Genomic DNA, 57671 nt, shown 5'->3' with positions numbered 1-57671 from the left:
CCTTCCCCGCGACGGCCCGGACCCGCCCGAGCGCCCCGCCTCACCCCCGTCCCACCCCCGCCGGCGCCGGGCGCGGCGGTGGGCCGTTCGTGCGCGTGCTCCCCCTCGGGCTCAGGCCCGGGCTCAGACCCCCGCGGTCCAGACCCCGGGTCCAGGCCGGTGAGGGCCGGTGAGGGCCGAGGGCCCCGGGGACGGCGCGACCGATGTCACGGCCAGGGGTTGGTGGTGACCCTGTAGTTGAAGTGGTAGCGCCAATCGCCGGACTTGCGCCAGAGCACCGTGCCGGAGTCGCCCTCGGCGGCGGTGATCGTGGACGAGCCGAGCTTGTCGTCCCCGATCAGGTCCTCGTCCCAGAGTTCCAGGGTGACCTGCTCGCCCCCGGCCGCCCGGAGGTTCGCCCAGTTGACGTTCTGGTCGCCCGCGGGTCGCACGTTGCTGCCGTCCGGGCACATGGAGGAGTCCGCGCCGAAGACGATGCAGTCGTTCGCGGCGACGCTGATGCCCGGATACTCGCCCGGCCAGACGAGCCCGTTGCCCTTGCGGAGCAGGTAGAGCTCATCGTGGCCCCCCGACTCGGAGATGTCGGAGGCGTAGAGGCTCTCAAGGCGGATCATGAGTTCGTCGGAGGCGTGCCCGGCACTCGCCGGCGCCGCGTGGGCCAGCGGCAGGGTCAGGACAAGTCCCAGCAGAGCGGCGCTTCGGCGCCATGAGGTCGTCATACGGCCAGGGTGAACGCCGCTTCTTGTCGATCACTTGTGTCTCGCTGCACAGGGCCGCGTCTCACTGCACAAGGCCCCGCCTCGCTGCACAAGGCCGCGCCTCGGCCGCCCGGACGTCAGCCGGCGGACGCCTCCGGGCCGTCCTCGGCGGCGGACGACCCCCAGAAGGGGCCGCGCAGGCCGACCCCCGCGAAGTAGGCCGCGGCCGAGGAGGGGTCGCGGCGGACGTAGCCGCGGTCCAGGCGTCCGGCGTACCAGTGACGGGCGAGCCGCCAGAGGGTGGCCAGGTCCATGACATGGCCGCGTTCGTGACCCGTGCGCCTCAGCCAGGCGTCGACGCAGCCGGTGGAGCAGAACAGGCGCTGGTTGCCGCAGGTGCGGACCACGTCGTCCCAGGCGCGGCGCACGGGGACGAGGAAGTGCGCCACCTGCCCGCCCCGCGGGGGCGCGTCCCGGCCGACCACCCAGGCGTGCGGGGTGTCGCAGGCCGGGCAGCGGGTGGCCACCAGGACGTCGGGCTCCCCGGTCAGCAGGTGGGGGACGGCGAAGGAGTCCCAGGCGCAGCCGCCCCACCACAGGGTGCGCGCGCCCATGACGGAGAATCCGAGCGGGACGGCGGAGAAGGGGTGCGCCATGACGACGCGGCCGCCGTCCCGGGGGTCCAGGACGATGTCGCGGTTCTCGTGCAGGCGCCTCAGCGCCTGCCGTACCAGGTCGGGGGCCAGTGAGGTCCCCGCGGCCAGGTCCGGCACACCGGGTGCGCGTCCGGTGCGGGCGAAGCCGGTGTAGACGGCCAGGCGGACGTCCTCGATCGCGCACAGCCCGGCGGTGCCCGTCAGGGGGTGGTGGTCGGTCATCGGCGGCTCCTCGGTCCTCGGACGTTGACGACTCCTTGATCCCAACGCCTTTCCGGACCTGGTCACTCCCGGACGCCCCCTCCGTCCGGCACCGGCGCGGCGGGGACGCCCCCGGGCGGTCACCTCACGCCCGGGGTCGTCGTCGCGGGGTTACCTGCGCTCGCTGACCACCAGCGCGCTGCCGCCGCCGCGCCGGGTCGGCTCGGCCACCGCCTGGAGCCTGCCGCGCGACAGGAACTCGACCGCCGTGGCCGCGCCGATCTCGGGATTGAGCACCAGGCTGTGCCCCCGGCCGGTCAGCTCGGCGCCGTAGCGGTCGATGTAGGCCTGCTCGGCCTGGGTCTGCGCGGTGTTGCGCTGCGTGGCACGCGGGGCGGCCAGCGCCTCCGGCAGCGACATGCCCAGGTCCCAGCGGTTGACCAGGACCTGCAGCACGGTGGTGATGATCGTGGATCCGCCGGGCGAGCCCAGCGCGAGCAGCGGCTTCCCGTCGGCCAGCACGATCGTCGGCGCCATGGAGGAGCGGGGCCGCTTGCCGGGCGCGGGCAGGTTCGGGTCACCCGGGGCCGGGCCGAACGTGAAGTCGGTCAGCTCGTTGTTGAGCAGGAAGCCCCGGCCGGGGACGACGATGCCGTTGCCGCCGGTCGACTCGATGGTGATGTTGTAGGCGACCACGTTGTCCCACCGGTCGGTGACCACCAGGTGGGTGGTCTCGGGACCCTCGGGGGCGGCCTCGGTCGTCTCGGCCGTCGGGGCGGCCGGGCACGGCCCGTACGTCCCGTCGGGGGTGCCCGGAGCGGCGGGGTGCGCCATCGCCCGCTCGCCGATCAGGCAGGCGCGCTCCTTGGCGAACCCGTCGGAGAGCAGTTGCCTGAGCGGGACGCCCGGGATGTCGCCCACGTACTTCCCGCGGTCGGCGAAGGCGAGCCGGGAGGCCTCCAGGTACTCGTGCTGGCCGACCTCGGGCAGGGCCTCGAGGATGTTGAGGGCCTCGCCGACCGTCGAGCCTCCCGAGGACGGCGGCTCCATGCCGTACACGTCCATGCCCTTGTACGTCATCTTCGTGGGCGGCCGCTCCAGCGCGCGGTAGGCCCTCAGGTCGGACAGCTCCATCAGCCCCGGCCGCACGTTGCGGGTGGAGCCCGGCGTGACCGGCGGCTTCTTGACGGTGGCCACGATCTCGGCGCCGAGGCGGCCGCCGTAGAGCCAGTCGCCCCCGCGCCTGGCGAGCGTGCGGTAGGTCTCGGCCAGCTCGGGGTTGCGGAAGGTGGAGCCGACCGCCGGCGGGGCGCCCCCGGGCAGGTAGAGCTTGGCGGTGGAGGTGAAGTCCTTGAACCGGGCCGCGTTGGCCGCGGTCTGGTCGTGGAAGGTCTGGTCGACCTTGAACCCCTTGGAGGCGACCTCGATCGCGGGCCGCAGGGCCTGGCGCAGCGAGAGCGTGCCGAACCTGCGCAGCGCCAGCTCCCACTGGGCCACGCTGCCGGGCACCCCCGCCGACAGCCCGCTGGTCACGGCGTCGTCGAACGGGATGCCCTCCAGGGAGGTGGAGGTCATCGCCTTCGGCGCGGTCTCCCGGCCGTCGATCGTGTGGACCTTCTTGCGGCGCGCGTCGTAGTAGACGATGAACCCGCCCCCGGCCAGCCCGGCCGAGTAGGGCTCGGTCACGCCCAGCGTGGCCGCGGCGGCGACCGCGGCGTCCATGGCGTTGCCGCCCCGGCGCAGCACCTCCAGCGCCGCCTTGCTGGCGTCGAGGTCGACGGTCGAGACCGCGCCGCCGTACCCCTCGGCGACGGGCTTCTTCTCGGCCCGGGGCCGGTCCGGCGACGCCGGTGGCGCCTGCACCGCCGCCGAGAGCGCGCCCGGGGGCGCCTGCGAGGACGCCGCGGCAGGGTTGACGAGCAGTACGGAACTTCCCGCGAGGATCCCCGCCAGGGGGATGGCGACGCGACGATGGATCATGAGTGACCTCCCGCAGACAGCTTGGCCCAGTGGCCGAGCCTTGTCAGCCCCCTTCCCTACTCCGGGCGAAGTAGTACCTTCTGCCCCGTCGGGGGGACGCGGCCGCCGGACGGGCGCACGTACAGTGCTGAACGTGCGCGTCACCCCCCGCCCGGCGGACCTGATCCTGCCCCTCGTCGCGGGGGTCTTCCAGGTGGCGGGCACCCTCGCCGCGCAGCGCTGGCAGATCCACGACCCGGACCTGCTCCGCGCCCCGCTCGGCCCGCCGGGCTGCGCGCTGCTGCTGGCCGGCCCCCTCGCCCTCGTGGTACGCCGCCGCGATCCGGTGTTCAGCATGATCGTCGCGGTGGGCTCGGCCGCGCTCTTCGTCGCCCTGGGCCACGCCTACGGCCCGGTCTTCCTCAGCCCGGTGATCGCGTTCCACCACGCCGTGGCCGCCGGGCACCGGCGGGTGGCCTGGCCGGTCTGGGCCCTGGCCTACGGCTTCGTCGTGGTCCACACGATCTGGTTCGCGCCGGTCCCCGCCCGCGACTGGCTCCACGCCCTCACGGTGGCCGCGCTGATGGGCCTGGTGCTGGCGGTCGCGGAGTTCTCCCGGATCCGCCGGGAGCGGCGGGCCGAGCGCGCCCGGACCGAGGAGGAGGAGTCGCGGCGCCAGGCCAGCGAGGAGCGGCTGACCATGGCCCGGGAGTTGCACGACGTGCTCGCGCACAACATCTCCCTCATCCACGTGCAGGCCTCCACCGCCCTTCATCTCATCGACGAGCACCCCGAGCAGGCGCGGACCGCGCTCGCCACGATCAAGCAGGCGTCCAAGGACGTGCTGACCGAGATGCGCTCGGTGCTCAGCGTGCTCCGTGACGACGCCCCGCGCTCCCCCACCGCCGGGCTCGACCTGCTGGACGATCTCGTCGGGCGCACCGGGCTGCCGGTGGAGCGGGAGGTCACCGGCGAGGTCAGGCCGTTGCCCGCCGAGGTCGACCGGGCCGGGTACCGCATCGCGCAGGAGGCCCTGACCAACGTCACCCGGCACGCCCGGGGAGCGTCGGTCAGGCTCGTGCTCGACTACGGGCCGCGCGCGCTGACCGTCCGGGTCACCGATTCGGGCGGCTCGGGCGACGAGGCCTCCGGACAGGGCCTGGGCGGCGGGAACGGCATCCCGGGCATGCGGGAGCGGGCCTCGGCCCTCGGGGGGACGCTGACCGCCGCCCGCCACGGCCGGGGCTTCCGCGTCGAGGCCCGGCTCCCGATCCCGGAGGCGCCCCGGCCGATCCCGAAGGCACCACGACCGGCCCCGGAGGCGCCCCGGCCGCTCCCCGGGACACCACGACAGCCCCCGGAGGCACCTCGATGATCAAAATCGTTCTCGCCGACGACCAGGCCCTCGTCAGGGCCGGGTTCCGCGCCCTGCTGGACGCCCAGCCCGGCATGACCGTGGTGGGCGAGGCCGCGGACGGCGCCCAGGCCCTGCGGCTGGCCGCCGAGAGGCGACCGGACGTGATCCTGATGGACATCCGGATGCCCGGCATGGACGGGCTGACCGCCACCCGCGAGATGCCCCCCGGCCCGAAGATCATCATTCTGACCACCTTCGAGCTGGACGAGTACGTCTTCGAGGCCCTGCGCAACGGCGCCGGCGGCTTCCTGGTCAAGGACACCGAACCGGCCGAGCTCATCCAGGCCGTGCGGGTGGTGGCCGCGGGCGACGCCCTGCTCTCCCCGGGCGTGACCCGCCGCCTGATCGCCGAGTACGCCAGCCGCGCCAGGGAGCCGCACCCCGGCCGCGACCTCGGCCCGCTCACCGACCGGGAGCGCGAGGTGCTGGCCCTGGTCGGCACCGGCATGACCAACGACGAGATCGCCGGCGCGCTGTTCATGAGCCCCGCCACCGCCAAGACCCACGTGAGCCGGACCATGATGAAGCTCCACGCCCGCGACCGCGCCCAGCTCGTCGTCATCGCCTACGAGTCCGGCCTGGTCCGCCCCGGCTGGTCCTGATCGGGCACGGCGCGGAGCGGATCTGTGTGATTACCTTCCGTCACCGATCGGTTACGTGTCACTCTGTGATCTGTCGGCTGCGTGCCGTCTGCGAGGAGGGTGACATGGGATGGGGGCCTGACGACCCGGAGACGACCGCGGGGCTGATACCCACTCCCCGCAGGCCCGCGCACGAGCACGACACGGACGGCGAGACGGGTCTGCTGCTCGCCGCGCACGGCGGCGACGTGCAGGCCGCCCACCTGCTCGGCCGGCACTTCGCGCAGCGGGGCGACCGTTCGGCGGCCCGGCACTGGTGGGAGCGAGCCGCCGCCGCGGGCAACCTCGACAGCGCCTACAACCTGGGCGTCTGGCACGAGAAGCACGGCAGCCCCGGCGACGCCGCGAGGTGGTACGAGCTGGCGGCGAAGGCCGGTGACGTCGAGGCCGCGGTGAACCTGGCGACGCTCCTGCTGGACCAGCACGGCGACGTCCCGGCCGCCCGCCGGTGGTTCGAGACGGCGGCCAGGGCCGGCGCCCGGGTCGCGGCCAGGCGGCTCGCGCTGCTCTGCGAGGACTGCGGCGAGGCCGAGACCGCCGGGGAGTGGCACCGCAGGGCGGCGATGGACGGCGATCTCGCCTCCGCCCACGACCTGGGGTTCCTCGCCTACGCCTCCGGTGAGGAGGACGAGACGCTGCGCTGGTGGGAGCTGGCCGCCCGGGGCGGTCACGCCGACGCGGCCTACCATCTCGGGTTGTTCCTGCAGGCCAACCGGGACCCGGAGGGGGCGGAGGCGTTCTTCCGGCTGGCCGCCAGGAACGAGCATCCCGGCGCCGCCTCCCGGCTCGGCGGGATCGCGCTGTCCGTCGGGGACCTGCGCACCGCCCGCGCCTGGTTCGAGCGCGCGGCCTGCACGGGCCGGATCGACGACCAGCGCACGGCCGGGTTCGTGTGCGTGGAGATGAGCGACGCGCGCGGGGCCAGCCACTGGTTCAGCCGGGCCGCCGCGGGCGGCGACCCCGAGGCGGCCTTCAATTTCGGTCTCCTCCTCATCGCCGAGCACAGCGACATCCAGGGCGGGCAGCACTGGTTCCGTCAGGCGGCACAGGCCGGTCACCACCGGGCCGCGGTGGAGCTGGCGGCGCTGCTGTCGGCCGCGGGTTTCGCCCGCGAGGCCGAGCGCTGGCTCCGCGATCCGCCGTCCCCCCTGTGGGACCGCGCCACCGAGCCCGAGCTGGTCGCCCGGGCCGAGCTGGCCGCCGCCGCCGTCGGCCGTCGGGGCGCCACCCCGCTGAGGGTCTCCGACCTGACCGAGATCCTCGGCACCTGGGATCTCGTCACCCGGCCGCTGCGCGACCACGCCGACGTCACGGCCTGGCTGACCGAGCGGAGCGGGCTGCCCCGGGCCGCGATCGAGCACCTGGCCTCCGTACGGGCCACGCTGCTGCGTCCGGGCGGGGCGCCCTGGCCGACCCCGGTGGAGATCGAGCACGTCCTGGTCACCGCCCGCGCCCTGCGCACCGCCCGGCCCGCCTGACCGGGAGGACCCGGGGCCGGAGGGCCGGGCGGGCCGGGCGGACGGGGGCCGGGGCGGCCGGCGACCGGACGGACGGGGCTCAGTCGGCGACGACCTCGGAGACCGGCACGTACGGCAGGCCGAGGGAGATGGCGACCTGCTCGTTGGTGAGCCGCCCGGCATGGGTGTTGAGGCCCGGAGCGAGGGAGGCGTCCTGCTGGAGCGCGGACCTCCAGCCGAGCCCGGCCAGCTTGACCGCGTAGGGCAGCGTGGCGTTGGTCAGCGCGTAGGTGGAGGTGTTGGGGACCGACCCCGGCATGTTGGCCACGCAGTAGAAGATCGAGTCGTGCACCCGGTAGGTCGGCTCGGCGTGCGTGGTCGGCCGGGAGTCCTCGAAGCAGCCGCCCTGGTCGATCGCGATGTCGACGAGCACGGAGCCCTTCCTCATCCGGGAGACCAGCTCGTTGGGGACCAGCGTCGGGGCCTTGGCGCCGGGGATCAGCACCGCGCCGATGACCAGGTCGGCCGCCAGGACCTCCCGCTCGATCGCGTACGAGGTCGAGACGAGGGTCTTCATCCGGCCCTGGTAGACGGCGTCGATGAAGCGCAGGCGGTCGACGTTGAGGTCCAGGACGGTGACGTCGGCCCCCATGCCCACCGCGATCTGGGCGGCGTTGAGCCCGGACACGCCGGCGCCGATGACGACCACCCTGGCGGGGGTCACGCCGGGCACGCCGCCGGGCAGCACGCCGCGCCCGCCGTTGAAGCGCATCAGGTTGTAGGCGCCGACCTGCGGGGCCAGCCGGCCGGCGACCTCCGACATCGGCGCCAGCAGCGGCAGGGTGTTGCCGACCTGGACGGTCTCGTACGCGATGGCTGTGACCTGCCGCTCCAGCAGGGCGGCGGCGCACTCGGGGCCGGCCGCGAGGTGCAGGTAGGTGAAGAGCACCTGGCCGGGGCGCATGCGGTGGTACTCCTCCGCGATGGGCTCCTTCACCTTGAGGATCATGTCGGCCTCGCCCCACACCTCGTCGGCGGAGTCGAGGATCTTGGCCCCGGCGCCGAGGTACTCCTCGTCGGACAGGTGCGAGCCGAGGCCCGCGTCACGCTGGACGTAGACCTCGTGGCCGTGACGGACGAGCTCGTGCACGCCGGCCGGCGTGGCCGCGACGCGGTACTCGTGGTTCTTGACCTCGGTGGGAACGCCGATCTTCATTGATCTTCCCTTTCCTGTCTTCGGCACGGTGGGACTCCGAGGGGCGTCAGGCGGTGCCCTCCGGCGGGTCCGACGCGATCGGCGGATCCGCCGGGGGACACCGGCCCCGCGTTCACAGGCGGCTCCACGCCTCCGTCAGCACCGAACGGAGGATGGACTCGATCTCGTCGAACTCCGCCGGGCCGCAGATGAGCGGCGGCGCGAGCTGGATGACCGGGTCGCCCCGGTCGTCGGCGCGGCAGTACAGCCCGGCCTCGTAGAGAGCGCCGGAGAGGAAGCCACGGATGAGGCGCTCGGACTCCTCGGCGCTGAAGGTCTCCTTGGTGGCCTTGTCCTTGACCAGCTCGACGCCCCAGAAGTAGCCCGAGCCGCGCACGTCGCCCACGATCGGCAGGTCGTGCAGGCGCTCCAGGGTGGAGCGGAAGACCGGCTCGTTGCGGGTGACGTGGCCGAGCAGGTCCTCCCGCTCGAACAGGTCGAGGTTGGCCAGCGCGACGGCCGAGGAGACCGGGTGACCGCCGAAGGTGTAGCCGTGGGCGAACATCTCGGTGCCGCTCTTGAACGGCTCGAACAGCCGGTCGGAGACGATCATGGCGCCGATCGGCGAGTAGCCGCTGGTCATGCCCTTGGCGCAGGTGATGATGTCGGGGACGTAGTCGAACTTCTGCCCGCCGAACATGGTGCCGAGCCGGCCGAAGGCGCAGATGACCTCGTCGGAGACGAGCAGCACGTCGTACTCGTCGCAGATCTCGCGCAGCCGCTTGAAGTAGCCGGGCGGCGGCGGGAAGCAGCCGCCGGCGTTCTGCACCGGCTCGACGAAGACGGCGGCCACGGTGTCCGGGCCCTCCATCTCGATGGCGCGGGCGACGCGCTCGGCGGCCCAGAAGCCGTACTGCTCGGGCGTCATGCCGGGCACGCCGGTGATCTCGTCGGCCCGGTAGTGGTTGGTGTTGGGCACCCGGACCGAGCCGGGGACCAGCGGCTCGAACATCTGCTTGAAGGCCGGGATGCCGGTGATCGACAGGGCGCCCTGCGGGGTGCCGTGGTAGGCGATCTGGCGGCTGATGACCTTGTGCTTGAGCGGCCTGCCGGTGATCTTGAAGTAGTGCTTGGCGAGCTTCCAGGCGCTCTCGACGGCCTCGCCGCCCCCGGTGGTGAAGAAGACCCGGTTGAGGTCGCCGGGGGTCTCGGCGGCCAGGCGCTGCGCCAGCTCGACGGCCTTGGGGTGGGCGTAGGACCACAGCGGGAAGAACGCCAGCTCCTGGGCCTGCTTGGCGGCGGCCTCGGCCAGCTCGCTGCGGCCGTGCCCGGCCTGCACCACGAAGAGCCCGGCGAGCCCGTCCAGGTAGCGCTTGCCGCGCACGTCGTAGATGGAGGAGCCCTCACCCCTGACGATCATCGGGACCTCGGCGCCCTCGTAGGAGCCGTGCCGGGTGAAGTGCATCCACAGGTTGTCCTGCGCGGCCTTCATGAGCGAGGCCACGTCGGTGTTCTCAGGGTGGGTCATCACGATCTTCCCTCGTTGAGCGGGCACCCCACAGTCTGCCTTCCAGAAAGGTTCTTGCCAAGTGAAAGCGTGGTAGTGGAGTGCAAGAACCCCGGAATCCGCAAAACCAACATGTAACAACGACGAAATCCGCGATCGTGCGGGGCGGCGCGCCGACCGTGACCGCCCCCGGTTCCATTTGGCGGAACCCCGGTGTGCTGAAATCATCCGCGGACACGGCCGCCGTGGCCGCTGTGGTGCAATGGGACGCACCAGATATCGAGATTCGGGGGAAAGTCGTGACTCCTGACGAGATCGAGAAGGCCGTCGCCGACGGCATGACGCAGGCGGTCGCGGACCTCAAGCGGCTCGTCGCCATCCCTTCGGTCGCCTTCCCCGGCCATCCGGAGGAGCCGGTCCACGCGGCCGCCGCGCTGACCGAGGAGTTGCTGCGGAGCGCCGGCCTGCCGAACGTCCGGCAGATCCCCGTCGAGGGCAGCTTCCCTGCCGTCTACGCCGAGGCCCCGGCCCCGCCCGGCGCGCCGACCGTGCTGCTGTACGCGCACTACGACGTGCAGCCCAGCGGCGACGTGGCGCTCTGGCGCACCCCGCCCTTCGAGCCGACCGAGATCGACGGCGCGATCCACGGCCGCGGCGCGGCCGACGACAAGTCGGGCGTCATCGCGCACGTCGCGGCGCTCCGCGCCTTCCAGGGCGACTTCCCGGTCGGCGTCAAGGTCATCATCGAGGGCCAGGAGGAGTACGCGGGCGAGCGCCTGGAGTCCTTCGTCGAGCGCAACCCCGAGCTGTTCCGCGCCGACGCGATCGTGGTCGCCGACAGCGGCAACCCCAAGGTGGGCGATCCGGCGGTGACGACGTCGCTGCGCGGCATGGGCGCCTTCACGATCGAGGTGCGCACCCTGGAGGAGTCGCTGCACAGCGGTTCGTTCGGCGGCGCCGCCCCGGACGCCCTGGCCGCGCTGATCCGGATGCTGGCCGCCCTGCACGACGACCACGGCGACATCCGGGTCCCGGGCCTGCCGCGCGGCAGCTTCCTGGGCGCCGGCCCGTCCGAGGAGGACTTCCGGGCCACCGCGGGCGTGCTGGACGGGGTCTCGCTGGTCGGCTCGGGCTCGCTGGCCGACCGGCTGTGGGCCTCGTACGCCATCACGGTCACCGGCCTGGACGTCCCGTCGGTCGGCGGTGCCATCAACGCGGTCCAGGCCGTCGCCAGGGCCCGGGTGACGGTCCGGGTGCCCCCGGCGGGCGACCCCAAGACGACCGTCGAGGCCGTGGTCGACTTCCTGCGGCAGGTCGCCCCCTGGGGCGTGCGGGTCGAGGTCGGCGAGTACACCATGGGCTCGGGCTACCTCGCCGACACCGGCGGCGCCGCCCGCTTCGCGCTGAACCGGGCCATGGAGCGCGCCTTCGGCCGCCCGCCGCGCGACGTGGGCGCCGGAGGGTCGATCCCGCTCGTCTCCACCCTGGTCCGGCAGTTCCCGGCCGCCACGATCCTGCTCTTCGGCGCCGAGGACGAGGACGCGGCGATCCACGCCCCGAACGAGCGGGTGAACCTCGCCGAGCTCCACCGGGTCGTCACCGCCGAGGCGCTGTTCCTGCACGAGTACGGCTCCGCGACCGCCTGAGGCCCGCCCCACCCCGCCCGGCCTCCGGCCCGTCCGGGACGGCCGGGCCCGGGGCGCGGCGGGGACTCAGCGGACGGGCAGGTCGTAGGCGCGGCGGACGCTGGTGGGGGCGGCGCTCAGGTCGGCGCCGTAGATGTGCAGCGAGATCGCGGTCTCGTCGCCGGTGTTGTGCACCCGGTGGATGTCCCCGGGCGGGGCGAAGCCGCTGACGTCCCCGGTCAGGTTGGCCGTCCGGCCGATCTCGGTCAGGTGGTCGCCGTGGTCGCGGTAGAGGGTCTCGTACTCCACACCCTGCAGGACCCCGAACACGCACCAGGCGATGTGGTCGTGGATCACCGTCTTCTGGCCGGGCCGCCAGACCACGGCCACGATCGAGAAGGTCTCCTCGGTGTGCAGGGTGTGCGCGATGTAGTGGTCGGGGTCGCCGAGACGCTCGGTCCCGGTGAGGATCTCCGGGGACGGCAGCCGTTCACGCAGCAGACCGGCCACGGCGAAGGCGGTGGTCCGGGAGTCGGCGGAGGGGGCGACGAGCGGCCGGACTCCTTCGACCAACTCGGCCAGGCCCGGGCGGGTGAGCGTCAACGTTGTCATGGGTCCAGCATGCTCCGGACGATCCATAACGTCTAATGTGCATTTTTCGTCTTATACATCGATAAAGTTAATACATGCTGGATATCGTGCGTCTCCGCGTCCTCGCGGCCGTGGCCCGGCACGGGTCGGTGACCGCCGCGGCCAGGGAGCTGCACTACTCCCAGCCCTCGGTCAGCCACCATCTCGCCAAGCTGGAGGCCGAGACCGGCGCCAAGCTGATCCAGCGGGCCGGGCGGGGCATCCGGCTGACCGAGGCGGGCCGCCTGCTGGCCGAGCGCGCCACCGAGATCATCGGGCGCATCGACTCCGCGTCCGCCGAGCTGTCGGCGCACGTGGGCCTGCGCGCCGGGAGGGTCAGGCTGGCCGCCTTCCCCTCGGCCCTGGGGACGTTCGTGCCCAGGGCCGCCGCCGTCCTCGCCGGGGAGCACCCCGGCCTGGAGCTCAGGCTGACCGAGACCGAGCCCCCCGACGCGCTGCGCATGCTCAGGGCGGGCTACGTGGACGTGGCCGTGATCTTCCGCTTCGACGGCACCGCCCCCGAGGAGGAGGGGATCCGCCTGCTGCATCTGCTGGACGACCCCAGCTACCTGGTCACCCCGGGCCCGGCCGGCGTCCAGGACCCCGCGGGCGGCCGGGACCCGGCGGATTCCGGGGGGACGGGGGGCGGCCCGCTCCCGGAGGCCGCCGGCGACCTGGCCTCCCATCGCGCCTCCCGGTGGATCGGGGGGTGCGAGCGGTGCCGCAGCCACCTGCTGGAGCTGTGCGCCAGGGCCGGCTTCGAGCCGGAGATCGCCTTCATGACCGACGACATCGTCGCGGTCCAGGCCCTGGTCGCCGCCGGGATCGGGGTGACCGCCCTGCCCGGCCTCGCCCTGCGGTCCCACCGGAATCCCGAGGTCACCGTGATCGAACTCCCCGGCTCGACCCGTCACGTCTACGCCGCCACCTACGGCGAGCCTCCCGACCCGCCCGCCACCGCCGCCCTGCTGACCGCCCTGGCGGCGGTGACACCTCCCTGACGAACCGGCGGGGGCCGGTCAGGAGAAGCGGTAGGTGGTGGAGGAGGTGAACTCCTCGCCGGGGCGCAGCACCACCGAGGGGAAGTCCGGCCGGTTGGGCGAGTCGGGGAAGTGCTGGGTCTCCAGGCACAGGCCCGCGTGCCTGCCGTAGGCGGTGGCGACGCCGTCCAGCATGTTGCCCGTGTAGAACTGCACGCCCGGCTCGGTGGTGGTGACGGTCATGACCAGCCCGCCGGTCGGCTCGCTGACCTCGATGACGGCGCCGCCGCCCCCGCCGTCGCCGCGCAGCACGTAGCAGTGGTCGTAGCCGTTGCCCAGCGCGGGGTCGTCGATCCGCTCGCCGATCCGGTGCGGCGAGGTGAAGTCGAAGGGGGTGCCGGCGACCGGGGCGAGCTCCCCGGTCGGGATGAGCGTGTCGTCCACCGGCAGGTAGTGGTCGGCGTCCATGCGGACCACGTGCCCCAGCACGTCGCCGCCCCCGGCGAGGTTGAAGTAGGAGTGGTTGGTCAGGTTCAGCACGGTCGGCGCGTCGGTGACCGCCCGGTAGTCCAGCCGGACGGCGTCCTCGTCCAGCGTGTAGGTGACCGAGGCGTCGAGCGTGCCGGGGTAGCCCTGCTCGCCGTCGGGGCTGACGTGGCGCAGGGTCACCGAGGTGCCGGAGACGTCGGTCACCTGCCAGACGCGCCTGTCGAAGCCGTCCGTGCCCCCGTGCAGGCTGTTGGGGCCGTTGTTGACCGGCAGCTCGTAGGACCGGCCGTCGAGGGTGAAGCGCCCGCCGGCGATGCGGTTGCCGTACCGGCCGACCACGGCGCCGAAGTAGCGGCTGCGCGTGAAGTAGTCGGCGAGGTCGGGGTAGCCGAGGACCACGTTCGTCCCGGAGACCTCCAGGGTCTGCAGGATCGCGCCGTAGTCGAGGATCGAGGCGCGCAGGCGCCCCTTCGACAGCACGTGCCGCTCGACCGGCTCGCCCGACGGGGTGGTTCCGACGTTCATTTCTGCGCCTCTCCGGTGGATTCGCGGACGACCAGGCTGGTCTCCAGGGTCGCCAGGGTGGGCGTGGCGCCGTCGCCGAAGGAGTGCAGCAGCAGGTCGACGGCCATCCGCCCGGCGGCGGCCGTGGGCATGGCCACGGTGGTCAGTTTGGGGCGGTTCAGCCGGCCGGACACGATGTCGTCGACGCCGACCACGCTGATCTCCCCGGGGACGCGTACGCCCCGTTCGTACAGTCCCTCGATGAGCCCGATGGCGACCAGGTCGTTGTAGGCGAGCACGCCGGTGACCCCGGAGGCGAGCACCTCGGCGGCGGCGGCGAGACCGCCCCGCTCGGTGGGCGCGTTCGGGCCGAGGATCACGACCTCGACGCCCTCGGCCGCGGCCGCGGCGGCGCACATCTCGCCGCTGGTCCACGACCCGGTGGGGCCGGACAGCAGCGCGATCCTGCGGTGGCCGAGCCCGGCCAGGTGCTCGATCGCGTGCCGGGCTCCCTGGCCGATGTCCATCAGTATCGTCGGCATGCCCTTCACCCGCCGGTTGACCACCACGAACGGCACGTCGGCGTGCAGGCGCTCTATGACCCGGTTGGAGAGGCGGGGACTGCAGAGCAGCACCCCGTCCACCTGCTTGGCGAGGGTCTGGATAAGCTCCTCCTCGACCTGAGGGTCCTCGTCGGTGTCGGCCACGAACACGTGGTAGTCACGCGCCCTGGCGTGCGCCTGGGCGGCTTTGATCAGCGGCGGGAAGAAGGGGTTGGAGATGTCGGCGACGATGAGGCCGATGTTGTGGGTCCTGCCGGTGGTGAGGGCGCGCGCCGCGCGGTTGGGGCGGTAGCCGAGATCCTCGGCGACGGCCAGCACGCGGTTGCGGGTCTCGGTGTTCACCAGGTGCGGCGCGGAGAAGGTGCGGGACACGGTCGAGACGTGCACTCCCGACGCCCGCGCCACATCCCTGATCGTCGCTGCCACCGCACTCCTCCATCACGGCCCATGTCCAGGCCCTGGAGAACATTAGTGCAAGCGGTTGTATCGCTGTCAACGTCCGAATCCTATGGCTTTCCGGCCGTGTCGCCGCCCCTCCCGACCCGCTGAAATTTACAAATATCGGAAAATCTTCAGATAAGGCCTCCTTTATCAAATTGGGCCCTTGACGTTGCCAGGAGATGTCCGCAATGTTTCATGCAACCGGTTGCAGCCCCTGAGCCGACCTGGAAGGAGTTGCCGGTCATGGCGATCACCACGGCGGAGGCGGATCGGCGGACGCGCCGTCGTCCGGGGCGCCCCGCCGGAACCCGGCCGGGCCGCGCCTCCGGTGCCCCCTACCTGCTGATCGCCCCCGCGGTGATCGCGATGCTGGGCTTCCTCGTCTATCCGATGGCCAGTGTCGTCTACTACAGCCTTCGGCACTACAACGTCACCAAACCCTGGGACAACGGCTTCGCCGGCCTGGACAACTTCCGCAGGCTCCTGTTCGAGGACCCCCTGTTCTGGCAGAGCCTGGGCTTCAGCGTCAAATGGGTCGGTGTCGAGGTCGCCCTGCAACTGGTTCTCGGCCTGGCCCTGGCGCTGATCGTCAACGAGAGCTTCGTCGGCCGCGGGCCGGCCCGCGCGGCCGTCTTCTCCCCGTGGGCGGTCTCCGGGGTGCTCACCACCGGCATCTGGATCCTGCTCTACAACCCGACGACCGGCCTGTCCCGCTACCTCGCCGACCTGGGACTCATGCGGTACGGGGCCGCGCCGCTGGCCGACCCCGACACGGTCTTCTGGGCGGCGGTCCTGGCCGAGCTCTGGCGGGGCGTGCCGTTCTTCGCGATCCTGCTCCTGGCCGACCTGCAGAGCGTCTCGCGGGAACTCTACGAGGCGGCCTCGGTGGACGGGGCCTCGCGCCTGCGCCGTTTCGCGCACATCACGCTCCCCCACCTCAAGGACGCGATCATCCTGTCCACGCTGCTGCGCTGCGTGTGGGAGTTCAACAACGTCGACCTGCTCTACACGCTGACCGGCGGCGGCCCCGCGCACGCCACCACCACGCTGCCGCTGTACGTGGCCGCCAAGGCCGTGCAGTCCCACGACTTCGGGTACGGCTCGGCGCTGACGACCGCCGCCTTCCTGATCCTGACCTTCTTCTCGATCGCCTACCTGCGGCTGAGCAAGTTCGGAGCGACGTCATGACACTCCAGACGGCCGAGCGTCCGCGCCTGGTGCCGCCCGTCGTCTCGCCCCGGTCCGGGCGGCGGGACGCGGGGCGGGGGCGCCGGTGGGAGATCTGGGTCCCCCTGGGGCTGTACCTGGTGTTCACGCTGGTGCCCTTCTACTGGATGCTGGTGTTCGCGTTCCGCCCCCGGGGGTCGACCTCGCTGCTGCCCTGGCCGATCACGTTCGAGAACTTCGCGACGGTCTGGAATGACATGAGCTTCGCGATCTTCTTCAAGAACAGCCTGATGGTCGGCGTCGCCTCGCTGGTGACGACCACGGTCGTCGCCCTGGCCGGCGGTTACGCCCTGGCCAGGTACGCGTTCCGCGGCCGGAGACTGTTCATGATCGCGATGCTCTGCACCCAGTTCATCCCGGGCGCGATGATGCTGATCCCGCTCTTCGAGATCTTCCGCACCCTCGGCCTGGTCAACTCGCTGTGGAGCCTGGTGATCGCCGAGTCCGTGTTCCAGCTCCCGCTCTCGCTCATCCTGATCAGCGGTTTCATCAGGAACGTCCCGGTGGAGCTGGAGCAGGCCGCCTGGGTGGACGGGTGCGGCCGGCTGCGTGGCTTCTTCGCGGTCGTGCTGCCGCTGCTGCGCCCGGCGCTGGTCGCGGTCGGCTCGTTCGCCTTCATCCACAGCTGGAACAACTTCCTGTTCGCGCTGATGTTCGTCAGCGACCAGGAGAAGTTCACGGTGCCCGTCGGCCTGGCGTACACGCTGGGCGAGTTCAGCGTGGACTTCGGCGCCCTGGCCGCGGGCGGCGTCGTCGCCGCCGTGCCCGTGGTGCTGGTCTTCGCGGTGATCCAGCGCTACCTGGTGCAGGGTCTGTCGGCGGGGGCGGTGAAGGGATGAGGCCCCCCGCCGGACGGTCCCTGCCGCCCGCCACGGAGACCGCGAGGACCGCGAGGACCGTGAGCGCCACGGAGACCGTGAGAGCCGCCAGGACCGTGAGGACGGAGAAGCGATGAGGCTCGGGCCGCGATGGGAGGTGGCGTGATGGAACCGGTCCGCGTGGTACTCGCCGGGGCGCACGGGCACGGCTCGTCGCACCTGAGGAACGTGCGGCGGCTGGCCGAGGCCGGGCTGGTGGAACTGGCCGGGGTGTGCGACGTCCGGCCGGTCGACGACCTGCCCGCCGGGACGGCGTTCTCCGACGACCTGACCGGCCTGATCGAGCGCACCGGCGCCGAGGTGACCATCCTGTGCACGCCCATCCACACTCACGCGGACCTGGCGGAGAGGGCGATGCGCGCCGGCACGCACCTGCTGCTGGAGAAGCCGCCGGCCGCCACGTACGCGGACTACCTGCGGATCGCCGAGACGGCCCGCCGGACCGGGCTGGCCTGCCAGGTCGGTTTCCAGAGCCTGGGCTCGGAGGCGATCCCCGCGGTCCGGCGGATGATCGCCGAGGGGGCGATCGGCCGGGTCGTCGGGATCGGCGCGGCCGGGGCGTGGGAGCGGCCCTACTCCTACTACGACCGGGTCCCCTGGGCCGGCAGGCGTGAGGTCGACGGCGTGCCGGTGGTGGACGGCGCCCTGACCAACCCGCTCGCGCACGCGACCGCGACCGCGCTGGCCGTCTCCGGCGCCCGGGTCGAGGACGTCGAGGTCGAGCTCTACCGCGCCAACGCGATCGAGTCGGACGACACCTCGTGCGTGCGGCTGCGGATGGACGACCGCACCACGGTGACGGTCGCGGTCTCGCTCTGCGCGGACCGGCGGCACGAGCCGTACCTGATCGTGCACGGCGAGCGGGGGCGGATCAGGCTGACCTACACCGAGGACCGGGTCGAGTCCGGCGGGACCTCGATCGTGCATCCCAGGACCGGCCTGCTGGAGAACCTCGTGGCGCACCTGCGCGACGGCGCGGAGCTGCTGGTGCCGCTGGAGCGGACCGCCGGATTCATGCGCGTCCTGGAGGCGGTACGGCTGGCGCCGCCTCCCCTGGCGATCCCGGACGTCTTCCAGGAGGTGGGCGCCGACCGGCGGGTGCTGCCCCGGATCGCCGAGGTCACGGCGGCGAGCGCGGAACGGCTGGCGCTCTACTCGGAACTGCGGGTTCCCTGGACCAGGCCCTTCCCCGGGACGGAAGGTACGGCCGGCGACCTTCCGGCCACGGTCGCCGACCCCTACGGTCACACCATGTCGGGGGACACGACAAGGAGAGGTGAAGAGCAATGATCGGACGCTCCAGGCGCCTGGCGATCGTGGCCGTGGCCGTGACCCTGGGCGCCGGACCGGCCGCCTGCGGCTCGGACGAGTCGTCGCAGGCCGACGGCGGGAAGATCAGGCTGGTCTTCTGGGACGACAACGGCGGCCCGGCGCGCACCCCGGTGTGGCAGCACATCATCGCCGAGTACAACAGGGCCAACCCCGGGGTGGAGGTCAAGTACGTCGGCATCCCGATCGCCCAGGCCCAGCAGAAGTACGACATCGCCGTCGCCGGGGGCGGCCTGCCCGACGTGGGCGGCATGTCCACCGCGGCGCTCGCCGGCCTGGTGGCCCAGAAGGCCCTGGAACCCCTGGACGAGCGGCTGTCCACCGGCAAGCTGAACGGCAAGCTGAACGAGCAGGTGCTGTCCACGGTCAGGAACACCGTGCCGGACGGCAAGACCTACATGGTCCCCATGTCCACCAACATGGGCGTCTTCTGGTACCGGACCGACTGGTTCAAGGAGGCCGGCCTGCGGCCCCCCAAGACGTGGGACGAGTTCTTCACCGCCGCCGAGAGGCTGACCGACACCGCCGACAACCGCTACGGCTTCACCATCCGCGGCGGCCCCGGCTCGATCGCGCAGATGCTGGAGGTGGTGTACGGCCAGTCCGGCATCACCGAGATCTTCGACGCCTCCGGCAGGGCGACCGTCAACGACCCCAGGAACGTGGCGGCCCTCACCCGGCTGACCGGCCTGTACAAGAGGGTCACGCCCGAGGCCGACATCAGCAACGACTACGCGAAGATGGTCGCCCAGTTCGACGGCGGCAACATCGGGATCATGCAGCACAACCTGGGCTCGTACCAGGACCACGTCAAGACGCTCGGCGTGGACAAGGTGGCCGCCGTGCCCGTGCCCGTCTCCGCCTCCGGGGCCCACTCGATCCTGTCCAACCCGGTCTCGGGCATCGGCGTGTTCGCCACCGGCAAGAACAAGGACGCGGCGTTCAGGTTCGCCGAGTTCGCCGCCTCCAAGCAGATGAACAGCCACTGGTCGGAGAAGACCGGCGTCCTCCCCGCCAACATCGAGGTCAACGAGGAGCCCTGGATCTCCGGACTGCAGCACATCTCCACCGCGCTGACGGTCCTCAACGACCCGGCGACGAAGGTCGTGCAGATGCCGTACCACCTGCCGGAGTTCAACGCGATCACCAAGACCGACATGGAGCCCGAGTTCCAGAAGGTCCTGCAGGGCACCCTGCCCGCCAAGGACTTCCTGGACGCGTTCGCGGCCAAGCTGACCGAGGCGCAGACGTCGTACAGGCAGCGCAACGGCGGCTGAGCCCCCACAGACCGGAGGTGGGTGCGTCCTCCCTGACCGGGGCGCGCCCGCCTCCCACCACCCGGAAGCGGGTGCGCCCTCCCTGACGGGGGCGCGCCCGTCTCCCACCGTCCGGAGGGCTGCCGGGACCGCACGGAGCCTCCTTCCCCCCGCCTGACCCGTGGAGGAACCACCATGAAACGAGCCGTCGCGCTCACCGCCCTTCTCTCCCTGGCGGTGCTGGCCGCCCCGGCCGCGTCCGCGTCCGTCACCGGTCCCGCCACCGATCCCGTCACCGGCCCGGCGGCCCCCGCCGCCGGGCCCCTGGGCTCCCGTACGGACCTGGGCCGCCAGACGCTCCCCGCGGGCGACGGCTGGGCCTCCGAGGGAACCGGCACCACCGGGGGCGCCGCCGCGCCCGCCTCGAACGTGCACGTCGTCTCCACCCGCACCGAGCTGGCCGCCGCGCTCGCCGCCCCCTCGCCGTCGATCGTCCACGTGAAGGGGACGATCGCCCCCGAGAGCACCTGCGCCGACTACGCCACCGGCGGCTACACGCTGGAGGGCTACCTGGCCGCGTACGACCCGGCGGTGTGGGGCAGGGACACCGTGCCCTCGGGCCCGATGGAGGCCGCCCGGGTCGCCTCGGCGGCCCGGCAGACCGCCGACGTCAAGCTCAAGGTCCGCTCCGGCACCACCCTGGTCGGCCTGGGGAAGAACGCCCGCATCCGCGGCGTCAACCTGCACGTCGACAAGGCCGACAGCGTCATCATCCGCAACATCACGTTCGAGGACACCGCCGACTGCTTCCCGAAGTGGGACCCGACCGACGGCGCCGAGGGCAACTGGAACTCCCTCTACGACAACATCACGGTGACCGGCTCCACGCACGTGTGGGTCGACCACAACACCTTCACCGACGGCGACAACCCCGACTCGGGCCAGCTGCGGTACTTCGGCAGGCCGTACCAGGTGCACGACGGACAGCTCGACATCACCAACGCCTCCAACTTCGTCACCGCGTCCTGGAACCGGTTCTCCGGCCACGACAAGACGATGCTGATCGGCTCGACCAACAACCCGGCGAACGACACGGGCAAGCTGAACGTCACCATCCACCACAACCACTTCGAGAACGTGCTCCAGCGGCTGCCGCGCGTGCGTTTCGGCCAGGTGCACGTCTACAACAACTACTACGAGATCCCCGACGCCGAGACCTTCGACTACGCGCTCGGCGTGGGCGTCGGGTCGCAGATCTTCTCCGAGAACAACTTCTTCCGCCCGGGCCGCGCGGTGGACCCGGCCGCGCTCGTCCGCAACTGGGGCGGCACCGCCCTGACCTCGCGCGGCGACGTGCTCCGCGTCGGGGGCCGGGTCGTCCCGATCGACCTCGTCGCCGTCCACAACGCGGTCAACGACCCCGACCTGGGCGCGGACGCCGGCTGGACGCCGGTCCTGCACACCGGGATCGACCCGGCCGGGTCGGTGCGCCGCGAGGTCTCCCGCCACGCGGGCGCGGGCGAGGTCCGCTAGGGGCCCCGGCGCGGATCCGGCCGGAGATCCAGGCTGTGGATCGTCACCGGAGGGCCGGCCGGGGGCCCGTCAGGGACCCCGGTCAGGTCCCCCGATCATGAACGAGCTCGATCGTTGTGACGACGGCATGCGCTCCTGTGACGGTGATCGAAGACATGTCATCCCGTTCGGCGGCGCCGTAGTCCCTCAAACCGTTGACGCGTCCGCTCGTCGTGATGCAGGAAGTCCTCGTTCGGACCGTTGCGTGGGTCGATCCCGTGCAGAAGGCTCAATGCCCGCCGTGCCACGTCGTCCCAGCCGACCTCGTCATCGGGGACCCAGCGCTATGCCCAGCGGGTCGTCTCGTCCTGGCTCATCCGCCCATCGAGAACCGCGATGAAGCGCTTCTCGATCTCATGCATCCCCGACTGCTCACTGCTGTTCACCAGTTGACCGTACGTCAAACAGGGCAAACATTGCCTGATGCGGCACTAGGTTTCGACGTTTGCGCGCCTTACGCTCCCTGTGTTGCAGGGTTCCCGGTAACGTGGCAGCGGCTGGCCTGGCCAGCTTGCCGCGGTTCGCCTGGGATTCCGGCGAGAAAGGGGTGTTTGTGGGCATACAGAAGCTGGCCAGTGATCACATGGCTGTAGTCGTGCTGGGCGAGTTCGATCCGTTGACGATCGCCCCCAAATGGCTCAGAAAGATGGACCTGATCGGCGAGGAAGACTACGACTCCTACAGCGTTGAGATCATTAGCGCCGGGGCTACGATCGTCAGCTTTGGTTCGATTCAGCTAAAGGTGCTGCCGGAAACATTGCAGGTCACTACCGATGTCGCGGCTGATGTCGAGGTGGCCAGGGACCTGGCCGCCGGAATTCTGCTGTCAAAAGGTAGCCCTGAGGTATCCATGATGGGCATCAATCGAACGGTTCATTTCGAGGCGGCCCCAGACGAGTACCACGCTATCGGTGATGCGTTAGCGCCAAAAGATGCGTGGAGTAGCATGCTACATCTGCCCGGCATGCTGAATTTGGGGATAAAGGGCGTTCGCGATGACGGCTATGGCGGCTCCATCAATGTCCAAGTCCAGCCCTCGAATGTGGTTCTTCCCGGAGTATTCGTGTCGATCAACGACCACTACGACCTTACGTACGCCGATACGGTCACCGACCGGGACAGTATTGAGCTCCTCAAGGAGGTTGTCCCTCAGCGGTCGGCCGACAAGCTCCCTTTCGCTGTAAAAATCTTGACCGATGGGTTCAGGGCCTCTCGCGGCCGTGCCCAGATGATCGTCGATCGCGTTGCATCCCTGGGCATGACGACAGGAAAAAGCCGATGACAACCGCCACCGCCATCACATCCCGGGGTCAAGGTTCCCGACGTCGTTCCCCCACTGAACCTTTGCCGCCACAGGATTTCCCTGTTCCAATTCCTGGACCCACGGTTCCGTCGGACCAGACCACTCAGGGCTCGATACAGGCCGGGCAGCCCGAGTCGATCCCGTCCACCTGGGACACTCCGGTGAGGCCGCTTGATTCACACGGCGTCACCGGCTTGCACAAGTGGGAAGGGAAAATCTTAGAGATCGACGGAGACGCTTTCACCGCCGAGCTGTACCCGATCGACGCCGAGGGAATGCCCATCACAGCGGACTTCGATTTGGAGCTGTTTGGCTCCGATGCTGCCACTGTTGTTCCTGGCGATGTGTTCTACCTGTCGGTGCGCACCATAAAGGCGCCGGGCACGCGTCCGACGCGCACCGAGAATCTGCGGCTTCGACGTCTTGGCCGCGTTACTCTTGAAGAATTACAGGCAGTGTACGCCAGAGCTGACGCTTTAATGGAGCACCTTGAGCAGCTTTTCGACTGATCCACCCGAGCCCGATGTCTTCGAGGTTTCGGTATTCGGTCCCGGCAAGGGTGAGTCTATCGTTGTGCATTTGGGTGCACGTCGATGGATTGTCGTTGATTCCTGCCGTGACCAGCGCAGCGGCGAGGTTTCCGCCTTGGAGTACCTATGCGGGATGGGCGTCAACCCTGCAACCGAGGTTCTCGCAGTCGTGGCCACTCACGCCCATGATGATCATTTCGATGGGATCGCTGACATTGTTGAAGCTTGCCCGACCGCCGTTGTTGTCACCTCACATGCGCTGATGAACCGCGAGTTTCTCGCCCTGGTCGAAGCCGAGCGGGACATCGGCGGAATCACTGACACCGCCTCCTATCGTGAATATCGGCGAATCTTCGAAATCGCTCGGAAGCGGAAGGACTCCGTCACAGGGGTACGTCCGTTGCGCAGAGCCAGCGAGAACAAGATCCTTCTGAATCTCTCCGCGCTCGGATCCGTTCCAGCTGTAACTGTGACTGCCCTGTCACCCTCGGAACACGCCATCACTCGCGCCTTCGAAGGCTTGGCCAAAAACCAGTTGCACGTGATGGGTGAGCGCACCCGTCGTTCAATGTTCGATCCCAACGAGGCATCCGTCGCCTTATGGGTGAGCGCAGGCAAGGTAAACGCGCTCCTCGGCGCAGACCTGCTGTCCGGGCCAGCCGGTTGCGGCTGGGGAGCGGTTTTGCACTCCTTCAGCCCTTCGGAGCCTGCCACCCTATACAAGGCCGCGCACCACGGATCCAGCACGTCGCACCACGAGGGCATATGGAACAAGCTTCTGGCGAATGAACCCGTGGTACTGCTAGCGCCATTCCGTCGAGGTAATGTCAACCTGCCCAAGGACAGCGACATCAAATACATCCTGGCTCACACTGACAAGGCCTGGACCACCTCACCGCGCAGGCCCACCCCTCATGGCGCATTTAGGAAGCAGGCAGCCAAGCTTGGCACTCTGGCCCGTAACCCTCGTGATCCGTACGGCATCGTTGGTCATGTGCGTGCTCGAGTCCCACTAGCAGGTGGTACCTGGAAGATTGATGGCTTCGCGCCAGCTGCACCTCTGGCAGTTCGCACCTGAGACACCCACCGGCGTGCCTGAGTGGACACGTAGAGTCCGTGATCTCCCCCGAAGCCCCGTCGCGTGACGACGGGCGTCATGGTGCCGCCTGTTCTTTCGCGATCCCGCGGGTGGTCGCGACGCGTCACCGGAGCCGGTTCCACCCGGAGAAGGTCGGCGCGTCGGCGGCCGCTCCCGATGGCATTCGCCGCGCGGGAGAGGGCCGGTGACGGCCCTCTCCCGCATGAGGAGACAGACAAGCGTCAGGCGCGGCCCTCGACGAGGGTGCCGTCGACCCGGCGGGGGATGCCCAGCGGGTTGTCGTCGCGCAGCTCGGGCGGGAGCAGCTCGGCCGGCCAGTCCTGGTAGGCGGTGGGGACCAGCCACCTGCGGATCGCGGCGGCGCCGACCGAGGTGTGGGCGGCGGCGGTGCTGGAGGGCCAGGGGCCGCCGTGGTGCATGGCCCAGCGGACCGCGACGCCGGTCGGCCACCCGTTCCAGATCAGCCGTCCGGCCTTCTTGAGCAGCACCTCTGAGCTGGGACGCGCCTCGGCCGGGTCGGTCGCGTGGATCGTCGCGGTCAGCGAGCCGTCCAGCCGCTCCAGGACGGCGGGCAGCTCGGCCGGGTCGGTGTAGACCACCACGACGGCCGCCGGGCCGAAGCACTCCTCGGCGATGCCGTGCGGGTCCCCGGCGAACGTCGTCAGGTCGGTGACGAACACCTGCGGCGTCACCGCGAACGCCCCCTCCCCCGGCTTGCCCTGGGCCAGCGAGGAGAGCTTGCCCAATCTGGCCAGCCCGTGCAGGTAGCCGCCCCGCATCCGCTCGGTGAGCATCGGGCCGCCCTCGGTGGCGGAGACCGCGTCGGCGATGGACGCCAGCAGCTCGGCGTCGTCGGGGACGAACACCAGCCCGGGGTTGGTGCAGAACTGGCCGGTGCCCAGCGTCAGCGAGGCGGCGAAGCCCTGGGCCAGGCCGTCGCGGGACGCCGACGGCAGCACCACGACCGGGTTGACGCTGCCCAGCTCGCCGTAGAACGGGATGGGGTCGGGGCGCTCGGCGATCAGCGCCTGGATGGCCTTGCCGCCCGGGATGGAGCCGGTGAAGCCGACGGCCGACACCGACGGGTGCCCGGCCAGCCGCTTGCCGGCGTCGAGCCCGCTGACCAGGCCGAGCAGGGCCGGGTCGGGCAGGGCGTCCCGGATGACCCGCCACGACAGCTCCGAGGTGCGCGGGTGGCCGTCGTGTGCCTTGACCACGACCGGGCACCCGGCGGCCAGCGCCGAGGCGGTGTCGCCACCCGCGACCGAGAAGGCGAACGGGAAGTTGCTCGCCGCGAAGACGCCGACCACGCCGGGCAGGGGATGGTTCATCCGGCGCAGGTCCGGGACGGGCGGCTGGGCCGTCGCGTGGTCGATCACCGCCTCCACGTGCCCGCCGTCCCGCAGCACCTGGGCGAAGAGCCGGAACTGGCCCGCGGCGCGCCCGACCTCGCCGCGCAGCCGGGTCTCGCCGAGCGCGGTCTCGGCGTCGGCCGCCCGCCAGAGCTCCTCGACGTTCGCCTCCAGCGCCGCCGCCACCGCCTCCAGCACGGGGGCCCGGTCGGCGGAACGCCAGGAGGGTCCGGCGATACGGGCCGCCTCGACGATCGCGTCCAGCTCGGCGTCCGGGGTCGGGGGGAAGGGATCTCCGGCGGACTCGCCGGTTCTGGGGTCAACTGAGTGGATCAAGATGAAACCTTTCCTGGATGGAGCCTCTGACGCCCCGCGGGGACCACCCTCCTACGGTAAGCGCTTTCCGTGACAACGACCACCTCGGCGGCCTGCCCGAGGCCTTCGTCCGCCCTCCCCTCGCTACCCTCCGGACCTCGCAAATCACCATGAAACACCACCGCGTCCCCCGGCCGGGCAGGGCGGGGGACGCGGTGGTGTGGACGGGACGCGGCGGGGGGACGGGGCGGAGGGGACCCGTGGTCCCCTCCGCCCGGCGGACGGCCCTCGTGGGGCGTTCGCTACGGCGCGAACACCTTGACCTCCAGGAGCCCGACGGAGGCCCCGGAGGCGCTCTGCAGCACCGCCCGCAGCCGGGTCGTGCTCACGGTGGCGAACGTCACGGTGTTGTACTGGTCGCCGGCGACGGGATAACCGCTCGCGCCGGGCACGTCCACGTAGGCCGTGCCGTTCCATGACTGCAGCTTCCACGACGCCGGAAGGTCGATGCCCTGGCCGTCGTCGAAGAAGTACACCTGGGCCCGGTTGACCGAGACCGCCGAGGGCCAGGTCAGCTGGGCCCACTGCTCGCCCTGCTCGGGCCAGGTGCCCCAGCGCGGGTTGACCGTGTCGTCGGAGGAGGACGGGTCGATCCCGTCGTTGAGCGCGGCCACCGACTCCCACGCCGAGGTGTGGGAGGCCGAGGGCGTCGCCGAGGGCGCCAGGTTGCCGGTGGGCGGCGGCTGGGTCCCGCCCCGGTTGTAGATCTTGATCTCGGTGAGACCGCTCTTGGCGCCGGAGGCGTTCGTCATCAGCACCCTGACCCGCTGGGCACTGACGGGTGCGAACCGGACCAGGTTGTAGTTGCCCTGCGGGGTGGCGGGCGTCTTCACCTGTGCGGCGACGTTCGTCCAGGTGGAACCGTCGAGGTACTGGACCTGGTACGACGACGGCGCCCGGTAGGTGCCGCTCGCCGGACGGCTGTCCTTGAAGTACAGCCTGACCTCGTCGAGGGTCCTGGCGCTGCCGAGGTTCACCTCGTACCAGTCCTGGGCGTTGGGCGAACCGCCCGCGCCCCAGAAGGGCTCGTTGGTCGGGTAGCCGTCCACGGCCGCGCCGACGCTGGTGCCGGAGGCGGTGTGCGAGGCCGACACGGCCGCGCCCTGGGCGAGGTTGGTCAGGTTCGCGCTCAGGTCGACCCCGGCCTTGGCGAGCGCGTCGACCACCCGCGCCTCGGAGTGGACGACCTGCTGGGGCGCCTGCATCCCGGGGACCGCGACGTTGTGGGCCACGGTGCCCGCGGTGCCGGTGAAGGTGACCCCGCCGGTGGCCGGGTCCCACACGAAGGGCACGAGCTGGTTGACGGTCGCGGCCCGGGTCCCGTTGACGAAGATCGAGTAGCCCTGGGGCACCCCCGGGTAGCGGGTCACGCCGTCGGCCGGGTCGTCCCAGACGATCGACAGGTCGGCGTTGCGGTAGCGGATGTTGTTGACCGCGAAGTGCGACCAGCCGATGTCGATCGGCGAGAGCTGCACCCTGTTGTCGTTGCGGGGACGCAGCCCGGCCACGTCCTCGATCAGCGTCCAGTTGCTGCTGCCGAGGATGTTGTGGTGGATCCACGAGCGGTAGGTGATGGACGAGCCGTTCCAGTTGGCCCAGAACTCGTTGGCGTCGGGCCACTGGGTGTTGCCGCCGACGTACTGCGCCCAGGCGTTCCAGTACAGCAGCTTCTTGTAGTCCTCGTTGGAGATGTAGGGGCTGGGGTAGTTGCGCAGCGCCGAGGAGTAGAGCCGGAACTGCACGGTGGAGTTGATCGTGGAGAAGTTGTTGCTGCCGGGGTTGCCGGCCGCCGCGGCCGCGGCCTTGTCCCGCTGGTTGGCCGTGTAGAAGGGGAAGATCGGGTACTCGGCGGGGTCGGCGTACAGGCGCAGCGCCTCGCGGTAGGTGGCGGTGTTGGGCATCAGGCCCACCGCGTACGGGTAGAAGTTGTTGATCTCCTTCCACGGGTTGAGCGCGTTGGTGGCCACGTGCCGGTGCTGCAGCACCTTGGCGGTGGGGTTCCACAGCACGTTGACGACCGCGTTCTGCACCCGGGTGGCCAGGGCGCGCATCTCGGCGGCCTTGGCGGTGTTGCCGATCGTCTCGTATGCCTGGGCGGCGGCCAGGGCCCCGCTGTAGACGTAGGCGGACTCGGTGCGGTCGAGGTTGCCGGCACGCCAGTGGAAGGAGACCGCGTCGGCGTCGTTGCCGGTCAGCGCGCCCCAGTCGTACTCGATCAGGCCGTTGCCGTCGCGGTCGTAGTGGCTGAGCTGGCCCTTGGCGTCGCCCTCGGCGTACCTGGCGAGGCTCGCCGCGATGGCGGGCTGGCCGCCGTGGATCTGGTAGCTCTTCCAGGCCGCCTCGCCGATGTACTGCGTGTAGCTGTTGGACCAGTTGTCCGGGTCGCCGGGGTTGTCCATGAACCGGCCGCCCCTGGAGGTCTGGCCGACCGAGAGCCAGTCACCGTAGGCGTACAGCGGGGTGCGCAGGTACTTCAGGTCGTCGATGTGCATCGGCTGGGTCAGCGCGATGGCGTTGTTGTAGCTGAGCACACCCTCGATCGAGATCGGGAACTGGTACGTCTGGCCGGGCAGGTTCGCGTCCAGGCTGTTGAACCGCATCAGCCACCAGCGGTAGTAGTAGTTCTTCTTGATCGCCGGCTCGGGCGCGTCGAAGTAGGGGATGTTCCGCGCCCACCACAGGTTGTAGGCCCGCACGTGCGTGGCGAACGCGGTGGCGCCGGTGTAGCCCTTGTAGGCGTTGTACTCGCTCAGCGACTCGGGGATCTCGTCGGTGACGAACCCCATGACCACCTTGGCCGTGGCGGTGGCCCCGGCCGCGACGGTGATCGACCGGGTGAGCGCCCCGCCGGAGGCGGTGAAGCCGTCCCCCGACAGGCGCGGGCGGATCGTGGTCAGGTTCTTGAACGAGTTCACCGTGCCGGTGAGCTCGTTGCCGCTGCCGGAGGTGGCGTACGGCGAGGCGGCCCGGAGCTGCACGGTGGTGGAGGCCGAACCGGTGTTGACGATCGAGAGGTTGGCCACCGCGACGTTGTTCTGGGTGACGAACTTGGTCTGCTCCACCCGGATGCCCGAGCCGGTGTGCACGCTCCTGTAGTGGCTGGGCGCCTGCCAGCGCTGGCTCACCTGCTCGCTGAGGGAGCCCGGCGTGACCGTCACGGTGAACGCGCTCTGGTCGTTGATGCTCTCGATGTAGGCGGCCTTGCCGGCGAACCCCAGCGTGCCCGGGGTGTGGGTCTTCATGAAGAAGGCCCGGCCGCGGGTCATCAGGATGCCGCCGTCGGCGTCGGAGGGGTCGCTGCCGGGCCGGGCGAGCAGCCGGTCGATCCAGAAGTTCGTCCCGGAGCTCTCGGCGTCGTAGATCGCCTGCATCATGTTGCCGCTCGTGTACCCGACCGGCGGCGTGGGGACGGCCGGGCCGGTGAAGGCCGGGTACCCGATGGGCTGGTCCGCGGACGCCTCCGGGGCGAGGACCGTCAGCGAGCTCACCGCGAGGCAGAGCGTCGCCGCCACGGTCATCGATCGTCGTCTGAAGCGGGCTGATGTCGGCATGCGTCACGTCCTTGGGGGGTGCCGGACCTCCTGCGGAGGATCCGGGTCGAGGGGTCTGCGCCGTCCGGCGGCGCGGCGGCGGTGTGACGGGCGTCGGGACGGCCGGCGCGGCCGGGGGGCCGCGTCCTAGTTCACGATCGGCTCCGAAAAGGTTTTCGGCAACGTTAAATTTCGATAACGGGGAACGGCCCGCGACCGTTGATCGGGAAGGCGGGTCCGTCGTAGGCTGAGCCGCGCGTGTACGAAGCCCGCACACGGTTGCGACGGCCTTGAAAGGATTTCGGTGGGTCGACGTCGGTCCGAAGCGGTGACCCTGACCGACGTGGCCAGGCGCGCCGGGGTGTCCGTGTCGACGGCCTCCAAGGCCCTCAACAACCGGTCCGAGGTCGCCGAGACGACCCGGCTGCGGGTACGGCGCGCCGCGGCCGAGCTCTCCTTCCGGCCCGGCGCGGCCCCGGGGTGGGCCGCCGCCCGTACGCGCACCGTCGGGCTGCTCACCGACGAGCGCGACGGGCGCCTGTCGATGCCGGTGCTCCTCGGCGTGGAGAGGGCGCTGGACGGCGAGGGGATGTCCGTGGTCCTCTGCGACGCGCGCGGCGACCCCCGCCGCCGCGAGCACCACCTGCGCGCCCTGGCGGCCGGGCGGGTGGACGGGCTCGTCGTCCTGGGCGAGGACGACGACGTGCGCCCGTCGCTGAGCCGCGACGTCCCGGTGCCCGTGGTCTACGTCCACGGCGAGTCCGACGACCCGGCGGACCTGTCGATCCTGGCCGACGACGCGGGGGGCGCGCGCCTGGCCGCCGAGCACCTGCTGTCGCTGGGCCGCCGCCGCGTCGGGCACATCACCGGGCCGCGGTCCCACCGCGCCGCGCGCGACCGCCTGGCCGCCCTGCGCGCGGTGCTGGACGGGTACGGGCTCGGCCTGGCCGGCGGCAGGCCGCTGCACGGCGAGTGGTCGCGCCGCTGGGGGCGGCACGCGACGCGCGCGCTGCTCGCCGCGGAGCCCGGGGTGGACGCGATCCTCTGCGGCAACGACCAGATCGCCGACGGCGTCTGCCAGGCCCTGGCGCACCTCGGCCGGACGGTCCCCGGGGACGTCGCGGTGGTGGGCCACGGCGATTGGCCGGCGCTGGCCGCCGACTGCCGGCCGCCGCTGACCACCGTCGACCCCGGCCTGGAACGGCTGGGCGCCACCGCGGCGCGCCACCTGTCGGCCGCGCTGGACGGACGCCGCGCCTCCGGCGTCGTCCGCGGCCCGGGGCGACTGGTGATCCGCGAATCGACCGGCCCGCGGGATGGCGACGAGCCATAAAAGGATTTCATCCGGCCCGGAACCATATGCCCTTGTCAGACGCCTGGACGGACTTGCTCCACGAGAGGTCGGCGACTATCTTCGACGGGGGTGCACGTCCCCCAGTAGAAAAGGTTTTCTCTCAGATGGCTCCCCAACGACACGCCACGATCACCGACGTGGCCACCCGCGCGGGGGTGTCCATCGCGACGGCCTCCAAGGCGCTCAACGGGCGCGGCCAGGTGCGCGCCGAGACCCGCGAACGGGTCTTCCGTGCCGCCGAGGAGCTCTCCTTCCGGCCCAACGCCCTGGCGCGCGGCCTGCTGTCGGGACAGACCCGCACCGTCGGCCTGCTCACCGGCGACAGCGTGGGACGGTTCGGCATCCCCGTGCTGCTCGGCGCGGAGGACGCCTTCGGCGCGGGAGAGATGGCGGTGCTGCTCTGCGACGCGCGCGGGGACGCCATCCGCGAGCAGCACCACGTCCGGACGCTGCTCACCCGCCGCGTCGACGGCCTGATCGTGGTGGGCGAGAGCACCGACCCCCGCCCGTCGATCAGCCGCGACCTGCCGATACCGGTGGTCTACGCCTACGCGCCGTCGGAGGATCCGGCGGACGTCTCGTTCGTCCCCGACGACGTGGACGGCGCCGCGCAGGCCGTACGGCACCTGCTGACCCTCGGGCGGCGCCGGATCGCCCACGTCACCGGCCCGACCCACTACCAGGCGGCCCGCGAGCGCGCCGCCGGGGTGGCCGCCGCGCTGGAGGAGGCCGGCCTGTCGCTGTCCGGCGGCCAGGTGATGTACGGCGCGTGGTCGCAGCGCTGGGGACGGCAGGCCGCCGACGTGATCCTGCGCGCCGACCCCGAGATCGACGCGGTGGTGTGCGGCAGCGACCAGATCGCGGCCGGCCTGATGGAGACCGCCCGCGAGCGGGGCCGGCGGGTGCCCGAGGACCTGGCGGTCGTCGGCTACGACAACTGGGAGGTCCTGTCCACCGAGACCAGGCCCCCGCTCACCACGGTCGACATGAACCTGGAGGCCCTGGGCCGCACGGCGGCCCAGCACCTGTTCGCCGCGATCGACGGCCGGGCCACCCCGGGCGTCCACCGGATGCCCTGCCGCCTGGTCATCCGCGACTCCACGGTCTGAGGGGCGGCCCGGGGGGGGCGACCTGACGGGCCCGCCCCGGGCGGGTTCCCGCACTGGTGGCGCGTTCCTCCCCGGTGCGGCCCGTGGCACCCAGGACCGGCCCGTGGCCCGGCCGGAGCGGCCCCTGACCGGGCGGGAGCGGCCGTCAGTTCTTGATGCCGGTGAGCGTCACCCCCTCGATGAAGTAGCGCTGCAGGAAGAAGAAGAGCGCGATGATCGGGGCGATCACCGCGGCCGAGGCGGCCATCAGGTAGCCCCACTGGGTGATGTAGACGCTCTGGAAGGAGGCCAGGCCGAGCGAGAGGGTGTACCTGCTCTCGTCGTTGAGGTAGAGCAGCGGCCCCAGGAAGTCGTTCCAGGTGCCGATGAAGGTGAAGATGGTCACCACGACGATCGCGGGCCGGGACAGCGGCAGGACGACGGTCCACAGGACCCGCCCGGGCGAGGCGCCGTCGATGTAGGCGGCCTCGTCCAGCTCGAAGGGGATGGTCAGGAAGAACTGCCGCAGCAGGAACACGTTGAACACCCCTCCCCCGGCCCCGGCGAACCAGCTCGGCACGGTGAGCGGGACGAACGTGTCGAGCGCCCCGAGCTCCTGCCACATGACGAACGTGGGGATGAGCGTCACCGCGTACGGCAGCATCACCGCGCTGAGCAGGACGGCGAAGACCGCGTCGCGTCCCCGCCAGCGCAGCCGCGAGAAGCTGAAGGCGGCGATCGAGCAGGTGATCACGGTGCCGAGCACGCTGACGACGGCGATGATCACCGTGTTGAGGAAGTAGAGGGCGAACGGCTGGGCGGTGAGCGCCTCGGTGAAGTTGGACCACCGGAAGGGCGAGGGGACCCACTCGGGGGGCGCGACGAACATCTGGGCGTCCTGCATCAGCGAGCTGCGCACCAGCCACACGAACGGCAGCAGGGTCGGCAGGGCCCCGGCCGCCAGGGCCAGGTAGACCAGCACCCTGCCGTACCGGCGGGGACGGCGCGCCGCGGCGGCACCGGCGCGGGCGGGCGGGGGGCCGGGGACACCCGGGGTGCCGGGGGTGCCGTCCCGGTCCGGGAGCGGGCGGCGCGGGGCGCCCGTCGCGGTCACCGGGCGCCCGCCATCTCGTAGTACACCCAGCGGCGGGCGTTGTGGAACATCAGGAAGGTGAGCACCATGATGATCATGAAGAGCACCCAGGCCAGCGCGCTCGCGTACCCCATCTCGCTCTCGATGAACGCCTTGCGGAACAGGTAGTAGACGTAGAAGAGGGTGGAGTGGTCGGGGCCGCCCTCGGTCATCACGTACGCCTGGTTGAAGACCTGGAAGGTGCCGACCACGCCGACGACGAGGTTGTAGAAGATGGTGGGGGTCATCATGGGCAGGGTCACGTGCCAGAAGCGCCGCAGCGGCCCGCCGCCGTCGATGGAGACCGCCTCGTACAGGTGCCGGGGCACCCCCTGCAGGCCCGCGAGGAAGATCACCATGGTGTTGCCGAACCCCCAGGTGCTCATGACGACGAGCGAGGGGATCGCGGTTCCCTCGTCGTAGATCCACTGACCGGCGGGCAGGCCGGCCTCGCGCAGCAGGGAGTTGAGCAGGCCGAAGTCGGGGTTGAAGATCCAGATCCACAGGACCACGTTCGCGATCGCCGGCACCAGCGTCGGCAGGTAGAAGACGGTCCGCCAGAGCGAGAGCCCGCGCACCCGCTGGTTGAGCAGCAGCGCGACGGCGAAGGCGACGATCAGCCCGAGCGGCACGGCGCCGAGGGTGTAGTACGTCGTGACGGTCAGCGACGTCCAGAACAGCTCGTCGGCGGCCAGCGCCACGTAGTTGTCCGTGCCCACGAAGGACGGGGTGCCGCCGATCTGCCAGTCGGTGAGGCTGAAGGCGAACGAGGCCACCATCGGCCCGGCCGTGAAGATCGCGAAACCGAGGATCGCGGGCACGGCCATGAGCACGCCCCAGCGCCGCTCCATGCGCCGCTGGCCGGAGAGCCGCCGACCGGAGAGCCGCCGGCCGGGCTGGGCGGGCATCTCACAGCCCCTGGGTGTGGTGGCGGCCGCGCAGCATGGCCGTGATCTTCGGCGCGGCCTCCCTGAGGATCGCCGCGGCCGGGCGCTTGCCGCTCTCGATCTCCTGCAGGGCCGGGGTGAGCACGTCGGAGCCGATGACGGTCATGTCCCTGATCCGGTTGCCGAAGGCCGGCACGCCGTGGTCGCGCGCGTAGTCGACGACCGCGGTGCGGAACTCCGGCGGGTGGGAGTCGTTCTCGATCCAGGAGTCGACGGCCGCCCGGTCCTCGTAGTACCTGCGCTCCTGGGGCATCCACAGGCCGCGCGCGTACAGGTCGACGTAGCGGGGGTCGATGTGGAAGGCGAACAGCTCGACCGCCTCCTCGACGTGTTCCGTGCCGGCGAACACGGCGGAGGCCCCGGCGACCTGCGCGGTGGTGTACGGCCGCTCGTACACCGGCAGCACGCCGATGCCGTAGTCGACCTTGCTCTCGTTCATGTCGAGCAGGCTCCAGTGCCCGTCGACGACCATCGCCACCCGCTTGGTCTTCAGCAGGATGCTCGTGCCGGGCACGTCGTCGCCGGTGGCCGCGAGCTGTCCGGGACCGGGAGAGACGCGGTGCTCGTAGATCAGGTCCTGGAGGTTCTGGAAGACCTCGATCGCCTCGGGGGCGTCGAGCAGGCACCTGCGGCCCGCCTCGTCGGCGAAGTCCCCGCCGTTGCTGCGCAGGAACCCGTACCAGGCGGCGGGGTAGGTCAGGCTGCAGGAGAACCCGAACCGCCTGATCCGCCGGGGGTCGAACCCGGACTCGTCGGGGTGTCTCCCGTTCTGGTCCACGGTCAGCCTGTGGGCGTTCTCGACCAGCCGGTCCCAGGTCCAGGCGCTCGCCGCCAGGGCCGGGGGCGTCTCGGCCCCGGCCTCCGCGATCGCCGACCTGCTGTACCAGAGCAGTTCGATCTCGTTGGCGGTCGCGACGCCGTGCAGCCTGTCCTGCCCCGACCAGAGGTAGGCGTCGGAGAGGTAGCCCGCGAGCTGCGGGTACTTCGTCAGGTAGGGGAAGAGGTTGAGCAGTTTCCCCTGCTCGCCGAGGCGGAACGACATCGCCATCGGCACGTAGCCGACGTCGGGCATCCGGTTCCCGGCGACCAGGGTGTTGAGCTTCACGTGGTACTCGTCGGGGGTGAACAGCGCGGAGACCCTCACCCCGGGCTTCTTCTTCTCGAACTCGCGGAGCATCGCGGCGACGGCCTTCTGCTCGAACGCCGAGCCCCAGTACATGAACTGCAGCGACGCCTTTCCCGCCCTCTCGGCCCCGCCCCCCGCGCCGCACGCCGTGGCGGCGGCGCCGAGGGCGGCCAGGCCGCCCATCCTGAACAGGTCCCGTCTTCTCATGGGTTGAGTCCTTGCGCGAGGGGGATCCAGACCCGCATGGCGCCGCCGTCCCGGTTGTCCCACTGGTGGTAGGGGATCGCCGTGGCGGTCGTTCTCGTGCCGGTCGAAGGGGCGGTCGAAGGGGCGGTCGAAGGGAGCGCGGACGGGTCGGCGTGAGGGCCGGCCGGGGTCGTGAAGTACGGCAGGCCGGCCGGCGGCGCGGGCGGGAGGCGCACGGCGTCCGCCTCGATCAGCACGGTCCTGCCGACCCCGGGCAGGTCGGGCCGGTCCGGCCTGTCGAGGACGCGCAGCGGCGTGCCCGGCTCCAGCGCCAGGTCCTCGACGTCGGCGTCCTGGTCGGCCTGCTCGAAGCAGTAGACGAGCGGTCCCCGCTCCAGGGCCACGCACCCGCGCAGCGCGTCGATCCTGCGGTGCGGGTGGACCAGCCGGGGGGACATGTCCAGGTCGAGGGTGAAGGTGTCGCCCAGCCGCCACGCGCGCCGGATGGCGGCGTAGCCGTCGGGGCCGGGGGTCAGGTCGCCCGCCGCGCTCCACGCCGGGATCCGCAGCCGCAGCGTCCGGACGGTGCCGGGCGCCTCGCGGACGGTGAAGACGATCCGGCCGTCCCACGGGTAGTCGGTCTCGACGGCCAGGGTGATCGCGCCGGCGCGGATCAGGCCGGGCACGTACTGGTGGACCGACAGCCCGTCGTCGTCGGCCGTGGCCACGTAGTGGCCCAGCGAGGAGACCAGCCGCATGATGTTCGGCGGGCAGCAGGCGCACGCGAACCACTCCCGGCGCCTGCCCAGGTAGGTGTCCTCGACGAGGTCGGTCCTGCGCTGCAACGGGTTGACGTAGAAGAACCGGGTGCCGTCGGCGGAGGTGGAGGCGGCGAAGGCGTTGTACAGCGTGCGTTCGATCAGGTCGGTGTAGCGGCCCTGCCCGGTGGCAAGGAACAGCCGCCAGCTCCAGTGGACGCTCGCCACGGCCGCGCAGCTCTCGTTGTAGGCCCGGTCCGGCGGCAGCTCGTAGCGCTCGCCGAACGCCTCGCCGTCGTGGCGCGAGCCGTGCCCGCCGGTGACGGAGGTCTTGGTGGCCACCATGTCCTCCCACCGGCGCACCGAGGACTCCAGCAGCGACGCGTCGCCCGTCTCGACGGCGACGTCGACGACGCCGGCGTCCAGGTAGAGCTGCCGCACGGCGTGGCCGACCGGGGTGCCGGCCTCCCGTACGGGCAGGTGGTCCTGCGCGTAGAGCGGTCCGGTGCCGACCTCGGCGATCAGCCCCTTGCCGCGGTCGTCGACCAGCCGGGAGGCGAGGTCCAGGTAGGGCCGGTGGCCGGTGAGGCGGTACAGCTCGACCAGGGCCGTCTCGACCTCGGCGTGACCGTCGATGCCGCCGTGGCCGCCGACCAGGAAGACGTCCACGAGGTGGTCGGCCAGGCGGCGCGCCACGGCGAGCAGCTCCTGGCCCGTCTCCTCGCCGCAGCCGGTCCTGACCGCGGCCACCGCGGCCTGGAAGAGGTGCCCGGCGCAGTACATCTCGTGGCTGTACTCCAGCTCGGCGAAGACCCTGTCCGGCTTCACCGTCTGGTAGTGCGAGTTGAGGTAGCCGTCCGCGCGCTGCGCCCTGGCCAGCAGGGCCGCGGACCCGGCGACGAACGCCCGGTAGGACTCGGCCGGGTCGCGGCCGTGCTCCCAGGCGACCGCCTCCAGCAGCTTGTACAGGTCCGAGTCCTGGAAGCGGTAGCCCCGGTACGGCCCCTCCCCCTCCCCCGCGGCCCACCTCAGGTTGGACAGGACGCCGGAGCTCTCCATCCTCTCCCGGCCGAGCGCGATGCCGGCCTCGCGGTTGATCCGCTGCCACCGCCCGAATGGCCCCCCGCCGATCTCGACGTCGTCGACGCCGAGCGGCCGGCGCGTGCCCGCCGGGGGGACCACCGGGCCGCGGATCCGATCACGAAAGTCAGCCATCGCACTCCCGGAAAATTTAGGAATAGGTTTTCTCCAGGGACCGTAAGATGTGACACACCACCCGTCAAGACCCGCCCTGCCCGACCCTGTACGTACATGCTGCTGAAAACCTTTTCAGTAATCTTTGGCGGCTTCTAGCTGGGATGACTTCCCAGCGTCGCCGCCGCTACGAAAAGTGGGCCTTGACGAGATATCGGTTTTCGCCAACACTCGGCTCAACCAAAAGTGAACACCGCGTGACATGCGCCTCACGCCTCCCCCGGCACGTACTGCCGGCGCCCACAGCTTCGCCGCGCGGTCTCGCTCGGCCCCTGCTCGGCCCTCGTTCGGCATTCGCTCGGATCTCCGCTCAGACCCCCCAGGAGCGTTCACCCATGAGACGACGCTGGTCGGCGATCATCGCCGCGGCCCTCGGGCTCTCCCTCGTGATGACCGCCGGCGGTTCCGCCGGCGCCGCCGCGCCCATCACCACCTCCATCTACACCGCCGACCCCGCCGCGCTGGTCGTCGGGGACACCCTGTACCTCTACACCGGGCACGACGAGGCGCCGGTCGGCGGGACGAACTTCGTCATGCGCGACTGGCACGTCTACAGCTCAAGCGACGCGACCAGCTTCACCGACCGGGGCGCCAAGCTGTCGCTGTCGAACTTCTCCTGGGCCGGCGGCGACGCGTGGGCGAGCGAGGTCGAGCGCGGCGCCGACGGCAGGTACTACTGGTACGTCTCGATCAACGGCAACGGCCCCGGCTGGATGAACATCGGCGTCGCGGTCGGCGACAGCCCGACCGGCCCGTTCACCGACGCCAAGGGCGGGCCGCTGATCAGCGACTCCACCCCCAACTCCTCACCGCTCAACATCGACCCCACCGTCTTCACCGACGACGACGGCCAGGTCTACATGTACTGGGGCTCCTACTACGGGCTGCGCGCCGCCCGGCTCAACGCCGACATGACCTCGATCAACGGCCCGGTCGTCACCCCCGCCGGCGTGAGCAACTTCTGGGAGGCCCCCTGGATGTTCAAGCGCAACGGCGTCTACTACCTGGCCTACGCCGCCAACGACTCCGGCTGCTCGGCCCCCGGCTACGCCTGCGTCCGCTACGCCACCGCCTCCAGCCCCATGGGCCCGTGGACCCACCGCGGCGTCGTGCTCGACCAGGTCACCTCCACCACGAACCACCCGGCGATCATCGAGTACAAGGGCCAGTGGTACATGGTGTACCACAACACCGGGGCCCCCGGCGGCGGCGACTTCCGCAGGTCGGTCACCCTGGACAAGCTGTACTTCAACGCCGACGGCACCATGCGGAAGGTCGTCCAGACCACCGGCCCCGCCGGCCCGGCCAACCTCGCCGTCAACGCCACGCCGTCCACCTCCTACGTCTCCCCCTGGGAGACGCTCGGCGCCGTCAACGACGGCTTCACCCCGACGAGCTCGGCCGACCGCAGCCACGGCGCCTACGGCAACTGGGACCACCAGGGCACCGAGTGGATCGAGTACCGCTGGCCCACCGCCCAGAACATCAGGTCGGTCAAGACCTACTGGTTCGACGACGACCAGGGCATCGACCTGCCGGCCTCCTGCCAGGTGCAGTACTGGAACGGCAGCGCCTACGTGAACGTGCCCGGCCAGTCGTCCTGCGGGACCGCGGCCGGCACCTTCAACACGACCACGTTCAACCAGGTCAGCACCACCCGGCTGCGGATGAGCATCACCTCCAGACCCGCCCTGTCCACGGGCGTCCTGGAGTGGCAGGTCTTCTCCTAGACCGCGTCCCCGCGTCACCGCGTCCCCGCGTCCCCGCGTCCCCGCGTCACCGCGTCCCCGCGTCACCGCGTCACCGCGTCACCGCGTCACCGCGTCACCGCGTCACCGCGTCACCGGCACCGAAGAATTGAGGTCGTATGTTATGAAACGCCTGTTCGTCTCTCTCCTGCTCCTCGCCTCCGCCCTGGTCGCCGTGCCCACGCCCGCCGCGCACGCCGCCCCCACCGTCACGGTCGTCGACATGTTCGGCAGGACGATCAACGACCACGGGGTCCAGCTCGTCGACTGGCAGGGATACCTGGCCAACCCCTACGTCGAGCTCACCGTCCGCCCGCCCGAGGGCGTGACCTACCCCGTCACCGTCGACCTCAAGGCCGAGGGCACCTCGCGCCTGATGATGGACCTGCCCAGCCAGCTCACCGCCACCGGCGCCACCAAGCGGCTGACGTTCGCGAACGCGGCGGAGCAGAAGGTCTTCCGGCTGGCCGTCCACTCCAAGCGCGCCCCCGGCCAGGACGAGCTGTACACGCTCCGGCTCACCACCACCGACGCCGGCCGGCAGGTCTACAACCAGTCCATGCCGATCAGGGTGCAGCAGGACGAGAAGACCGCGCTGGAGCCCGGCATCCCCGTCACCTTCGACTACCGCCACGACAACATCACCGGGTACTTCTCGCAGCCGGCCTTCCGCACCGCCGCCGAGGAGGCGGTGAAGGACTGGTTCCGGTTCTTCGAGATGGCGCCGTTCGACACGGTCGCGGCCGGGGCGGAGAACAACCACCTGCCCGGCAACGAGTGGCAGAACATGATCAACGTGACCAACGACCGGGCCTACACCGGCATGTACGTGTTCTTCCGCGGCATTCAGAGCCCGCACTCCACCGGCTACCCCGCGCGCAACGGCAAGTACCACACCCGCCAGGGACAGCAGCTCCCCGGCCCGCTGCACCGGTCCACCGCGATCATCTTCGAGTACGACGAGGCGGGCAAGCAGCTCTTCACCTCGCTGGCGGACGAGGACTGGTACAAGACGGAGATCCAGGGCTCGGTGCTGGACGTCCACGGCCTGGTCATGCACGAGTACGGCCACGCCGTCGCCTACCACAGCGACTGGGCCGGCATGCGTGACTACGTGAACTCCGGCGGCGTGAACGACCAGGACGTCATCGCCTACCAGGGCCGCGTCGTCCCGGTGGAGACGTCCGGCTACCACATCCCCGGCACCCAGCCCTACTGGGACCGCCTCAGCGGGCAGAGCGGCGGCTGGACGCACATGTTCCCCACCCGGCGCTGGATGCTGACCAAGCTCGCCCTGCTCATCGCCGAGAACGCCGGGTGGCGGATCAACCGCGACCTCACCCCGTTCCTGCCGCCGTCGATCGTCACCACCGCCCTGCCCCGGCCCGTCGCCGGCCAGGCCTACCGGCAGACGCTGGCCGCCAAGGGCGGCGTGCCCTTCTACGACTGGAGGATCACCGGCGGGAGCCTGCCGCCGGGGCTCACCCTGAACCGTTTCACCGGCGCCATCACCGGCACCACCACCTCGACGGCCCCGGCGACCTTCACCGTGCAGCTGCGCGACTACGACCGGCTGAGCACCCCGGTCACCAGGACCTTCACCCTCGGAGCGGGCGCGGAGCAGAACCTGGCCCCGGCCGCGACCCCGTCGGCCTCCTACACCTCCTCCTGGGAGAGCGTGGCCGCGATCAACGACGGCGTCACCCCGCCCTCGTCGAACGACACCGTCAACCCGCGCTGGGGCACCTGGCCCGAGACCGGCACGCAGTGGGCCGAGCTCACCTGGCCGTCGGCGCGGACGCTGAGGTCGGCGGAGGTCTACTTCTTCGACGACGACCAGGGCGTCGACCTGCCGGCGTCGTGGAAGCTGCAGTACTGGAACGGCACCGCCTACGTCGACGTACCCGGCCCGAGCGGCTATCCCGTGAACGCCGACGCGTTCAACCGGGTCACCTTCGGCGAGGTGAGCACCACCCGGCTCCGGGTCGTGCTGAACGGTGATCCGGACGCGGTCGGGCTACTGGAGGTGAGGGCCTTCGCCTGACCGGCCGCCGGCCCGGCCCGACCGGCCGGGCCGGCGGACGCGCGCCGGGGACGGGGGACGCCGCGGGAGGGGGCTCAGGGAAGGACGCCCTCCCAACGAGCGACCAGGACCTTGTCCCCGGCCCGCACCCTCACCTCGTCCCCGGGGCCGCCCAGGGCCGCCCGCACCGCCTCCGCCTGCTCCCCCCGGTACTCCCGGACGCCGTGGTTCCCGGACGTGATCGGTGTGGGGACGCCCTCGGGCCAGGTCGCCAGGCGGCCGGTCCGGGCGTTCGGGTCCTCGTACATGGTCACCGTGACCGGCCCGGTGCGGTCGGGGGTGCCGGTGGAGCGGACCCGGGCGTTCAGCGCGCCGAGACGTTCGATCGCGGCGACGACCCCGGCGTCCTCCGCCGACGGCGACCCCTCCAGCCGGGTCTCGTGGGTTCTCCCGGAGGCGTCCACGACGGTGACGACGGCGAAGGGCTGGTCGGTGGCGCCTCCGGTGCGGTCGAGGGTGCCCTGCCGTCCGGCCAGGCCGGCGACGAGCCGGGCCCGCAGCTCACGCAGCTCGGCCCCCGGCAGCCGGACGGCGACCCGTTCCCCGTCCCGCAGCGACATGGCCCGGCCGTCGGCGGTGACGCTCATGGCGTCGCCGCCGTCGCACGTCATCCCCAGGCACCTGTGGAACCGGACCACGACGTCGGAGGCCGGGCTCCCGGGGGTCGCCGTGGTCTTCGAGGTCGCGGTGGTCGCGGGCGGCGTGGAGGGCTCGACGGTCACGGTGGTCCCGGAAGACGTGGAGGGCTCGACGGTCGCGCCGCTCACGATGTCCGTGGCGCCCCCGGAACAGCCCGCCAGCAGAAGCAGGAACGTGACGGCGGCCGGCAGTAGTCGGATCACACCCTCGGAACGGATCGGGCGCCCGCGCGGTTCACGTGCTCTCCCCGGGTGGCGGGCACGTGCCGGGGCGCACGTGCCCCGGGAACGGGCACGTGCCGGGGCGCACGTGCCCCGGGTGGCGGGCACGTGCCGGGGCACCCTCGGGGCACGTGCCGGGGACGGGCGCCTTCCGGGTCAGGCCGGGGCCGACTCGGCGGCCTCCGCGGTCTCCCTGGCCCAGCGGTAGTCGGCCTTGCCCGCCGGGGAGCGGACCATCTCCTCGACGAAGGCGAACGTCCGGGGCACCTTGTAGCCGGAGATCTTCTCCCGGCAGTGGGCCTGGAGCTCCTCGGCCGTCGGGGCCGTGCCCGGACGCGGTTCGATCACCGCCGCCACCCGGTTGCCCCACCGCTCGTCCGGGATGCCGGTCACCACGGCGTCGAAGACCTCCGGGTGACCCTTGAGGACCGCCTCGACCTCCTCGGGGAAGACCTTCTCCGCACCGGTGTTGATACAGGCCGCCCCCCTGCCGAAGATCGCGATGGTGCCGTCCTTCTCGACCTTGGCCAGGTCGCCGGTGAGCAGCCAGCGCACGCCGTGCCGGTCGGTCACGAAGGTACGGGCCGTCTTGGCCTCGTCCCCGTAGTAGCCGGACGCGATGCGGCCGGTCCTGGCGACGACGCCCATCTCGTCCGAGCCAGGCACGACCGGCTCCAGCGACCCGTCGAGCACGGCCAGGCCCGCGTTGGGGTTCGCCTGGTAGCGCAGCCCCGACTCCGGGGAGGAGCCCGGGACCGCCGAGGCGGTGTATCCGGACTCGGTGGAGCCGAAGCTGTCGACGATCATCCGCCCTGGGAGGAGTTCCTCCAGGCGGGCGCGCACCGAGCCGGTGAGGATCGCGCCGGTGGAGCTGAGCACGAACAGCGACGACAGGTCGTAGGCGCCGGTCGCGATCTCGTCGGCCAGCGGCCGGGCCATGGCGTCGCCGGTCATGTTGACCGTCAGGACCTTCTCCCGCTCGATCGTCCGCAGCACCTCGGCCGCGTCGAACTTGCGCACGTACACCATGGTGCCGCCCATCCACCAGGTGATGAACGTGGCCATCTGGGCGGCGCCGTGCATCAGGGGGGCGGCCGCCATCATCGTCATCGGGCCGGCGGCGACGGCCGCGTCGATCACCTCCCGCGGCGTGGCGCGCGGCTCGCCGTAGGGGTTGCCGCCGCCGAAGGCGAAGAACAGGTCCTCGCTCCGCCACATCACGCCCTTGGGCATGCCGGTGGTCCCGCCGGTGTAGATGATGTAGATGTCGTCACCGGACCGCGCCGGGAACCCGCGCGTCCCCGGCTGATCCGCCAGCGCCTCCTCGTAGCGCACGGCGCCCTCGATCGTCGCGGGCCCGCCCACCGCGATCAGGTGTTCCAGGAGGGGTGTCTCCGGGACCACGGCCGCCACCCGGTCTGCGAACTCCACGTCGTACACCAGCGCCACGATGTCGGAGTCGCGGTAGAGGTAGAGCAGCTCGGCCTGGACGTAACGGTAGTTGACGTTGACCGGCACGGCCCGGAGCTTGAGCGCCGCCAGCACCGCCGTGACGTACTCGACGCCGTTGTAGAGGTGTACGCCCACGTGCTGCCCGGCGCGCACGCCGCGGCCCCGCAGGAAGTGCGCGAGCCGGTTGGCGTGCGCGTCCAGCTCGGCGTAGGTCAGGCGGCTGTCGCCGCAGACGACGGCCACGCGATCCCCGATCGCGTCGGCGAGTCCTTCGAACATGTCCGCGTGGTTGAACTCCATCGCGCCCCTCCTGGGGGATCAGGGTTTTTCGCTGCCGACCATCCACATCGCGAAGAACTGCGCGCCGCCCCCGTAGGCGTGCCCGAGGGCCCGCCGGGCGCCGTCCACCTGGTGCTCCCCGGCCATCCCGCGGACCTGCAGCGCGGCCTCGGCGAACCGGATCAGCCCCGAGGCGCCGATCGGGTTGCTCGACAGCACGCCGCCCGAGGGGTTCCACGGGATGTCGCCGTCCAGGGCGGTGGCCCCGGACTCGGTGAGCTTCCAGCCCTCCCCCTCGGCGGCGAAGCCGAGGTTCTCCAGCCACATCGGCTCGTACCAGGAGAAGGGCACGTACACCTCGGCGACGTCGATCTCCCGGCGCGGGTCGGTGATCCCGGCCTGCCGGTACACGTCGGCCGCGCAGTCCTTGCCGCCCCGCGGGTTCACGGTGTCGCGGCCCGCGCGGAAGATCGGCTCGGAGCGCATCGCGGTGCCCAGCACCCAGGCGGGGGTGCTGCCGGTGAGCTTGTCCGCCGCCGACAGCACCATCGCGCAGGCGCCGTCGGAGGACGGGCAGGTGTCGAGGTAGCGGATCGGCTCCCAGAGCATCGGGGTCGACTCGACCATCCTCAGGTCGATCCCGGGGATCTTGAGATGCGCGTACGGGTTCCTCAGCGCGTTGAGCCGGTCCTTGACGGCCACCAGGTGGCCGACGTGCTCGGGGGCGCCGGAGCGGCGGATGTACTCGCGGATGTGCGGGGCGAAGTAGCCGCCCGCGCCGACGACCAGCGAGGCGCTGAACGGCAGGTGGGTGGACAGGGCCCAGGTGGCGTTGGACTCCGACTGCTTCTCGAACGCCACCACCAGCACCCGGTCGTGCACGCCGCCCTGGATCAGCGAGGCGCCGACCAGCGCGGTGGAGCCGCCGACCGAGCCCGCGGTGTGCACCCGCATCATCGGCTTGCCCGCCGCGCCCAGCGCGTCGGCCAGGTACGCCTCGGGCATCATCACACCCTCGAACAGGTCGGGCGCCTTGCCGATGACGACCGCGTCGATGTCCTTCCAGGTCAGGCCCGCGTCCTCCAGCGCGCGCTGGGCGGCCTCGCGGACCAGCCCGGCGATGGAGACGTCGTGCCGCTTGGTCGTGTAGCGGGTCTGGCCGACGCCGATGACGGCGCAGGGGTCACCACTGCTCATGCTCGCCCACCGTTCCTCGCTCGCTTCCCCGCCCGCCCGGACCGCCCGAGCCGCCCGGACCGCCCGAGCCGTCCGAGCCGCCCGGACCGCCCGGACCCTCCAGGCCGCGCCCGCCCCGCTCCACCGGATCCATCGGTCAGGCCTCCATCACGGCGACGAGGTTCTGCTGCAGGCAGGGGCCGGCGGTGGCGTGCCCGACGACGCGGCCGGCGCTGCCGTCCAGGATGCGCCCGGCCGCCTCGCCGAGCCTGATCAGGCCGGTGGCCATGACCGGGTTGGCGGCCAGCGGGCCGCCGCTCGGGTTGATCCGGGTGCCCTCGGGCAGCTCCAGCGCCCGGCGCAGCACGACCTCCTCGTGGCTGAACTGCGCGTGCAGCTCGGCCACGTCGACGCCGCCCTTGCCGACCCCCGCGGCCCGCGCCGCGTCGGCCGCCGAGACCGACCGGGCCAGGTCGCGCATGCCCAGGTAGTGCGGCTCGATCCGGTGGGCGATCCCGGTGATCCAGGCCGGGCGCTCGGCGAGCTCCCTGGCCGCGTCCCCCGCGGCCAGCACCACCGCGGCGGCGCCGTCGGTGATCGGCGCGATGTCGTACGGCCGCAGCGGCGCGACCTCGGCCTCGTCCCCCTCCGGGTCCGGCAGGTCCAGGGCGCGCGGGTTGGCGCGGCCGTCGGCGCGGCTGCGCCGCACGATCTCGTCCAGCTCGGCCCGGTCGGCGCCCACCGCCGACGCCTGCAGCGCCGCGAAGGAGACCTGGTCCAGGCCGAGCGGGGCCAGGTAGTACGGGTCGAGCTGGAGCGTCATGATCTCCCGCAGGTCGCCCTGGGAGGACTTGCCGAAGCCGTAGACCAGGGCCGTGTCGACGTCGCCGTGCTGGAGCCTGACCCACGCCTCGTACAGCGCCCAGGCCGCGTCCATCTCCACGTGGCTCTCGGAGATCGGCGGCCAGGCGCCGAGCGCGTCCAGCGCGGAGACGAAGGAGAACGGCGCGCCCGCCAGGTAGTCGCACGACCCCGAGCAGGTGAAGCCGAACGTGCGAAGCCCGGTCGCGGCCCTGACCTCCTCCAGCGGCGGCAGGATCAGCTCGGACTCGCTCTGTCCCTCGTCGACGGCGCTGTGCCGGGTCTGCGCGAACGCCACGATCGCTGTCTCGCGCATCTACAGCTCCACGTCCGGCTCGCCGGTGGGGGTGAACCACCTGATGTTCGACATTGACATCGTCCGTTCCTCCTCGGGCACCCACACGGCCCGCACCCGCATGCCCTGGCGCACCTCGTGCGCCGGGACCCCGCCGACCAGCGCGATCATCGGGATGTCGGTGCCGTCCAGCCGGATGTACGCCGAGACGAACGGCACCTCGGGCGCGCGCGGGTCGGGCAGGTTGTTGATGGCGAAGGTCGTGATCGTGCCGGTGTCGGGCACGACCGTCTCCTCGGTGATCGTGACGCCGCACTCGGGACAGGAGAGCCGGTAGGGCACGTAGACCTTCCCGCAGGTGCCGCACCGGCAGCCGATGAGCACGCCCTGGGCGACCCCCTCCAGGAAGCGGGTCAGCGCCAGGCCGGGGGTGACGGTGTACTCGACGCGGACCTCGGAGACGATCCGGGTGACCTCGGGGACGAAGCTCTCGATGTCGGTGATGTGGCCGGTGCGCGCGGCCCGCCAGCGGGGGCGGACCCGCAGCCCCGGGCGCATCGCCTTGACGTCGCCCGCGTCGACCGCGTGCACCAGCGCGGTGTCGGCGCCGTCCGGCCGGATCAGCGCCCAGGCGAACGGCCGGTCCAGCGGGTGGCCCTTGCGCGGGGTGCTCACCCACGCCCAGCTCTCCACGGTGCCGGCCGGGCCGACCTCGACGTACTCGCCGGTGACCGACTCGCCGGTGTCGGGGTCGTACTCCAGCGGCGGCACCAGCGTCCGCCCGGCGGCCGTGCGGACCCCGACGAGGCGCCCGTCGCGCAGCTCGGTCAGGAAGCGCCCGATCACCGGTCCGGTCGTGCGGGTGTAGCCGCCGGGGAACTCCAGCACGTGCGTCGCCCGCGGCGCGCCGCCGTCCCCGCCCCCGCTCCCGCCACCGTCCCCGCCCCCGCTCCCGCCACCGTTCCCGCCACCGTTCCCGCCACCGTTCCCGCCGTGGTCGCCGCCGTGGTCGCCGCCGTCGCCGGGGTGCCCGGCGGTCTCGCTAGATGGCACGTTCGTGTCCCTCCCAGTACGGGTCACGCAGCTTGCGTTTGAGGAGCTTGCCGTTGGGCTCGCGGGGCATCTCCGCGATGAAGTCCACGGAGCGGGGCCACTTCATCCTCGCCAGGCGGCCCCGGAGCGACTCGACCAGCTCGGCGGCCAGCTCGGGCGAGGGGTCCACCCCGGCGGCGGGCTCGACCACGGCCTTGATCTGCTCGCCCCACTCGTCGTCGGGGACGCCGAACACGGCCACGTCCGCGACCTTGGGGTGGACCATCAGCTCGTTCTCGATCTCGGCCGGGTAGATGTTGGCCCCGCCCGAGATGATCATGTCGGCCTTGCGGTCGCAGAGGAACAGGAAGCCCTCCTCGTTGAGGTAGCCGATGTCGCCGACGGTGAAGTGGTCGCGCAGCCGGTTCGCCGCCGTCTTGGCCGGGTCGCCCTTGTACTCGAAGGCGACGCCCGCCATCTTCATGTAGACGGTGCCCGGGGTCCCGGCCGGGACGGGCTCCATGTCCTCGTCCACGATGAGCAGCTCGCTGATCGGCCAGGCCGTGCCGACCGTGCCGGGGTGGCGCTTCCACCCCTCGGGGGTGGCGATGGTGCCGCCGCCCTCGGTCGCGGCGTAGTACTCGTAGATGCAGTCGCCCCACCATTCGAGCATCGCCCACTTCACCGGGACCGGGCAGGGGGCGGCGGCGTGGATCATCCACCGGAGCGAGGACAGGTCGTACTTCGCCCGCGTCCCGGCGGGGAGCGCGAGCAGGCGCTTGAAGTGGGTGGGGACCATGTGCGAGCTGGTCACGCGGTACCTCTCGCAGAGCCGCAGCGTCTCCTCGGCGTCCCACCGGTCCATGTAGACGAGGGTGTGTCCCATGTGCAGGGCCGTCCCGCCGAACTGGGTGACCGCGGTGTGGTAGTTCGGCGAGGTGACCAGGTGGGCGTTCTCCCCGCGCGGGGTGACGCCGAACAGGGAGAGCAGGAACGTCATCAGCTCGGCGGCGTCGTCGGGGTCCAGGCCGCTGAGCGCGCGGCGCACCCCCTTGGGCCTGCCGGTGGTGCCGGAGGTGTAGTGCATGGTGGCGCCCGCGGTGCGGTCGGCCGGGGCGGTGTCCGGCCGCCCCTCGGTCAGGTCCGAGACCGGCCGCGCCCCCCGCACCCGTCCGAACGCGAAGACCCGGTCGGGGGCGATGCCGGACGCGGCGGCGCCGCGCATGCCCTCCTCGGCGTGGCGCTCGTCCACGAAGAACGCCCCGGCCTCGCTGTCGGCGACGATGTAGCCGATCTCGGGGCCGGTGAGGTGCCAGTTGACCGGGGTGTAGTACCACCCGGCCTGGAGGGCGGCCAGGTAGAGGACGAGCCCGTCGGAGCCGTTGGGCACGAGGCCGCACACGCCGTCACCGGGCCGCAGGCCGAGGTCGCGCAGGCCGTGGACGAGCCGGTTGGCACGGGCCAGGAGGTCGCCGGCGCGGTGTTCGGTGCCGTCCGGGTCCACCGCGGCCACCCAGGTGGGGTCCGCCTGGGCCAGTCTCCAGAAACCGAGCGTGCCCATCGGCCGTCCTCTCTGTCGAAAGGCCCCGTCCCACCGGAGTGAATCACGTTCTCTTTTTTGCTTCAAAGCCTGGCGGGACGGGAAAGATGGAACAAGAATTCGTTCTTGTACGCATGGGCAGACTAACCCCGCGAGTCACACCGAGCAAGCGCTTGATAAGAGTGTTCGGCCCCGCCCTCGGCTCCGAGCCTTTCACGCCTCCCGCCGCCGTGGAAGGCGTGACGGAAGCGGCGGTTCGAGGCGGCGCGAGGCCGTCCGGACAGGCGTCGCGGATCGGGCGGGCGCGGGCGGGGCGCCCTGGTGGCGCGGGTGACGTCCGACCCAGGATTGCCGAACAAGTGCTTGGTTAACAAACGGAGGCCGTCCCGTGGAACTTCTGACGATCAGCACCCCGCACTGCCGGATCGAGCGTGACGGCCACGTGGTCGTCGTCACCCTGGACCGGCCAGAGGCGAGGAACGCCCTCTCCACGGACATGCTGGTCGGCCTGGCCGACGCCTGGGCGTACGTCTCGGCCGAGCCCGGGGTCCGCGTCGCCGTGCTGACCGGCGCGGGCGGCACGTTCTGCGCGGGCGCCGACCTCAAGGCCATGGGCACGCCCTCGGAGGATCCCCGGGTCAGGGAGCGGGCCGCGGCCATCCCGGACTTCCACTGGAAGGGCCTGCTCCGCGACCCCGAGGCGCTGCCGACCAAGCCGATCGTCTGCGCGGTCGAGGGGTACGCCGTGGCCGGGGGCACCGAGCTGCTGGTCGGCACCGACCTGCGGGTGGTCGCCGAGTCGGCGACGCTCGGCCTGTTCGAGGCGCGGCGCGCCCTGTTCCCGATGGGCGGCTCGGCCGTCCGCCTCCCCCGCCAGATCCCCTACGCCTTCGCCATGGACATCCTGCTGACCGGCCGGGCCGTCACCGCCGCCGAGGCGCTGGCCATGGGCCTGGTCAACCGGGTCGTCCCCGACGGCCGGGCGCTGGCCGCCGCCCTGGAGATCGCCGCCCAGGTCGCCGAGTGCGGCCCGCTCGCCGTCCAGGCCATCCTGCGCACCTACCGCGAGACCCTGGGCATGGCCGAGGCGGAGGCCCTGAAGGTCTCCGACGGCCTGGGCTGGCCGGTGATCGCCTCGCAGGACGCCAAGGAGGGCTCGCGCGCCTTCCGCGAGAAGCGCCCGGCCGTCTACCGGGGCGAGTGATCCCCGGCCGCCGGTGACCCGGCCCGGCCGGCCCGGCGGGCGGGGCCGGGCCGGCGCGGTCGCGTCAGTCCTCCACGAGCTGGGGGACGGCGGGCTGCCGGCCGCACGGGGTGGTCCTGATCTCCTCCGGCCAGGCGAGGGTGACGCCCAGGGTCTCGGTGAGCGTCCGCCGGAAGTCGGCGAGCCGGGCCGGGTCGGAGCGGATCTTGCGCGGCGGCAGGTCGGTGTCGAGGGCCTGGGCCACCAGCGCGCCCACGGCCTCGCCGATGCTCCACTCGACCGGGTGGAGCCGGTAGCAGCCGTTGGTGACGTGGGTGGTGCCGATGTTCTTGTTCGCGGGCAGCAGGTTGTCGACCCGCTGCGGCAGCAGCGCGCCGAGCGGGATCTGGAAGGGGTAGCAGTCCACGTCGACGTAGGTGCGGCCCGACGTGCTCGGGTGCAGGTCGATCCGGTAGGAGCCGAGCCCGACCGCGTCGGCGAACACCTCGGACCCGGCGAGGGGCCCGCCGGGCGACCCGCCGGAACCGGCGCGCGCCTGGACCCCGACGTGCTGCTCCAGCACGGTGAACTCGGCCCTGATCCGCCGCGACTCGCGGACGTACACCGCCTTGGCCAGGCCGTCCTCGGTGCCGACGAGGTCGGGGCGCGGACGCAGGCCCGGGTATCCGGCCTCGGTCTGCATCCAGTACAGGAACGACAGCGACAGGTCGCGGGCACCGGCCAGCGCGGCCTCCCGGTCGGCGCCCGGGCCGATCAGCGGCCGGTCCCAGTAGTCGATCTGCGGCCAGTTCACCAGGGTGACGTCGTGGGAGATGACGCCGGGCTCGTACTGCTCGGCGGCCACGATCCGGCGGAAGTGCCACAGGTCGTGCTTCCCGGGGACGTGCCCGTTGTCGTGGAACAGGCCGCGCGAGCGCACCGACAGGTCGATCGGTTCGACGTCGGTCCAGGAGAGCTGGGGTCCGGGCCAGAACGGCGGCCGGTGGGTGCTCCAGTGGGCGTACCCCGCCGGGCGGTCGATCGTGTGGTCCTCGCCCGGCCGGTACTCCAGCGGGAAGCACCAGCTCACGGCCTGCTGGTCGAGGGGGTCGGCCACGGGCGCGGCGTGCGGCTCCCCGGTGTCGTCGACACCCTCGGCGCCCACCACGTGCTCGACCCCGGCCAGCGGGAGCAGGTCGCCCAGATCGGTGGCGTCCACGACGTAGTCGGCCGTCACGACCAGCTCGGTCCCGTCGGGCCGGGCGAAGGTGACCGCGTCGACCCGGTCGCCCGTCACCTCGGCCGCCACGGGCGCGTGCCGCAGCAGCACGGTGACCAGCCCCGCGGTCCGGTACGGCGCGAGCATCTCCTCGATGACGGCCAGCGCCGCCCGCGGCTCGTGGCACAGCCCGCTGACCACGCCGAGCCCCGGGTTGAGCAGGCGCTGCGCGGCCACCGAGGGGCGCAGCGGGTAGTTGCGGCGGTAGTGGCCGCGGATGCCCTCGCGCAGCCTGCGGTAGCTCGGCGAGGCGTAGCGCGACTCGATCCACGGGTTCTCGTCCGGCGGGACCGCCTGGCTGGTGAGCTGGCCGCCCAGCCAGTCGGTCTCCTCGGTGAGCACCACCCGCCGGCCGAGTCGCGCGGCGGTCAGCGCCGCGGCGACACCGCCGAGGCCTCCGCCGACCACCAGCACCGGCGCGTGCGTCTCCTGCATGATCATCCCTTCACGCCGCCCTCGGACAGACCGGCGACGAAACTGCGTTGGTTGAAGACGAAGACGGCCAGGACCGGCAGCAGCACCAGCACCGAGCCGGCCATGGCGGGCCCGTAGGCGACGTTCCCGCCGGTCAGGAACTGGCTCAGGGCGAGCTGGACGGTCTGCGTCCCCGGCGAGCTCGTGATGACGAGCGGCCAGAGGAAGTCGTCCCAGACGGCGGTGAAGGCGAACACCGCGACGGTCGCGACCAGCGGCCTCGCCAGCGGCAGGTAGATCCTCCAGAAGAGCCTGAACTCGCTCGCGCCGTCGACGCGGGCGGCCTCCCCCAGCTCGTCGGGGAGCCCCATGAAGTACTGCCGGGCCAGGAAGACGTTGAGGGGCCCGATCAGGTGCGGCAGGGTCAGCCCCGCCAGCGAGTCGAGCAGCCCGGAGCCGCCCCGCCCGAGGACGTCGTTCCCGCCCGTCAGCGGGATGCCCTTGGCGATCAGGAACAGCGGGATGACGGTCACCGCCACCGGGACCATCGTGGTCGCGACGATCGTCATGAAGATCGCGTTGCTTCCCCGGTAGGGCAGCTTGGCGAAGGCGTACCCGGCCAGCAGCGTGAACACGCAGTTGGCGACGACGACCAGCAGGGCGACGACCAGCGAGTTCGTCATCGCGGTGGCGAGGTTGCCCGCGTCCAGGGCGACGGAGAAGTTGTCGAGCACCGGGTCGTCCGGCAGCAGCCTCGGCTCGGCCGAGAACACCTCCGACTCGGGCTTGAAGGCGATCGAGACCATCCACCAGAACGGGACGAGCACCAGCAGCGTGGCGATGACCAGCGCGACCACGGACCCCGGCCTGCGCATCACTTCCTCCCGTTCCCGCGCATCGCGACGAGCGCGAAGGCGAAGATCGCCGCGAACAGCACGAAGGCCATGGCACTGGCGGAGCCGAACCGGTTGTTCTGGAACGCCTCCTGGTAGATCAGGTAGTTGGTGGTCGTCGTCGAGCCCAGCGGCCCGCCGCCGGTGAGGATGAAGATCTCGGCGAACGACTGCGACAGGTAGACGATGTTGATCGTGACCACGTAGACCATGACCGGCCGCAGGCCCGGCAGCGTCACGTGCCGGAACCGCGCCCAGGCACCCGCGCCGTCCATCTTGGCGGCCTCGTACAGGACGCCCGGGATCGCCTGGAGCCCGGCGAGGAACAGCACCATGTTGCCGCCGAGGGCCTTCCACACCCGCATGACCGCGACCGAGTGCAGGGCGCTGTCCTCGTCGAGGAGCCAGTCGCGGGGAGCGAGGCCGAGGGAGGCGGCGAGGTCGTTGAACCACCCGTCCGGGGAGTACATCCACAGCCACACCAGGCTGACCGCCGTCAGCGGGACGATGCGGGGCAGGAACAGCCCGGCCCGCAGCAGCCCGATGCCGGGGATCCTCCGGTTGGCCAGCAGCGCCAGGCCGAGCGCGATGCCGACCGCGAACGGCAGCACCTCCGCGACGAACTGCACGGTCACCCGCAGGGACTTCAGGAAGTCCGCCGAGCCGAGCAGTGCCGTGTAGTTGCCGACGCCGACCGGCCGGGGCGCCCCGCGGTCGAGCGGGCTGTAGCTGGTGAAACTCAGGTAGAACCCGTACAGCACCGGGAAGAGCTGGAAGACGGCCAGGTAGACCAGGACCGGGGCGGTGAAGACGAGACCGACGAGCCTGCGGCGGCCGGTCGGGCCCCTTCCCGAGGTCCCGCGGGTCCCCCGGGTCCCCCGGAGGCCCCGGAGGCCGGTCCGCGACCGTGCCGCGGACCGGTCCCCGCCACGCTCGGCCAGGAGGGCCATCACTGGGCCGCGAGGAGCGGCCCGGCCTCGGCCGCCGCGTCGTCCAGGGCCTTCTTCGCGGTCGCCTTCCCGGCCAGCGCCTCCTCCAGGTGCTTGTCGAGCACGTCGCGGACCTGCACCCAGGCCGGGACGTTCGGGCTGCCCTGGTAGGCGGGGGCGGCGTCGATGAACGGCTTCAGCAGCGGCTGCCCGGTGACGTAGGCGCCCTGGGCGGCCGAGGCGCGCACCGGCAGCCCGCCGACGGCCTCGGCGTAGCGCTCGTTCACGCCCTTGGAGACCATGAACGCGGCGAACTTCCAGGCCAGGTCCTTCCTCGCCGAGTCGGCGTTGACGAACAGGCCGGTGGTCGCCCCGCCGAAGGTCTTGGCGTCGGCGGACCTCAGCGGGGGCAGCACCCCGATCTTCGAGGCGAGGTCGGGCACCGCCTTGACCATCTGGAGCACCTGCCCGGCGGTCGCGGAGACCATCGCCGCCTTGCCGGTGGCGAGCGGGTTCTGCCCGGCGGGCTGGTTGGCGAAGTCGCGGCCGAGCTGGTCGCTCACCTTGGCGTCGCCGCCGTAGAGGCCGGCGAAGTACTCCAGCGCCTTCACGCCCTCGGGCGAGTTCCAGGTGACCTGCCGGCCGTCCTGCGACAGCAGCGTGCCACCCTCGGAGCCGATCAGCGCCTGGAAGCTCTGCACGCGCTGGATCTTGGCGGACTGGAGCATCAGCCCGGCCCGCTGGATCGTTCCACCGTCGCGGACGGCCAGCTTCCCGGCCGCCTCGGCGGCCTCCGCCCAGGTGGCCGGCTCGGTGACGCCCGCCTCCGACAGCAGGTCCTTGCGGTAGGCGACGAGGACGCCGTTGCCGCCCAGCGGGATCAGGTACTGCGTGCCGTCCACCTGGCCGCCGGCCAGGTAGGGCTCCAGGTCGGCCCTGTCCTCGGCGGGCAGGGCGGCGACCCGGTCGTCGAGCGGCTCGATCCGCTTGGCGGCGGCGAAACCGGCGGCGGCGGCCGGGCCGTGGCCGAACACGTCGGGGGCGCTGTTGCCGGCGAAGCCGGCGTTGAGCTTGGGCGAGATCTGGGCCCAGTCCACGAAGGTCACCTGGACCTTCGCCCCGTTGGCGGCCTCGAACTCCGGCACCAGCTTCTTGGTGACGAGCTCGATCTCCGGGGCGGAGTTGCCGGGGAACCAGACGGTCAGCGCGGCGTTCGCGTCCCCGCCGCCCGTCGTGCCGCCGGCGCCGCCACCGCCCGTCCCGCAGGCCGTCACGGCGAGAAGGACGCCCGCCGCGGTCGCGGCGGTGAGGAATCCGCGCCTGTCGGCGGTCGTCCACCGGTTTGTGATCATGAGCTGCTCCTGTTTCGGAGGGTGATTCGAAGGGGGAAGGTCGGCTCCCGGCGCTGGACCGCCGGGAGCCGGGGGCGTTCGGTCGTGGCCGGGGCCGGGCGAACGATCGGGTGGTCGCCCGGAGCCCGGGGATCCGGGGATCCCGGGGGTCGGGGGGTCGGGGGGTCGGGGGGTCGGGGGTCCGGTCGTGGTCAGGATCGGGGAGGGCCGATCATGTGGTCCTCGGGCAGGCCGCAGGGCAGCAGGTGGCGGTGGTCGCCGGGGTCCTCGGAGCCGGCCAGGATGCGGGTGAGCGTCTTCACCGCGCTCCGGCCCATCTCGTTGCGGGGGATCCGCAGGCTGCTCCAGCCGCTCTCGGTCATCGTCACCAGGACGACCACCGACATGTCCGCCGGAGCGGCCATGCCGCGCTCGCCCAGCGCGGCGACGAGCTGCCTGGCCAGCGGCTCGTTCTCGGCCAGGACGGCGGTGACGCCGCCGGCGTGCGCGGCGTCGACCCAGGCCGGGTCGAGCTGCGAGGTGACGTACATCAGCTCGGGCAGTCCCGCCTCGGCGCAGCCGGCCCGGTAGCCGGCCTCCTTGTCGAGGAAGACCTCCATCCGGTCCGGTCCGGTGACGTAGGCGACGCGCCGGTGGCCCAGCGCGGCGAGCCTGGCGACGACCTCCCTGACGGCGCTGGCGTAGTCGGCGCCGACCCAGGCGATCTCGGTGCCGGGCACGGTCCTGCGCCCTATGTGGACGAAGGGGTATCCCTCGGCGGCGAGCCGGGCCAGTTCGGTGGAGCCGGGCTCGACGCCGAGCAGCACGCTGCCGTCCGCGAGCGCGAGCCGGTTCATCCCGTCGCTGTAGATCCGGCGGCGGCCGTCGAGGTCCTCGGTGGAGGCGAAGAGCACCAGGTCGTAGCCGTCGGCGACGGCCTGCTGCTCGATGCCGACCAGGAACTCGTGGTAGAAGTCGAGCTGGTCGACCGGGAAGATCGATTCGAAGGTGTGGACGCCGAGCAGCCGGTTGCGCTTCCCGCGCAGGCTGCGGGCCGCCGGATTGGCGGCGTAGCCGAGCTGGCGCACCGCCTCCAGCACGCGCTGGGCGGTCTGCTCCGGGATCCCGGTCTCCGGGCCCCGGCCGTTGACGACCGCGGAGACCGTGGCCTGGGAGACGCCCGCGAGCTTGGCAACGTCGGCCTGGCGGGCCCGGCGCCGCTGTACGTCCATCACTCTCCTAATTCGTATCAGCTAAGCGGAAACAGCCAATGGGGTGTACTGGCTAATTCGTATTGGCGAAACCGTTGCAAGCCGGACCGGGTCCTGTCAACACCTTCGGCGAAAGGATCTCGAAACCTGCCGGAAACCCGCCCTTGACGACCCCGAAGCCCGGCGGCTACCTTCCCGGTACGAATCGGGGGAGCAGATGTTTTCGCAGGTCATGTATTACTAATACGAATCAGAGGTATCAGCGTGGGGCTTTCCGGCGCCTCGGCCGTCCTGGCACTCGTCACCGCACTCCTCCTTCCCCACGTCCCGCCCCAGGTCGCGTCCGCGGGCACCTCCCCCGCCGGCGCGGCCGGGGCCGCCCGCACCGTCGCGGCCACGACCTTCCCGGCCGGCGCCGCCGTGGCCTCGCGCGCCGCCGTGGCCGGGACCACCTACCACGTCGACGCGACCGCCGGCTCCGACGCCGCCGCCGGCACCTCGCCCTCGACGGCCTGGAAGACGCTCGGCAAGGTCAACGCCCAGACCTTCGGCCCCGGCGACCGCGTCCTGCTCAGGTCCGGCGGCGTCTGGACGGGCCAGTACCTCGACCTGCACGGCTCGGGCGCCGCCGGATCGCCGATCGTCCTGGGCCGGTACGGCACCGGGGCGAGACCCGTCGTCGACTTCGCCGACACGGCCGTCGGCGGCGAGGGCTTCGGGGTGCGGCTGAGGAACGTCTCGCACTGGGAGATCGGCGATCTGGAGATCACCAGCGGGCAGCAGCCCACCGACCGGCGGCGCAGCGGCGTCCTCGTCGTCGGCGAGGGCACCGGCGCGGGGGACCTCGCCCACATCCACGTCAGGAACATGTACGTCCACGACGTGTTCGGCACCGACCGGCGGACCGGCGGGATCAACCTCCACGCCCGCGGGACCGCCACCGGCCCCGAGAGCACCTGGACGGACGTGCTCATCGAGGGCAACACCGTCGACAACGTCGCCGACACCGGCATCCAGACCATGACCGACGCGCTGCTCAACACCACGTGGGCGCACGACATGGACGCCTTCCGGAACCTGGTGATCCGCGGCAACACCGTCACCCGGATCCACCGCGACGGGATCCTCGTCCGCTCCGGGCTGGCCCCGCTCGTCGAGCGCAACACCACCGACCGGATCGGCGAGTCCACCACCTCGACCCTGCCCTACCTCGACGACATCGCGGTCGTCGCCGCGCAGTGGATGTACGCCACGACCGACGCGGTCTTCCAGTTCAACCAGGCGTTCCGCACCCGCAGGCTCGACGGCGACGGCCAGCCCTGGGACTTCGACCAGAGGGTCTACCGCAGCGTCTACCAGTACAACTACAGCCAGGACAACGAGGGCGGCACGCTGCTCGTCATGGACCAGACCGACGACAACGTCTTCCGCTACAACATCTCCCAGAACGACCTCGACCGCAGCGTCGGGGTGTTCCACCTGGTCAACGGCTCGGGAGACCTGAGGGTCCACAACAACGTCTTCTACCGCTCGGCCGGGCAGACCGGCCAGATGACCGGGACCTCGACCGGCCAGGTGGCCTACGTCGGCAACATCTTCGTGAACCAGGCGGGCGGCGCCTACAGCGTCAGCGGCAACGTCACCTACGACCACAACCTCTACTGGGGCGCCAACGCCGCCCAGCCCGGCGACCCGAACGAGATCGTCGCCGATCCCCGGTTCGTGGCGCCGGGCGGCGCGACCGACCTGGCCTCCGCGGGCGCCTACAGGCTCCGGCCGGGCTCGCCCGCGATCGACAGCGGCGTCGCGGTCTCCCCCTCCGGCGGCCGGGACTTCTTCGGGACCG

The 57671-nt window shown here is 71.6% G+C and carries 44 protein-coding genes (1 of these 44 only partly in view); 19 read left to right on the top strand and 25 right to left on the bottom strand.

Annotation, left to right across the window (positions count from 1 at the left end):
- Window positions 1–206: 206 nt before the first annotated feature.
- The 3 genes from AB0G16_RS15185 to AB0G16_RS15175 all read right to left on the bottom strand — a co-directional run bounded on the left by AB0G16_RS15185 (window position 207) and on the right by AB0G16_RS15175 (window position 3535).
- Entirely contained in the window at window positions 207–719 is a 513-nt protein-coding gene (locus tag AB0G16_RS15185; protein WP_362804519.1) for a hypothetical protein, read from the bottom strand.
- A 116-nt stretch (window positions 720–835) separates the two neighbouring features.
- Window positions 836–1576: an organomercurial lyase gene (gene merB / locus AB0G16_RS15180; protein WP_362804516.1), complete on the bottom strand. Its 741-nt coding sequence runs from the start codon at window positions 1574–1576 to the stop codon at window positions 836–838.
- Between the two features lie 150 nt (window positions 1577–1726).
- Entirely contained in the window at window positions 1727–3535 is a 1809-nt protein-coding gene (locus AB0G16_RS15175; RefSeq protein WP_362804512.1) for a gamma-glutamyltransferase family protein, read from the bottom strand.
- A gap of 133 nt (window positions 3536–3668) precedes the next feature.
- Here AB0G16_RS15175 and AB0G16_RS15170 point away from each other — a divergent pair, with 133 nt between their 5' ends.
- The 3 genes from AB0G16_RS15170 to AB0G16_RS15160 all read left to right on the top strand — a co-directional run bounded on the left by AB0G16_RS15170 (window position 3669) and on the right by AB0G16_RS15160 (window position 7050).
- Window positions 3669–4889, top strand: a complete 1221-nt coding sequence (locus AB0G16_RS15170) for a histidine kinase (protein WP_362804509.1) — start codon at window positions 3669–3671, stop codon at window positions 4887–4889.
- Window positions 4886–5533 carry a response regulator transcription factor gene (locus AB0G16_RS15165; RefSeq protein ID WP_362804507.1) on the top strand — a complete coding sequence of 216 codons (648 nt, stop codon included), beginning with the start codon at window positions 4886–4888 and terminating at the stop codon, window positions 5531–5533. The genes AB0G16_RS15170 and AB0G16_RS15165 overlap by 4 nt, the downstream gene beginning before the upstream one ends.
- A 104-nt stretch (window positions 5534–5637) precedes the next feature.
- Window positions 5638–7050: a tetratricopeptide repeat protein gene (locus tag AB0G16_RS15160; RefSeq protein ID WP_362804504.1), complete on the top strand. Its 1413-nt coding sequence runs from the start codon at window positions 5638–5640 to the stop codon at window positions 7048–7050.
- Window positions 7051–7129: 79 nt separating this feature from the next.
- Here the strand turns inward: AB0G16_RS15160 and ald are convergent, their stop codons facing one another.
- Both ald and AB0G16_RS15150 read right to left on the bottom strand, forming a co-directional pair.
- A complete protein-coding gene (ald, locus tag AB0G16_RS15155; RefSeq protein ID WP_362804501.1) occupies window positions 7130–8245 on the bottom strand; it encodes an alanine dehydrogenase in 1116 nt (371 codons plus the stop codon).
- A gap of 112 nt (window positions 8246–8357) precedes the next feature.
- Window positions 8358–9752, bottom strand: coding sequence for an aspartate aminotransferase family protein (locus AB0G16_RS15150; protein ID WP_362804498.1), 1395 nt, complete (start codon window positions 9750–9752; stop codon window positions 8358–8360).
- Window positions 9753–10030: 278 nt separating this feature from the next.
- Between AB0G16_RS15150 and AB0G16_RS15145 the strand changes: the two genes are divergently transcribed.
- A complete protein-coding gene (locus AB0G16_RS15145) occupies window positions 10031–11377 on the top strand; it encodes a M20/M25/M40 family metallo-hydrolase (RefSeq protein ID WP_362804495.1) in 1347 nt (448 codons plus the stop codon).
- Between the two features lie 66 nt (window positions 11378–11443).
- On the opposite strand, the gene AB0G16_RS15140 is transcribed toward AB0G16_RS15145, so the two are convergent.
- On the bottom strand, window positions 11444–11968 hold the full coding sequence (locus tag AB0G16_RS15140) for a cysteine dioxygenase family protein (protein ID WP_362804492.1): 525 nt from the start codon (window positions 11966–11968) through the stop codon (window positions 11444–11446).
- A 74-nt stretch (window positions 11969–12042) separates the two neighbouring features.
- Here AB0G16_RS15140 and AB0G16_RS15135 point away from each other — a divergent pair, with 74 nt between their 5' ends.
- Window positions 12043–12987 carry a LysR family transcriptional regulator gene (locus AB0G16_RS15135; protein WP_362804489.1) on the top strand — a complete coding sequence of 315 codons (945 nt, stop codon included), beginning with the start codon at window positions 12043–12045 and terminating at the stop codon, window positions 12985–12987.
- 18 nt (window positions 12988–13005) lie between these two features.
- On the opposite strand, the gene AB0G16_RS15130 is transcribed toward AB0G16_RS15135, so the two are convergent.
- Complete coding sequence (locus AB0G16_RS15130) at window positions 13006–13980, bottom strand: aldose epimerase family protein (RefSeq protein WP_362804486.1); 975 nt, start codon at window positions 13978–13980, stop codon at window positions 13006–13008.
- Window positions 13977–14948 (bottom strand): LacI family DNA-binding transcriptional regulator, encoded by a 972-nt coding sequence (locus tag AB0G16_RS15125; protein ID WP_362804484.1) that lies wholly within the window; start codon window positions 14946–14948, stop codon window positions 13977–13979. Before AB0G16_RS15125 ends, AB0G16_RS15130 begins: the two co-directional genes overlap by 4 nt.
- A 258-nt stretch (window positions 14949–15206) precedes the next feature.
- Between AB0G16_RS15125 and AB0G16_RS15120 the strand changes: the two genes are divergently transcribed.
- The 8 genes from AB0G16_RS15120 (at window position 15207) to AB0G16_RS15085 (ending at window position 24136) form a co-directional block, all read left to right on the top strand.
- Window positions 15207–16151: a sugar ABC transporter permease gene (locus AB0G16_RS15120; RefSeq protein ID WP_362804481.1), complete on the top strand. Its 945-nt coding sequence runs from the start codon at window positions 15207–15209 to the stop codon at window positions 16149–16151.
- The gene (locus tag AB0G16_RS15115) at window positions 16148–17029 is read left to right on the top strand and encodes a carbohydrate ABC transporter permease (RefSeq protein ID WP_362804478.1); all 882 of its coding nucleotides are present in this window, start codon (window positions 16148–16150) and stop codon (window positions 17027–17029) included. The genes AB0G16_RS15120 and AB0G16_RS15115 overlap by 4 nt, the downstream gene beginning before the upstream one ends.
- Before the next feature lie 144 nt (window positions 17030–17173).
- A complete protein-coding gene (locus AB0G16_RS15110) occupies window positions 17174–18358 on the top strand; it encodes a Gfo/Idh/MocA family oxidoreductase (protein WP_362804476.1) in 1185 nt (394 codons plus the stop codon).
- Window positions 18355–19674 (top strand): sugar ABC transporter substrate-binding protein, encoded by a 1320-nt coding sequence (locus AB0G16_RS15105; RefSeq protein ID WP_362804473.1) that lies wholly within the window; start codon window positions 18355–18357, stop codon window positions 19672–19674. The genes AB0G16_RS15110 and AB0G16_RS15105 overlap by 4 nt, the downstream gene beginning before the upstream one ends.
- A gap of 174 nt (window positions 19675–19848) precedes the next feature.
- Complete coding sequence (locus tag AB0G16_RS15100; RefSeq protein ID WP_362804470.1) at window positions 19849–21186, top strand: pectate lyase; 1338 nt, start codon at window positions 19849–19851, stop codon at window positions 21184–21186.
- A gap of 526 nt (window positions 21187–21712) precedes the next feature.
- The gene (locus tag AB0G16_RS15095; protein WP_362804468.1) at window positions 21713–22507 is read left to right on the top strand and encodes a hypothetical protein; all 795 of its coding nucleotides are present in this window, start codon (window positions 21713–21715) and stop codon (window positions 22505–22507) included.
- A 182-nt stretch (window positions 22508–22689) separates the two neighbouring features.
- On the top strand, window positions 22690–23037 hold the full coding sequence (locus AB0G16_RS15090) for a hypothetical protein (protein WP_362804465.1): 348 nt from the start codon (window positions 22690–22692) through the stop codon (window positions 23035–23037).
- Window positions 23018–24136 carry a hypothetical protein gene (locus AB0G16_RS15085; RefSeq protein WP_362804462.1) on the top strand — a complete coding sequence of 373 codons (1119 nt, stop codon included), beginning with the start codon at window positions 23018–23020 and terminating at the stop codon, window positions 24134–24136. The genes AB0G16_RS15090 and AB0G16_RS15085 overlap by 20 nt, the downstream gene beginning before the upstream one ends.
- Window positions 24137–24378: 242 nt before the next feature.
- Here the strand turns inward: AB0G16_RS15085 and AB0G16_RS15080 are convergent, their stop codons facing one another.
- Both AB0G16_RS15080 and AB0G16_RS15075 read right to left on the bottom strand, forming a co-directional pair.
- On the bottom strand, window positions 24379–25845 hold the full coding sequence (locus AB0G16_RS15080; protein ID WP_362804459.1) for an aldehyde dehydrogenase (NADP(+)): 1467 nt from the start codon (window positions 25843–25845) through the stop codon (window positions 24379–24381).
- A gap of 281 nt (window positions 25846–26126) precedes the next feature.
- Window positions 26127–29435, bottom strand: coding sequence for a discoidin domain-containing protein (locus tag AB0G16_RS15075; protein ID WP_362804457.1), 3309 nt, complete (start codon window positions 29433–29435; stop codon window positions 26127–26129).
- Between the two features lie 283 nt (window positions 29436–29718).
- Between AB0G16_RS15075 and AB0G16_RS15070 the strand changes: the two genes are divergently transcribed.
- The gene (locus tag AB0G16_RS15070; RefSeq protein ID WP_362804454.1) at window positions 29719–30747 is read left to right on the top strand and encodes a LacI family DNA-binding transcriptional regulator; all 1029 of its coding nucleotides are present in this window, start codon (window positions 29719–29721) and stop codon (window positions 30745–30747) included.
- A 125-nt stretch (window positions 30748–30872) separates the two neighbouring features.
- Window positions 30873–31877 (top strand): LacI family DNA-binding transcriptional regulator, encoded by a 1005-nt coding sequence (locus tag AB0G16_RS15065; RefSeq protein ID WP_362804451.1) that lies wholly within the window; start codon window positions 30873–30875, stop codon window positions 31875–31877.
- Window positions 31878–32022: 145 nt separating this feature from the next.
- Here AB0G16_RS15065 and AB0G16_RS15060 read toward each other — a convergent pair whose 3' ends face one another.
- The 4 genes from AB0G16_RS15060 to AB0G16_RS15045 are packed head-to-tail and all read right to left on the bottom strand — an operon-like array spanning window position 32023 to window position 37220.
- Window positions 32023–32970 (bottom strand): carbohydrate ABC transporter permease, encoded by a 948-nt coding sequence (locus AB0G16_RS15060; RefSeq protein WP_362804448.1) that lies wholly within the window; start codon window positions 32968–32970, stop codon window positions 32023–32025.
- Window positions 32967–33896: a sugar ABC transporter permease gene (locus tag AB0G16_RS15055; protein WP_362804445.1), complete on the bottom strand. Its 930-nt coding sequence runs from the start codon at window positions 33894–33896 to the stop codon at window positions 32967–32969. Before AB0G16_RS15055 ends, AB0G16_RS15060 begins: the two co-directional genes overlap by 4 nt.
- Before the next feature lies 1 nt (window position 33897).
- Entirely contained in the window at window positions 33898–35268 is a 1371-nt protein-coding gene (locus AB0G16_RS15050; protein ID WP_362804442.1) for a sugar ABC transporter substrate-binding protein, read from the bottom strand.
- Window positions 35265–37220 (bottom strand): beta-L-arabinofuranosidase domain-containing protein, encoded by a 1956-nt coding sequence (locus AB0G16_RS15045; RefSeq protein WP_362804439.1) that lies wholly within the window; start codon window positions 37218–37220, stop codon window positions 35265–35267. The genes AB0G16_RS15050 and AB0G16_RS15045 overlap by 4 nt, the downstream gene beginning before the upstream one ends.
- A gap of 374 nt (window positions 37221–37594) precedes the next feature.
- Between AB0G16_RS15045 and AB0G16_RS15040 the strand changes: the two genes are divergently transcribed.
- Both AB0G16_RS15040 and AB0G16_RS15035 read left to right on the top strand, forming a co-directional pair.
- Window positions 37595–38989 (top strand): glycoside hydrolase family 43 protein, encoded by a 1395-nt coding sequence (locus AB0G16_RS15040; RefSeq protein WP_362804436.1) that lies wholly within the window; start codon window positions 37595–37597, stop codon window positions 38987–38989.
- 142 nt (window positions 38990–39131) lie between these two features.
- Window positions 39132–41051 carry an Ig domain-containing protein gene (locus AB0G16_RS15035; RefSeq protein ID WP_362804433.1) on the top strand — a complete coding sequence of 640 codons (1920 nt, stop codon included), beginning with the start codon at window positions 39132–39134 and terminating at the stop codon, window positions 41049–41051.
- 74 nt (window positions 41052–41125) lie between these two features.
- Here AB0G16_RS15035 and AB0G16_RS15030 read toward each other — a convergent pair whose 3' ends face one another.
- The 6 genes from AB0G16_RS15030 to AB0G16_RS15005 form a co-directional block, all read right to left on the bottom strand.
- Entirely contained in the window at window positions 41126–41932 is an 807-nt protein-coding gene (locus AB0G16_RS15030; protein WP_362804430.1) for a hypothetical protein, read from the bottom strand.
- A gap of 174 nt (window positions 41933–42106) precedes the next feature.
- Complete coding sequence (locus AB0G16_RS15025) at window positions 42107–43702, bottom strand: acyl-CoA synthetase (protein ID WP_362804427.1); 1596 nt, start codon at window positions 43700–43702, stop codon at window positions 42107–42109.
- 18 nt (window positions 43703–43720) lie between these two features.
- Window positions 43721–44878 carry a thiolase domain-containing protein gene (locus AB0G16_RS15020; RefSeq protein WP_362804424.1) on the bottom strand — a complete coding sequence of 386 codons (1158 nt, stop codon included), beginning with the start codon at window positions 44876–44878 and terminating at the stop codon, window positions 43721–43723.
- A 136-nt stretch (window positions 44879–45014) separates the two neighbouring features.
- Window positions 45015–46034 (bottom strand): thiolase domain-containing protein, encoded by a 1020-nt coding sequence (locus AB0G16_RS15015; protein ID WP_362804421.1) that lies wholly within the window; start codon window positions 46032–46034, stop codon window positions 45015–45017.
- A complete protein-coding gene (locus tag AB0G16_RS15010; protein ID WP_362804418.1) occupies window positions 46035–47066 on the bottom strand; it encodes an OB-fold domain-containing protein in 1032 nt (343 codons plus the stop codon).
- Complete coding sequence (locus AB0G16_RS15005) at window positions 47056–48606, bottom strand: acyl-CoA synthetase (protein ID WP_362804415.1); 1551 nt, start codon at window positions 48604–48606, stop codon at window positions 47056–47058. The genes AB0G16_RS15010 and AB0G16_RS15005 overlap by 11 nt, the downstream gene beginning before the upstream one ends.
- A 367-nt stretch (window positions 48607–48973) precedes the next feature.
- Here AB0G16_RS15005 and AB0G16_RS15000 point away from each other — a divergent pair, with 367 nt between their 5' ends.
- Window positions 48974–49789, top strand: a complete 816-nt coding sequence (locus tag AB0G16_RS15000; protein WP_362804412.1) for a crotonase/enoyl-CoA hydratase family protein — start codon at window positions 48974–48976, stop codon at window positions 49787–49789.
- A 64-nt stretch (window positions 49790–49853) separates the two neighbouring features.
- Here AB0G16_RS15000 and AB0G16_RS14995 read toward each other — a convergent pair whose 3' ends face one another.
- The 5 genes from AB0G16_RS14995 to AB0G16_RS14975 form a co-directional block, all read right to left on the bottom strand.
- Window positions 49854–51482 (bottom strand): FAD-dependent oxidoreductase, encoded by a 1629-nt coding sequence (locus AB0G16_RS14995; protein WP_362804409.1) that lies wholly within the window; start codon window positions 51480–51482, stop codon window positions 49854–49856.
- A 2-nt stretch (window positions 51483–51484) separates the two neighbouring features.
- Window positions 51485–52336, bottom strand: coding sequence for a carbohydrate ABC transporter permease (locus AB0G16_RS14990; protein ID WP_362804406.1), 852 nt, complete (start codon window positions 52334–52336; stop codon window positions 51485–51487).
- Window positions 52336–53304 (bottom strand): sugar ABC transporter permease, encoded by a 969-nt coding sequence (locus tag AB0G16_RS14985; RefSeq protein WP_362804402.1) that lies wholly within the window; start codon window positions 53302–53304, stop codon window positions 52336–52338. Before AB0G16_RS14985 ends, AB0G16_RS14990 begins: the two co-directional genes overlap by 1 nt.
- Window positions 53304–54635: an extracellular solute-binding protein gene (locus AB0G16_RS14980; protein WP_362804399.1), complete on the bottom strand. Its 1332-nt coding sequence runs from the start codon at window positions 54633–54635 to the stop codon at window positions 53304–53306. The genes AB0G16_RS14985 and AB0G16_RS14980 overlap by 1 nt, the downstream gene beginning before the upstream one ends.
- 191 nt (window positions 54636–54826) lie before the next feature.
- Entirely contained in the window at window positions 54827–55846 is a 1020-nt protein-coding gene (locus tag AB0G16_RS14975) for a LacI family DNA-binding transcriptional regulator (RefSeq protein ID WP_362804396.1), read from the bottom strand.
- Window positions 55847–56089: 243 nt separating this feature from the next.
- Here AB0G16_RS14975 and AB0G16_RS14970 point away from each other — a divergent pair, with 243 nt between their 5' ends.
- A protein-coding gene (locus AB0G16_RS14970; RefSeq protein ID WP_362804393.1) for a family 16 glycoside hydrolase crosses the window boundary here: on the top strand, window positions 56090–57671 show its 5' portion. 569 nt of this gene lie beyond the right edge of the window; the window shows 1582 of its 2151 coding nt (coding positions 1–1582); the start codon lies at window positions 56090–56092; its stop codon lies beyond the right edge, outside the window.

Origin of the sequence: Streptosporangium sp. NPDC023615 (assembly GCF_040640155.1) — a bacterium.
Classification (GTDB): Bacteria; Actinomycetota; Actinomycetes; order Streptosporangiales; family Streptosporangiaceae; genus Streptosporangium.
The sequence above is the reverse complement of the archived record's forward strand: the minus strand, read 5'-3'. Positions and strand labels throughout refer to the sequence as shown.

Bases quoted from the DNA above. Each gene is read 5' to 3' on its own strand.
- AB0G16_RS15185 (WP_362804519.1), bottom strand. From the start codon at position 719: ATGACGACCTCATGGCGCCGAAGCGCCGCTCTGCTGGGACTTGTCCTG.
- merB (WP_362804516.1), bottom strand. From the start codon at position 1,576: ATGACCGACCACCACCCCCTGACGGGCACCGCCGGGCTGTGCGCGATC.
- AB0G16_RS15175 (WP_362804512.1), bottom strand. From the start codon at position 3,535: ATGATCCATCGTCGCGTCGCCATCCCCCTGGCGGGGATCCTCGCGGGA.
- AB0G16_RS15165 (WP_362804507.1), top strand. From the start codon at position 4,886: ATGATCAAAATCGTTCTCGCCGACGACCAGGCCCTCGTCAGGGCCGGG.
- AB0G16_RS15160 (WP_362804504.1), top strand. From the start codon at position 5,638: ATGGGATGGGGGCCTGACGACCCGGAGACGACCGCGGGGCTGATACCC.
- ald (WP_362804501.1), bottom strand. From the start codon at position 8,245: ATGAAGATCGGCGTTCCCACCGAGGTCAAGAACCACGAGTACCGCGTC.
- AB0G16_RS15150 (WP_362804498.1), bottom strand. From the start codon at position 9,752: ATGACCCACCCTGAGAACACCGACGTGGCCTCGCTCATGAAGGCCGCG.
- AB0G16_RS15140 (WP_362804492.1), bottom strand. From the start codon at position 11,968: ATGACAACGTTGACGCTCACCCGCCCGGGCCTGGCCGAGTTGGTCGAA.
- AB0G16_RS15135 (WP_362804489.1), top strand. From the start codon at position 12,043: ATGCTGGATATCGTGCGTCTCCGCGTCCTCGCGGCCGTGGCCCGGCAC.
- AB0G16_RS15130 (WP_362804486.1), bottom strand. From the start codon at position 13,980: ATGAACGTCGGAACCACCCCGTCGGGCGAGCCGGTCGAGCGGCACGTG.
- AB0G16_RS15120 (WP_362804481.1), top strand. From the start codon at position 15,207: ATGGCGATCACCACGGCGGAGGCGGATCGGCGGACGCGCCGTCGTCCG.
- AB0G16_RS15115 (WP_362804478.1), top strand. From the start codon at position 16,148: ATGACACTCCAGACGGCCGAGCGTCCGCGCCTGGTGCCGCCCGTCGTC.
- AB0G16_RS15110 (WP_362804476.1), top strand. From the start codon at position 17,174: ATGGAACCGGTCCGCGTGGTACTCGCCGGGGCGCACGGGCACGGCTCG.
- AB0G16_RS15105 (WP_362804473.1), top strand. From the start codon at position 18,355: ATGATCGGACGCTCCAGGCGCCTGGCGATCGTGGCCGTGGCCGTGACC.
- AB0G16_RS15100 (WP_362804470.1), top strand. From the start codon at position 19,849: ATGAAACGAGCCGTCGCGCTCACCGCCCTTCTCTCCCTGGCGGTGCTG.
- AB0G16_RS15075 (WP_362804457.1), bottom strand. From the start codon at position 29,435: ATGCCGACATCAGCCCGCTTCAGACGACGATCGATGACCGTGGCGGCG.
- AB0G16_RS15065 (WP_362804451.1), top strand. From the start codon at position 30,873: ATGGCTCCCCAACGACACGCCACGATCACCGACGTGGCCACCCGCGCG.
- AB0G16_RS15055 (WP_362804445.1), bottom strand. From the start codon at position 33,896: ATGCCCGCCCAGCCCGGCCGGCGGCTCTCCGGTCGGCGGCTCTCCGGC.
- AB0G16_RS15050 (WP_362804442.1), bottom strand. From the start codon at position 35,268: ATGAGAAGACGGGACCTGTTCAGGATGGGCGGCCTGGCCGCCCTCGGC.
- AB0G16_RS15045 (WP_362804439.1), bottom strand. From the start codon at position 37,220: ATGGCTGACTTTCGTGATCGGATCCGCGGCCCGGTGGTCCCCCCGGCG.
- AB0G16_RS15040 (WP_362804436.1), top strand. From the start codon at position 37,595: ATGAGACGACGCTGGTCGGCGATCATCGCCGCGGCCCTCGGGCTCTCC.
- AB0G16_RS15035 (WP_362804433.1), top strand. From the start codon at position 39,132: ATGAAACGCCTGTTCGTCTCTCTCCTGCTCCTCGCCTCCGCCCTGGTC.
- AB0G16_RS15025 (WP_362804427.1), bottom strand. From the start codon at position 43,702: ATGGAGTTCAACCACGCGGACATGTTCGAAGGACTCGCCGACGCGATC.
- AB0G16_RS15020 (WP_362804424.1), bottom strand. From the start codon at position 44,878: ATGAGCAGTGGTGACCCCTGCGCCGTCATCGGCGTCGGCCAGACCCGC.
- AB0G16_RS15015 (WP_362804421.1), bottom strand. From the start codon at position 46,034: ATGCGCGAGACAGCGATCGTGGCGTTCGCGCAGACCCGGCACAGCGCC.
- AB0G16_RS15005 (WP_362804415.1), bottom strand. From the start codon at position 48,606: ATGGGCACGCTCGGTTTCTGGAGACTGGCCCAGGCGGACCCCACCTGG.
- AB0G16_RS14995 (WP_362804409.1), bottom strand. From the start codon at position 51,482: ATGCAGGAGACGCACGCGCCGGTGCTGGTGGTCGGCGGAGGCCTCGGC.
- AB0G16_RS14990 (WP_362804406.1), bottom strand. From the start codon at position 52,336: ATGCGCAGGCCGGGGTCCGTGGTCGCGCTGGTCATCGCCACGCTGCTG.
- AB0G16_RS14985 (WP_362804402.1), bottom strand. From the start codon at position 53,304: ATGGCCCTCCTGGCCGAGCGTGGCGGGGACCGGTCCGCGGCACGGTCG.
- AB0G16_RS14980 (WP_362804399.1), bottom strand. From the start codon at position 54,635: ATGATCACAAACCGGTGGACGACCGCCGACAGGCGCGGATTCCTCACC.
- AB0G16_RS14975 (WP_362804396.1), bottom strand. From the start codon at position 55,846: ATGGACGTACAGCGGCGCCGGGCCCGCCAGGCCGACGTTGCCAAGCTC.